52 protein-coding genes and 1 pseudogene (1 of these 53 only partly in view) are annotated in these 57378 nt (G+C 74.8%); 30 read left to right on the forward strand and 23 right to left on the reverse strand.

Annotation, left to right across the window (positions count from 1 at the left end):
• Positions 1-7: 7 nt before the first annotated feature.
• Complete coding sequence (locus QC029_RS18180) at positions 8-2440, reverse strand: SpoIIE family protein phosphatase (RefSeq protein WP_279556746.1); 2433 nt, start codon at positions 2438-2440, stop codon at positions 8-10.
• 385 nt (positions 2441-2825) lie between these two features.
• Here QC029_RS18180 and QC029_RS18185 point away from each other — a divergent pair, with 385 nt between their 5' ends.
• Positions 2826-3743 (forward strand): LLM class flavin-dependent oxidoreductase, encoded by a 918-nt coding sequence (locus QC029_RS18185; RefSeq protein WP_279556747.1) that lies wholly within the window; start codon positions 2826-2828, stop codon positions 3741-3743.
• 50 nt (positions 3744-3793) lie between these two features.
• Here QC029_RS18185 and QC029_RS18190 read toward each other — a convergent pair whose 3' ends face one another.
• The gene (locus tag QC029_RS18190) at positions 3794-4642 is read right to left on the reverse strand and encodes a class I SAM-dependent methyltransferase (RefSeq protein WP_279556748.1); all 849 of its coding nucleotides are present in this window, start codon (positions 4640-4642) and stop codon (positions 3794-3796) included.
• Positions 4643-4869: 227 nt separating this feature from the next.
• On the opposite strand from QC029_RS18190, the gene QC029_RS18195 reads away from it, so the two are divergent.
• From QC029_RS18195 to QC029_RS18220, 6 genes are all read left to right on the forward strand, one after another.
• On the forward strand, positions 4870-5331 hold the full coding sequence (locus tag QC029_RS18195; protein WP_279556749.1) for a tetratricopeptide repeat protein: 462 nt from the start codon (positions 4870-4872) through the stop codon (positions 5329-5331).
• An 838-nt stretch (positions 5332-6169) separates the two neighbouring features.
• Positions 6170-7597, forward strand: coding sequence for a rifampin monooxygenase (gene rox / locus QC029_RS18200; RefSeq protein ID WP_279556750.1), 1428 nt, complete (start codon positions 6170-6172; stop codon positions 7595-7597).
• Positions 7598-7913: 316 nt separating this feature from the next.
• Positions 7914-8333: a YciI family protein gene (locus tag QC029_RS18205; protein WP_279556751.1), complete on the forward strand. Its 420-nt coding sequence runs from the start codon at positions 7914-7916 to the stop codon at positions 8331-8333.
• A 16-nt stretch (positions 8334-8349) separates the two neighbouring features.
• Positions 8350-9648 (forward strand): DUF6596 domain-containing protein, encoded by a 1299-nt coding sequence (locus QC029_RS18210; RefSeq protein ID WP_279556752.1) that lies wholly within the window; start codon positions 8350-8352, stop codon positions 9646-9648.
• Between the two features lie 349 nt (positions 9649-9997).
• On the forward strand, positions 9998-10354 hold the full coding sequence (locus tag QC029_RS18215) for a peptidase inhibitor family I36 protein (RefSeq protein ID WP_279556753.1): 357 nt from the start codon (positions 9998-10000) through the stop codon (positions 10352-10354).
• A 246-nt stretch (positions 10355-10600) separates the two neighbouring features.
• The gene (locus QC029_RS18220; RefSeq protein WP_279556754.1) at positions 10601-11371 is read left to right on the forward strand and encodes an MBL fold metallo-hydrolase; all 771 of its coding nucleotides are present in this window, start codon (positions 10601-10603) and stop codon (positions 11369-11371) included.
• 53 nt (positions 11372-11424) lie between these two features.
• Here the strand turns inward: QC029_RS18220 and QC029_RS18225 are convergent.
• Positions 11425-11523, reverse strand: a pseudogene (locus tag QC029_RS18225) (IS5/IS1182 family transposase); the annotation flags it as partial.
• 135 nt (positions 11524-11658) lie between these two features.
• On the opposite strand from QC029_RS18225, the gene QC029_RS18230 reads away from it, so the two are divergent.
• Together QC029_RS18230 and QC029_RS18235 are read left to right on the forward strand one after the other, a co-directional pair.
• Entirely contained in the window at positions 11659-12225 is a 567-nt protein-coding gene (locus QC029_RS18230) for a restriction endonuclease (RefSeq protein WP_279556755.1), read from the forward strand.
• 141 nt (positions 12226-12366) lie between these two features.
• Positions 12367-13308: a glutaminase gene (locus tag QC029_RS18235; RefSeq protein WP_279556756.1), complete on the forward strand. Its 942-nt coding sequence runs from the start codon at positions 12367-12369 to the stop codon at positions 13306-13308.
• A gap of 64 nt (positions 13309-13372) precedes the next feature.
• Here QC029_RS18235 and heR read toward each other — a convergent pair whose 3' ends face one another.
• Together heR and QC029_RS18245 are read right to left on the reverse strand one after the other, a co-directional pair.
• The gene (gene heR, locus QC029_RS18240) at positions 13373-14155 is read right to left on the reverse strand and encodes a heliorhodopsin HeR (protein WP_279556757.1); all 783 of its coding nucleotides are present in this window, start codon (positions 14153-14155) and stop codon (positions 13373-13375) included.
• Positions 14156-14407: 252 nt separating this feature from the next.
• Positions 14408-17080 carry a glycoside hydrolase family 9 protein gene (locus QC029_RS18245; RefSeq protein WP_279556758.1) on the reverse strand — a complete coding sequence of 891 codons (2673 nt, stop codon included), beginning with the start codon at positions 17078-17080 and terminating at the stop codon, positions 14408-14410.
• Positions 17081-17451: 371 nt separating this feature from the next.
• Between QC029_RS18245 and QC029_RS18250 the strand changes: the two genes are divergently transcribed.
• The 12 genes from QC029_RS18250 (at position 17452) to QC029_RS18305 (ending at position 30860) form a co-directional block, all read left to right on the forward strand.
• Positions 17452-17862 (forward strand): VOC family protein, encoded by a 411-nt coding sequence (locus QC029_RS18250; RefSeq protein ID WP_279556759.1) that lies wholly within the window; start codon positions 17452-17454, stop codon positions 17860-17862.
• A 123-nt stretch (positions 17863-17985) separates the two neighbouring features.
• Positions 17986-18171: a hypothetical protein gene (locus QC029_RS18255; RefSeq protein ID WP_279556760.1), complete on the forward strand. Its 186-nt coding sequence runs from the start codon at positions 17986-17988 to the stop codon at positions 18169-18171.
• Positions 18172-18528: 357 nt separating this feature from the next.
• Complete coding sequence (locus tag QC029_RS18260) at positions 18529-19005, forward strand: iron chaperone (protein WP_279556761.1); 477 nt, start codon at positions 18529-18531, stop codon at positions 19003-19005.
• A gap of 159 nt (positions 19006-19164) precedes the next feature.
• Complete coding sequence (locus tag QC029_RS18265) at positions 19165-19809, forward strand: dihydrofolate reductase family protein (RefSeq protein ID WP_279556762.1); 645 nt, start codon at positions 19165-19167, stop codon at positions 19807-19809.
• Positions 19810-20141: 332 nt separating this feature from the next.
• Positions 20142-23051, forward strand: coding sequence for an XRE family transcriptional regulator (locus QC029_RS18270; protein WP_279556763.1), 2910 nt, complete (start codon positions 20142-20144; stop codon positions 23049-23051).
• A 211-nt stretch (positions 23052-23262) separates the two neighbouring features.
• Positions 23263-23436, forward strand: a complete 174-nt coding sequence (locus QC029_RS18275; protein ID WP_279556764.1) for a hypothetical protein — start codon at positions 23263-23265, stop codon at positions 23434-23436.
• 130 nt (positions 23437-23566) lie between these two features.
• Positions 23567-23962 (forward strand): lasso peptide biosynthesis protein, encoded by a 396-nt coding sequence (locus QC029_RS18280; protein ID WP_279556765.1) that lies wholly within the window; start codon positions 23567-23569, stop codon positions 23960-23962.
• Positions 23959-25458 carry a hypothetical protein gene (locus QC029_RS18285; RefSeq protein ID WP_279556766.1) on the forward strand — a complete coding sequence of 500 codons (1500 nt, stop codon included), beginning with the start codon at positions 23959-23961 and terminating at the stop codon, positions 25456-25458. The genes QC029_RS18280 and QC029_RS18285 overlap by 4 nt, the downstream gene beginning before the upstream one ends.
• Positions 25440-25778 carry an actinodefensin-associated protein B gene (gene adfB / locus QC029_RS18290; protein WP_279556767.1) on the forward strand — a complete coding sequence of 113 codons (339 nt, stop codon included), beginning with the start codon at positions 25440-25442 and terminating at the stop codon, positions 25776-25778. Before QC029_RS18285 ends, adfB begins: the two co-directional genes overlap by 19 nt.
• A gap of 7 nt (positions 25779-25785) precedes the next feature.
• Positions 25786-26574, forward strand: a complete 789-nt coding sequence (locus QC029_RS18295) for a hypothetical protein (protein ID WP_279556768.1) — start codon at positions 25786-25788, stop codon at positions 26572-26574.
• A 67-nt stretch (positions 26575-26641) separates the two neighbouring features.
• Positions 26642-28906 carry a prolyl oligopeptidase family serine peptidase gene (locus QC029_RS18300; protein ID WP_279556769.1) on the forward strand — a complete coding sequence of 755 codons (2265 nt, stop codon included), beginning with the start codon at positions 26642-26644 and terminating at the stop codon, positions 28904-28906.
• Positions 28899-30860, forward strand: coding sequence for an ABC transporter ATP-binding protein (locus QC029_RS18305; RefSeq protein ID WP_279556770.1), 1962 nt, complete (start codon positions 28899-28901; stop codon positions 30858-30860). Before QC029_RS18300 ends, QC029_RS18305 begins: the two co-directional genes overlap by 8 nt.
• 52 nt (positions 30861-30912) lie before the next feature.
• Here QC029_RS18305 and QC029_RS18310 read toward each other — a convergent pair whose 3' ends face one another.
• Positions 30913-31305, reverse strand: coding sequence for a helix-turn-helix transcriptional regulator (locus QC029_RS18310; RefSeq protein WP_279556771.1), 393 nt, complete (start codon positions 31303-31305; stop codon positions 30913-30915).
• A gap of 95 nt (positions 31306-31400) precedes the next feature.
• Here QC029_RS18310 and QC029_RS18315 point away from each other — a divergent pair, with 95 nt between their 5' ends.
• Positions 31401-33371: a heavy metal translocating P-type ATPase gene (locus QC029_RS18315; protein WP_279556772.1), complete on the forward strand. Its 1971-nt coding sequence runs from the start codon at positions 31401-31403 to the stop codon at positions 33369-33371.
• Complete coding sequence (locus QC029_RS18320; RefSeq protein ID WP_279556773.1) at positions 33368-33775, forward strand: (2Fe-2S) ferredoxin domain-containing protein; 408 nt, start codon at positions 33368-33370, stop codon at positions 33773-33775. The genes QC029_RS18315 and QC029_RS18320 overlap by 4 nt, the downstream gene beginning before the upstream one ends.
• A 382-nt stretch (positions 33776-34157) precedes the next feature.
• Here the strand turns inward: QC029_RS18320 and rpsN are convergent, their stop codons facing one another.
• Both rpsN and rpmB read right to left on the reverse strand, forming a co-directional pair.
• Positions 34158-34463 carry a 30S ribosomal protein S14 gene (gene rpsN / locus QC029_RS18325; protein ID WP_279556774.1) on the reverse strand — a complete coding sequence of 102 codons (306 nt, stop codon included), beginning with the start codon at positions 34461-34463 and terminating at the stop codon, positions 34158-34160.
• Complete coding sequence (gene rpmB / locus QC029_RS18330) at positions 34463-34699, reverse strand: 50S ribosomal protein L28 (protein ID WP_279556775.1); 237 nt, start codon at positions 34697-34699, stop codon at positions 34463-34465. Before rpmB ends, rpsN begins: the two co-directional genes overlap by 1 nt.
• A gap of 68 nt (positions 34700-34767) precedes the next feature.
• On the opposite strand from rpmB, the gene rpmG reads away from it, so the two are divergent.
• From rpmG to rpsR, 4 genes are all read left to right on the forward strand, one after another.
• Positions 34768-34932, forward strand: a complete 165-nt coding sequence (gene rpmG / locus QC029_RS18335) for a 50S ribosomal protein L33 (protein ID WP_201843023.1) — start codon at positions 34768-34770, stop codon at positions 34930-34932.
• Between the two features lie 79 nt (positions 34933-35011).
• On the forward strand, positions 35012-35266 hold the full coding sequence (locus tag QC029_RS18340; RefSeq protein ID WP_279556776.1) for a type B 50S ribosomal protein L31: 255 nt from the start codon (positions 35012-35014) through the stop codon (positions 35264-35266).
• Positions 35266-36417: a GTP-binding protein gene (locus QC029_RS18345; protein WP_279556777.1), complete on the forward strand. Its 1152-nt coding sequence runs from the start codon at positions 35266-35268 to the stop codon at positions 36415-36417. The genes QC029_RS18340 and QC029_RS18345 overlap by 1 nt, the downstream gene beginning before the upstream one ends.
• A 44-nt stretch (positions 36418-36461) precedes the next feature.
• On the forward strand, positions 36462-36698 hold the full coding sequence (rpsR, locus tag QC029_RS18350) for a 30S ribosomal protein S18 (RefSeq protein ID WP_279556778.1): 237 nt from the start codon (positions 36462-36464) through the stop codon (positions 36696-36698).
• 400 nt (positions 36699-37098) lie between these two features.
• Here rpsR and QC029_RS18355 read toward each other — a convergent pair whose 3' ends face one another.
• Positions 37099-37479, reverse strand: a complete 381-nt coding sequence (locus QC029_RS18355) for an ANTAR domain-containing protein (RefSeq protein WP_279556779.1) — start codon at positions 37477-37479, stop codon at positions 37099-37101.
• A gap of 322 nt (positions 37480-37801) precedes the next feature.
• Here QC029_RS18355 and QC029_RS18360 point away from each other — a divergent pair, with 322 nt between their 5' ends.
• Positions 37802-39007: an ABC transporter substrate-binding protein gene (locus tag QC029_RS18360; protein WP_279556780.1), complete on the forward strand. Its 1206-nt coding sequence runs from the start codon at positions 37802-37804 to the stop codon at positions 39005-39007.
• Between the two features lie 153 nt (positions 39008-39160).
• Here the strand turns inward: QC029_RS18360 and QC029_RS18365 are convergent, their stop codons facing one another.
• Positions 39161-39775, reverse strand: coding sequence for a GNAT family N-acetyltransferase (locus QC029_RS18365; protein ID WP_279556781.1), 615 nt, complete (start codon positions 39773-39775; stop codon positions 39161-39163).
• A gap of 191 nt (positions 39776-39966) precedes the next feature.
• On the opposite strand from QC029_RS18365, the gene QC029_RS18370 reads away from it, so the two are divergent.
• Positions 39967-40692 carry a siderophore-interacting protein gene (locus QC029_RS18370; RefSeq protein ID WP_279556782.1) on the forward strand — a complete coding sequence of 242 codons (726 nt, stop codon included), beginning with the start codon at positions 39967-39969 and terminating at the stop codon, positions 40690-40692.
• Positions 40693-40788: 96 nt separating this feature from the next.
• On the opposite strand, the gene QC029_RS18375 is transcribed toward QC029_RS18370, so the two are convergent.
• The 4 genes from QC029_RS18375 to thrC form a co-directional block, all read right to left on the reverse strand.
• The gene (locus tag QC029_RS18375) at positions 40789-42153 is read right to left on the reverse strand and encodes a cation:proton antiporter (protein WP_279556783.1); all 1365 of its coding nucleotides are present in this window, start codon (positions 42151-42153) and stop codon (positions 40789-40791) included.
• 82 nt (positions 42154-42235) lie between these two features.
• Positions 42236-43090 (reverse strand): inositol monophosphatase family protein, encoded by an 855-nt coding sequence (locus QC029_RS18380; protein ID WP_279556784.1) that lies wholly within the window; start codon positions 43088-43090, stop codon positions 42236-42238.
• 89 nt (positions 43091-43179) lie between these two features.
• Positions 43180-43461, reverse strand: a complete 282-nt coding sequence (locus QC029_RS18385; RefSeq protein ID WP_279556785.1) for a MoaD/ThiS family protein — start codon at positions 43459-43461, stop codon at positions 43180-43182.
• An 85-nt stretch (positions 43462-43546) separates the two neighbouring features.
• Positions 43547-44809, reverse strand: coding sequence for a threonine synthase (gene thrC, locus QC029_RS18390; protein WP_336621597.1), 1263 nt, complete (start codon positions 44807-44809; stop codon positions 43547-43549).
• An 847-nt stretch (positions 44810-45656) separates the two neighbouring features.
• Here thrC and QC029_RS18395 point away from each other — a divergent pair.
• The gene (locus QC029_RS18395) at positions 45657-46946 is read left to right on the forward strand and encodes a DUF1015 family protein (RefSeq protein WP_279556787.1); all 1290 of its coding nucleotides are present in this window, start codon (positions 45657-45659) and stop codon (positions 46944-46946) included.
• 4 nt (positions 46947-46950) lie between these two features.
• Here QC029_RS18395 and QC029_RS18400 read toward each other — a convergent pair whose 3' ends face one another.
• The 9 genes from QC029_RS18400 to QC029_RS18440 all read right to left on the reverse strand — a co-directional run.
• Positions 46951-47499: a CGNR zinc finger domain-containing protein gene (locus QC029_RS18400; RefSeq protein WP_279556788.1), complete on the reverse strand. Its 549-nt coding sequence runs from the start codon at positions 47497-47499 to the stop codon at positions 46951-46953.
• 122 nt (positions 47500-47621) lie between these two features.
• The gene (locus QC029_RS18405) at positions 47622-49052 is read right to left on the reverse strand and encodes a cystathionine beta-synthase (RefSeq protein WP_279556789.1); all 1431 of its coding nucleotides are present in this window, start codon (positions 49050-49052) and stop codon (positions 47622-47624) included.
• A gap of 81 nt (positions 49053-49133) precedes the next feature.
• Positions 49134-49862, reverse strand: coding sequence for an SDR family NAD(P)-dependent oxidoreductase (locus tag QC029_RS18410; RefSeq protein ID WP_279556790.1), 729 nt, complete (start codon positions 49860-49862; stop codon positions 49134-49136).
• Positions 49863-49878: 16 nt separating this feature from the next.
• Positions 49879-51036 (reverse strand): aminotransferase class I/II-fold pyridoxal phosphate-dependent enzyme, encoded by a 1158-nt coding sequence (locus QC029_RS18415; RefSeq protein WP_279556791.1) that lies wholly within the window; start codon positions 51034-51036, stop codon positions 49879-49881.
• Positions 51036-52379 (reverse strand): APC family permease, encoded by a 1344-nt coding sequence (locus QC029_RS18420; RefSeq protein WP_279556792.1) that lies wholly within the window; start codon positions 52377-52379, stop codon positions 51036-51038. Before QC029_RS18420 ends, QC029_RS18415 begins: the two co-directional genes overlap by 1 nt.
• Positions 52376-53806, reverse strand: a complete 1431-nt coding sequence (locus QC029_RS18425; protein WP_279556793.1) for an FAD-binding oxidoreductase — start codon at positions 53804-53806, stop codon at positions 52376-52378. The genes QC029_RS18420 and QC029_RS18425 overlap by 4 nt, the downstream gene beginning before the upstream one ends.
• A gap of 31 nt (positions 53807-53837) precedes the next feature.
• Positions 53838-55559 carry a thiamine pyrophosphate-dependent enzyme gene (locus tag QC029_RS18430; RefSeq protein ID WP_279556794.1) on the reverse strand — a complete coding sequence of 574 codons (1722 nt, stop codon included), beginning with the start codon at positions 55557-55559 and terminating at the stop codon, positions 53838-53840.
• Positions 55556-56776, reverse strand: a complete 1221-nt coding sequence (locus tag QC029_RS18435) for an ABC transporter substrate-binding protein (protein WP_279556795.1) — start codon at positions 56774-56776, stop codon at positions 55556-55558. The genes QC029_RS18430 and QC029_RS18435 overlap by 4 nt, the downstream gene beginning before the upstream one ends.
• A 56-nt stretch (positions 56777-56832) precedes the next feature.
• Positions 56833-57378: the final stretch of a sulfotransferase gene (locus tag QC029_RS18440; protein ID WP_279556796.1), read on the reverse strand. It continues 597 nt past the right edge of the window; the window shows 546 of its 1143 coding nt (coding positions 598-1143); its start codon lies off the right edge, out of view; it ends in the stop codon at positions 56833-56835.

The following is a 57378-nucleotide window of genomic DNA, read 5'->3' on the forward strand; positions in this document are numbered from 1 at the left end:
CCGCGCCTCACGGCGCGGCGGTTCCCGTCCCGTCCGGCTCGACGAGCTGCTCGGTCCAGACGGTCTTGCCGCCGGGGGTGTAGCGGCTGCCCCAGCGGTGGGTGAGCTGCGCCACCAGGAGCAGGCCGCGCCCGCCCTCGTCGGACAGGCGGGCGCGGCGCAGATGGGGCTGGGACTGGCTGGGGTCGGTGACCTCGCAGACCAGCCGCCGGCCCTTGATCAGCCGCAGGCCGATGGGGCCGCCGGCATGGCGCACGGCGTTGGTGACCAGCTCGCTGACGATCAGCTCGGTGCTGAAGGTCAGCTCCTCCAGACCCCAGTCGGCCAGCTGGGCGGAGGCCAGGGCCCGGGCGTGGGTGACCAGGCCGGGGTCGGCCGGCAACTGCCAGAAGGCCGTGTGCGCGGACGGTGTCCGGCCTACGCGGGCCAGCAGCAGGGCGAGGTCCTCGTCACGGTCCTGCTCCCGCAGGTGGGCCATGAGGTGCTCGGTGACGTCGGTCAGGGGCTGGTCGGTGCCCGCGGCGGCCCGGGCGCTGTCGCACAGGCGCTCCAGGTCCCGTCCGGCCTCCCGGGTCCGTCCGGCCAGCGGGCCGCTGTGGAAGGTGAGGATGTCGCCCGGGTGCAGGAGCAGTTCGGTGGTCTCGAAGGGCTCGGCGCCGCCGCCCAGCGGCGGCCCGGGCTGAAGCTCGATCTCCTCCGCGGTGCAGGTGTGCCTCCTGACCAGGATGGGGGGCGGGTGGCCGGCGCCGGCGACGAGGCACTGGCCGGTGACCGGGTCGTAGGTGGCGTACAGGCAGGTCGCCCCGCGCAGGGAGCCGGCCATCGAACCGTGCTGGGGGTGCTCGTCCTCGCCGATACGGGTCACCAGGTCGTCGAGGTGGCTGAGCAGTTCCTCGGGCGGCGGGTCCAGGTCGGCCAGGGTCTGCACCGCCGACCGCAGGCGTCCCATGGCGCCGGCGGCGTGCACCCCGTGCCCGGCGACCCTGCCCACCACGAAGGCCGTACGGACGCCGGACAGCCGGATCACGTCGTACCAGCTGCCGCCGGTTCCGGCGGCGGTGCTCGCCGGCGCGTACCTCCCCGAGGTCTCCACCGCGTCCATCCGCATCGCCGCGGGCGGCAGCAGGCTGCGCTGCAGGGCCTCGGTGGTGCGCCGCTCCATGGTGTACCGGCGGGCGTTGTCCAGGCTCAGCGCCGCCCGGGAGGCGATCTCCTCGACGACGAAGACGTCGTCCTCGGTGAAGGGTTCCCTGCCCCGGTCGCGCCACAGCCCCAGGACGCCCAGCACATGACTGCGGGCGTACAGCGGGACGAACAGCGCCGAGGCCGCCGAGGGGGGAAACAGCAGGCGCAGCCGCTCGGAGTCGACCGTCAGCTGTTCGCGCCAGGCGGCCATGTCGGTGACACGGACGGTCTTCCCCTCGCGCAGGGCCTCGCTCTCCGCCTCCCGGGCGCTGACGGTCTCACCGCGCTGGTAGACGTCCGCGGGCCAGGTGCCGTCCGCCGAGGCCACCGCGAGCCGCTGCAACCGCGTCCCGGGGACGAACCTGCCGGACTCGTCGCCCTGGAACACCGCCTCGGACAGGTCCACGCTCGCCAGGTCCGCGAAGCCGGGCACCAGGATCCCCGCCAGCTCCTCGGCGTTGCGGGTCACGTCCAGGGACCGGCCCAGCCGCGCCGCGGCGGCGTGCAGCAGGGCCAGCCGCTGCCGGGCCGCGTACTGCTCGGTGACGTCGGTGAAGGCCGCCGCGACCCCGATCACGCGGTCGTGCGTGTCCTGGAGCCGGAACGCCGACACCGACACCGCCCGCTCCTGCCCGGGAGCGATGCGTCGCCGTGCCGAGTGCTCCCAGTCGATCAGCGGCTCGCCGGTCTCCAGCACCCGCCGCAGTTGCTCGTCGATCGCCGCGGCGTCCTGCGGAACGAGGACCTCCTCCAGCCGCACGTCGGACAGGCCGTCCTCTCCGCGCGGCTGGGTGAGGCCGAAGAACTGCGGATCGAGGTTCACCCGCCTGGCCACCAGGTCGGTGTCGCGGATGACCAGCCCCACGCGGTCCTGGGTGAACAGCGCGCGGACCAGCGCCTGGTCCTCCACCTGACGCCGGCTCCGGGCCACGGGGACGGCGAACACCAGGCACCGGGCTTCGCCCCCGGCGGGCAGCGGCAGCACCTCGGCGTCCACCTCGACCGGTGTGCCGTCCCGGTGCCGCAGGGCCGTACGGAGCACCACCGGCTCGAGGTGACCGAGCGGTCCGTCCCAGGGGCCGGGGCCGGTGACGAGGTCCGCCATCGGCCGCCCGCGGACCTCCTCGGGCGAGCGCCCGGCCAGGTCCAGCACGGTGGCCGTGCACTGCAGCACGCTCCCGCGCCCGTCCAGCACGAAGACCACCGCGCCGCCCGAGGGGCGGTCGGCACCGTGGGAGTGCGTGGTCGGATTCACTCGGCTGCCTCGCTCCGGGGAGTGCGACGCTACTTCCGGTCATTCAACCCCGGCCACCGTGCGCACGCACGGCGACGGCACCGCGCCCGGTCACCCGGCCGCCGTGCTCGGCGGAACCCGTGGACGCCCGGGAGCCGCCCCCTCCCGCTCCCCCACCACAGGCCCGGTGTCGCCGCCACCGCCCTGGCCCGCGGCGGCCAGGGCGACCGGGGTGGCGCCGTCGGATGAGGGGAGCGGGGGAAGCGGCCGGCCCGCCCACCCGTGTCGGCCCGCCCACCCGTGTCGGCCCGGCCGGCCGTGCTCCCGCCGGGCCCGGGAGTTCGCTGTCAGCCAACCCGCGCGCCGGAGGGTGGCGGTTCCGCGGCGGCGACGGCAGGGTGTACGCATGGTGACGGTCTCCCTCCAGGCACAGCCGAAGGACATGAGGTCCTGGACCGCTCTGGCACGGCGGTGCGAGGCGTCGGGCTTCGACGCGCTGCTCGCCGCCGACCACCCGGGGGCGGCGGCGTCCCCCTTCGTCGCCCTGGCGGCCGTCGCGCCGGTCACCGAGCGCCTCGGCCTGGGGTCCTACGTCTCCCACGCGGGGGTCCGGGAGCCCCTGCTGCTCGCCAGTGACGTCGCGACCCTCGACGTCGTCTCCGACGGGCGGGCCCGGCTGGCGCTGGGGGCCGGGCACACTCCGGCCGAGTGGGAGATGCTCGGGTCGAGCCGGCCGGACGTCGCCGGGCGCATCCGGCGCTTCGTCGCGGTGGCGGACGCCTGCCGTGCGCTGCTGGCGGGCCGGGAGGTGACGCTCGACAGCGCGGAGGTGCGGGCGCGGTCGGCCCGGCTGGACGGCCCCCGCCCCGTGCAGTCCCGGGTGCCGTTCACCGTCGGGGGCGGCAACTCCGCGCTGCTGCGCTGGGCCGGCGAACACGCCGACGTCGTCGGCCTGAGCGGCCTGGGCCGCACTCTGGCGGACGGGTACAGCCACGAGACACGCTGGCGGAGCGACCAGGTCGACCGGCAGGTGGACCTGATCGAGCAGGGCTCGGCCGGCCGCGGCACCGCACCGGCGCGGGAGGCCCTCGTCCAGGTGGTGGAGATCACCGACGACGCGCAGGCCGCCGCCCACCGCATCGCCGCGTCCCTCGGCAGCACCGAGGAGGGGGTGCTGTCCGTTCCCTATGCCTGGATCGGCACCGAGGACGAGATCCTGGCGGCGATCGCCCGCCACGAGGAGCGCTGGGGCATCACCCGCTACGTGGTGCGCGAACCGGCCCTGGCGGCGGTCGAGAGGCTCCTCCCCCGTCTGCGCGCCTGAGCCCCCCGTACGGACGGGCCCCGGCGCACGGGCGCCGGGGCGGCGCCCGGTCACGACGCGGCGGAGCCCTCTCCCCAGACGAAGACCTCGGTGCTCGGCTGCCGTTCGGAGAACCGGTCCGACGGGGAGGCCTCCCGCAGCAGCCGGCGCAGGTCCGCCTCGAAGTCGTCGCGGCGCGGGCCGAACAGGTGCGGGGCCGAGAACGACATCGAGAACACCCACGCGACGACGTCGTCCCCCGTGCGTTCCAGCGCCTGCCCGCCGGGAACGACATGGCGCCGAGGACCGGAGAACCCCGCCCGGGCGAGCACCGCCGCCTCGCCGCCGGGTGTTCCCTGCGGCAGCACCCCCCGGCCGGCTCGCCGGACCGGCCCCAGATAGTGCCTGATCAGCTCCTCGATGGCCGCGTAGGGCACCGCCGGGTGCGGAAGACCGTCGACGGTTCGGACCTCCGTCTTCAGGTCCGAGACGTGCACCAGCGCCCCGCCGGGCCGGAGCATGGCCCGGACGGTCGCCGCGACCAGGTCGCGATCCATCCAGTGGAAGGACTGCCCGAAAGCCGCGACGGTGAACGTTCCGAGACCCGCGGGCAGCTCCTCGGCCCGGGCCCGCACCCACCGCGCCTTTCCGGTCACCCCGTGCTCGGCGGCTCCGCGAGCGGCTTCGGCGAGCATCCCGCCGTCCGGATCCACCCCGACGATCTCGCTGAACAGGTGCGCCATGCCCAGGCCGAGGGTTCCCGGTCCGCAGCCCACGTCGAGGAGGCGCCCCCGCCCGTCGAGCCCCAGGGCCCGGGCCAGCACGTCCGCCAGTCCGGGGGCGTAGGGGAGCCTCCCGCGCCGGTAGTAGGCGGCCGTGCCCGAGAACAGCGTGTCGTCCCACTCCCAACCGGCGGCCACATCCACCCACCACCCCTCACAGGAATACGCGTCCGTCCGGCGGCCCGATGATTCCACGGCTCGGCCGGGGCCGGGGCGTCCGGCACGGATCGTCACCGGGGGCCGTGCCTCCCGGCACGAGACGGCAGCCGGGCCGGATCCGCCGCGGTGCGCCCGGCGGGCCGCTTCCCCGTCCGTTCCCTCGTGATTCCGGCTCCGCCGGGGCCCGGTGCTGCGACGATGAGCGCATGAGCACACCGGAAGACGACCACCTCGACGAGACCCGGCGCCACCTGCTGCTCCTGGCCGCCCGGTTCCCGGACGACGCGGACGTGGCGTACCGCACGGCCTGCCTCCACGACCGCCTGGGCCTGGAAGCCGAGGCGGTGCCGTTCTACGAGCGCTGTCTGACCGGAACCGGTCTCTCGGACGAGGACCGCCGCGGTGCCCTGCTCGGCCTGGGCAGTACCTACCGGGTGCTCGGCCGGTACGCGCGCGCCGTCGAGACCCTCCGCCGCGGCGTGGCGGAGTACCCGGACGACGGCGGTCTCCGGACCTTCCTCGCCATGGCGCTGTACAACACGGGCGAGCACCACGAGGCCATGCGGATCCTGCTCGGTCTGCTGGCCGCGACGAGCCAGGACCCGTCCGTGCAGCGGTACCGCCGCGCCGTCGGCCTCTACGCCGAGGACCTCGACGCCACGGTCTGACCCCGGGACCGGAGGCCCGAACCGCTCGGCCCCCGCGCTCGCCGCACGTTGGGGGACGGCCCGCCGGCGTGGGCCGGTCCTCCGACGGCCGCCGGCCCGGCACAGGGTCGGCGGCACCGCGGCCGGGAATCGGTCTCCCCGGCAGCGGCGGCCCGGAGAACGACGCCGCGGGGAGCTGAGGCTCGCCGCCGCGGTGCGGTGCGCCGACGTCTCGCACACCGTCGACTCGGCGCACGGCGACGACGTCGCCCACTGCGCGTCGGCCGGGTCCGCGCGAGGCCGGCCGCCGTCGACGCGGATCGCGGTGCGCGGCGCCGCCCACCCGCACAACCCCGGCCCCGCCGGGCGGAAGGCGGCAACTCCGCAGCCGCCGAGGCGGGACGGGCGGGAGCGGGTCACCGGGGGGCGTTTCGCCGCGGCCGTCACCGGCCGGACCGGCCCCTTCGGTGCCCTGCACGCCCCTCGGTCCCGCCATGGTGACGGGGTGGGGGGTTCGGGTGACGGCGGCCTCGCGACCAGGCCCCTCCGTGCTGACCGAGAGCCCGGCCGTGGTTTCCGGCGATGCCGGAAAGGGGGGCTACCCACTCCTTTCCACTCTCAACGTACAGCGCACCGGGGGGCTTGCGGCAAGCCCCCCGTCGTACCGCAGAATCACCGGGCAGGACCGGAACCTGCGGAAATGACAGCTTCACGAAGTACGTGGGCTTCTGCCCGTGCGCAGGTGCCGCGGGACGCCGAACCGACGGCGGGACTCGCGGTGGGGCCACGGGCACCCGGCGCGGAGGCGAGGGTGCGCGCGCCGCCGGCCGAAATCCAATCTCGTCGAATGGGCGTTCTGATGACTGACGTGATCGTGGTCGGCGGCGGACCGACCGGCCTGATGCTGGCCTGCGAGTTGCGGCTGGCCGGGGTGCGGGTGGTCGTGCTGGAGAGGCTGACCGAGCCGACCGGGCAGTCCCGCGGGCGCGGCCTGCACGCGCGCAGCGTCGAGATGATGGACCAGCGCGGCCTGCTGGACCGGTTCCTCGCGGTCAGCGAGAGGTTCCAGGTCGGTGGTTTCTTCGGCGGCATCACCAAGCCGTGGCCGGACCGGCTGGACACGGCCCACCCGTACGGCCTCACCACCCCGCAGCCGGTCACCGAGCGGCTGCTCAACGAGCGCGCCCTCGAACTCGGTGCCGAGATCCGGCGCGGCTGCGAAGTGGTCGGGCTGAGCCAGGACGGGGACGGGGTGACCGTCGAGTCGGCGGACGGCACGCGCCTGCGCTCGCGCTACCTCGTCGGCTGCGACGGCGCCCGCAGCACGGTGCGCAAGCGGCTCGGCGTCGGTTTCCCCGGCGAGCCCTCCAGGGTCGAGACGCTGCTGGGCGACATGGAGGTGACCGAGGATCCGGCGACGGTCGCCGCCGTCGTCGAGGAGGTCCGCAGGACCCAGTTGCGGTTCGGCGTCATCCCCCTCGGGGAGGGGGTGCACCGCATCGTCGTGCCCGCCGAAGGAGTGGCCGAGGACCGTACGACCGCGCCGACCCTCGAGGAGTTCAAGCGGCAGCTGCGGGCCTTCGCGGGCACCGACTTCGGCGCGCACTCGCCGCGCTGGCTCTCCCGGTTCGGCGACGCCACCCGGCAGGCCGAGCGCTACCGGGTCGGCCGGGTGCTGCTGGCCGGCGACGCGGCGCACATCCACCCGCCGACCGGCGGCCAGGGGCTCAACCTCGGCATCCAGGACGCGTTCAACCTCGGCTGGAAACTGGCCGCCGAGGTCAACGGCTGGGCGCCCGAGGGACTGCTGGACAGCTACCACACCGAACGGCACCCGGTGGGCGCCCGCGTGCTGGACAACACCCGCGCGCAGATCGCGCTGCTGGGGACCGATCCGGGCGCGACCGCACTGCGGGAGCTGTTCTCGAAGCTGATGGACTTCGAGGAGGTGAACCGGTACGTGACCGAGATGATCACCGCGGTCGGGGTCCGCTACGACTTCGGGGAGGGCCACGAACTGCTCGGCCGGCGGATGCGGGACGTCGGGCTGAAGCGAGGACGCCTCTACGAGCTGACGCACGGCGGCCGCGGGCTGCTGCTCGACCAGACCGGCCGGCTCTCGGTGGCGGGCTGGGCGGATCGGGTCGACCACGTCGCCGACGTCAGCGAGGAACTGGACGTGCCCGCGGTGCTGCTGCGGCCGGACGGCCACGTGGCGTGGGTCGGCGAGGATCAGCAGGACCTGCTCGGCCTGCTGCCGAAGTGGTTCGGCGCCGCCACCGGCTGAACGCGCGGCCGTCCCTCCCCCCTTCCGGCGGGTCCTCCGCGCGACGGCCCGGTCGTCGGCGGCCGCGGCTCCGGGTGCGTTCCCGCCCGGCTGCGGGAGACGCTGCCGGGAGGTCCTCGCGCGCGACTCCCCCGGCAGGGTGATCCGCGCGCCGGGCCGCTGCGCGCCGCCTGTGCCGAGGTCGCCGGGACCTGCCATACGATCTCGGGATTCCCCGGAAACGATTCGGCGGCCGTGTCGATCCGCGGCATCCCCGTTCGACCTACGGATGAGAGGGCCCGAGCGGGGCCCGCGGACTGCTCAGGGAGACAGAACCATGAAGTACATGCTGATCATGCGCGCCACCGACGAGGCCTTCGCGGGGATGGCGGACATCGACTTCGACGAGGTGCTCACGACCATGGGCAAGTACAACGACGAGTTGATCCGGGCCGGCGTGCTGGTCGCCGCCGAGGGACTGGACGACGCCGCCGAGGGCGTCGTCGTCGACCACTCCTCGGAGCCTCCCGTGGTCACCGACGGCCCGTACGGCGAGACCAAGGAGCTGTTCGGCGGCTTCTACATCCTCAACGTCGCGTCGAAGGAGGAGGCCGTGGAGTGGGCCAAGCGGCTGCCGATGGCCGGCCCGGGGTTCAAGACCGAGATCCGCCGGGTCACCTCGATCGACGAGTTCCCCCAGGACAACGAGTGGATCCAGCGGGAGCGGGCGTGGCGCGAGGCCACCGGCCAGCTCTGACCGGGCCGGGCCGGAGATGGCTGATCCCACCGGCCGTGAGGCCGTCGCCGCCGTCTGGCGGATCGAGTCCGCGCGGATCGTCGGTGCGCTCGCGCGGTACACCGGCGACTTCGCGCTGGCCGAGGACCTCGCCCAGGAGGCGCTGGCCGAGGCGCTGGTGACGTGGCCGCGCGACGGCGTGCCCCGCGACCGGGCGGGGTGGCTGCTCACCGTCGGCCGGCGCCGCGCGATCGACGCGTTCCGTCGGCGCTCCGCCCTGGACGAGAGGTACGCCGCCCTGGCCCACGGCCTGGGCGAGGGCGGCGCCGTCTCGGGAGGCGTCCCGGGGAGCGCGCCGGCCGACCCGGTCCGGGACGCCGAGGACGTGCTGTGGGATCCGGACCGGATCGACGACGACGTGCTCGCGTTGACGTTCGTCTCCTGCCACCCGGTGCTGTCGCGGGAGGCGCGGGTGGCGCTCACCCTGCGGGTGGTCGGCGGTCTGACGAGCGACCAGATCGCCAGGGCCTTCCTCGTCCCGACCGCCACGGTGCAGGCCCGGATCACCCGGGCGAAGAAGACCCTCAGGGCGGCCCGGGTGCCGTTCGCCGTGCCGACGGCCGGGGAGCGGGCCGAGCGGCTCGGCTCGGTGCTCAGCGTGGTCTACCTGATCTTCACCGAAGGGTCCTCGGCCAGCTCGGGGAAGGATCTGATGCGGCTCGACCTCGCGAGTGAGGCCCAGCGCCTCGCGCGGGTGCTGAGCCGGCTGATGCCGGACGAGCCCGAGGTCCACGGTCTGCTGGCGCTGCTCGAGCTGACCGCGGCGCGCTTCCCCGCCCGCACCGGTCCGGACGGCGAGCCGGTGCTGTTGGAGCACCAGGACCGTCGTCGCTGGGACCGGGCCGCGATCCGCCGGGGACGGGCCGCCCTGGTCCGCGCGGAACGGGCCGGCCGGGGTCTGGGCGCCTACGGCCTGCAGGCGGCGATCGCCGAATGCCACGCCGTCGCTCCCTCGGTCGACGCGACGGACTGGGAGCGCGTCGTGCTCCTCTACGAGGCGCTCGGCCGGCTCGCGCCCTCGCCGGTGGTCGACCTCAACCGAGCGGTGGCGGTCTGCATGGCGCGGGGACCGGCGGCGGCCCTGCCGATCGTGGACGGACTGGCCGCCGCCGGGGCACTGGCCGACTCCCACCTGCTGCCCAGCGTCCGCGGGGAGCTGCTCACCCGCCTGGGCCGTACCGACCAGGCGCGCACCGAGCTGGAGCGTGCCGTACGGCTGTGCGGCAACGAGCGCGAGCGGGCGGTGCTGGAGCGCAAGCTCACCGGCCTCGGCTGACCGGCCCGCCCGCTGTCCGGCGAACTCGCGGGCCGGGCCGGGTCGCCGGGGAGCCGCGCCGAACTCCCCCGCCCTCTCCCGCCCCGGTCGTGTACGGCGGTTCGGCCGGCGCCGTCGGCGCGGGAGGCGTCGCGGTCGCCGAGGGCCGGGACCCGAGGAGATCGCGAGGAGACCGCAAGGAGACTGAACCTCCGCCTCGTCCCGGACGTCTCCGGTGAGTGGACGTACATCCGGAGGGCACGGCGCGCGGCTTCCGCGACGGAAGCCCCGCGCGCCTTCCGGGGAAGCGCTCCCGCACACCCGCAGTGCTCCGGCGATCCCGCCGGTGCCGGACCATGGAGGAACATCTGTGATCGGTTCACGGCTTCGCCGCGCCCTGCTGTCCGGAGCGGTGCTGGCCGGCGCCCTGGTGACGCTCAACGCACCGGCGGCGCAGGCCCACTACAGCCAGTGCCCCTCCGGGCACTTCTGCGTCTGGCAGCACAACAGCTACGAGGGCCGCTTCTTCTCGAGCTCCACGAGCACGCCCAACATCGGCGACTACATGAACGACCGCACGACCTCGGTCTGGAATCGGAGCGACCGCACCGTCTGCATGTACCGGCACGAGAACTACGGTTATCCCATGGGTTGTTACAAGGCCGGTGGCTCGACCGCCGCTCTGCCGATCCACAACGACGAGCTCACCAGCTTCCGTTTCGAGTGACTCCCCTCCGCGGGGGGTGACGGGCGGATGCCGTTCCGGAAGGTCCTCGCTCGGCGGCCGGGCCCGCGGACGGTGTACGCGGGCCCGGCCGTGGAGGGTGCGTTGGCACCGGTTCGCCGGGGCCTCCCCCACATGTCCGCGGCGTCAGGGATGGTTTCGGCTCCGTCCGCGTGTCGGACGGGGCGGCGGGCGGCCTCCCCCGCCGGACCGACCGGCCTCGTGGACCACGTGCTCTAGGATCCGGCCATGACCAGCGGTCCCCTCCAGCTCACGGTTCTGGGATCGGCGACGCCGTACCCGAGCACGGACAACCCCTGCTCCGGCTATCTGGTGTCCGGTGGGGGCGCCCGGCTGTGGGTGGACGCGGGTACGGGCACGCTGGCCCGGCTGCAGCGGCACGTCCGGCTGGACGAAGTGGACGCCATCTGGATCTCGCACCTGCACGCCGACCACTGTGCGGACCTGCTCACCGCCTACTACGGCGCGCTCCACGCCGACATCCGCCTCGCCGCTCCGATTCCCCTGTACGGTCCGCCGGGTATCGCCGACCGGCTGGCGCACTTCCTCACCAACACCTCGGTGCGCAGCCCGGTCGAGGCCGCCTTCGACGTGCGGGAGCTGCACGACGGGCACCGGGCCCGCGTCGGGGCGCTCTCCCTGACGAGCCGGGCCGTGGCACACGGCATCCCCGCCTTCGCGCTGCGCGTCGAGGCCGAGGGCGCCTCGCTGGTCTACTCCGGGGACACGGCCCCGTGCGCCGCTCTCACCGCCCTCGCCGAGGGGTGCGACGTACTGCTGTGCGAGGCCGACAGCGCACGGCCGCCGGCCGGGGAGGAACCGGTGCACCACACGCCCGAGGACGCGGGCGAGACGGCCGAAGCGGCCGGGGCGGGCCGGCTGATCGTCACGCACGTCGGCCCCTTCCTCACTCCCCGGCAGGCCGTGGACCGGGCCCTGGCCCGGTTCGGCGGCCCCGTCGCCCACGCCGACCCCGGGGCCGCCTTCACCGTCGGCTAGGGCGTTTCCCTCCGCCGTCTCGCGGGCCGGATCGAGACGCCCGCGACAGGGAGGGCGGCCCGGTCGGCGGGGCGCGGGATCACCGCTCGGACGCCGCGGCGGCGCGGACGGGCGCCGATGGCGCGAGACGGGTACGCCCCGTCCGCCAGAACCACGGCCGGTGCGGTTCCAGGGCCTGCCGGGAGAGCGCCGGCCCCCGGAACCCGCTGCCCGGCCCCGTGGGGTGGCCGTGCCTGCGGGTGCGGGGGAATCGTGGGGTGGCGAAACCGGGGACGGGGGAATCGTGCATGGACGTGGTGCTTCAGGTGGCGGCGGTCCTCGCCTCGACCGTGGCCGTCGTCGCGTACCTGGCACGCGGCGAGGAGGACTCCCACCTCCCTCACCGTGTGCGGGCGAAGATCGAGCGGTTCCAGCGTTCACCGGAAACGGTGTGGGCGATGGACGACCTCGCGTTCGCGGACCACATCGCCGCCTTGTGCCGCCGGGACGGCTGCACCGACGTGCGGCGGGTCACCGGCACCGGCGGTCTGGGCGCCGATGTGACCGGCTGTCTGCCGGACGGCCGGAAGGTCGTCGTGCAGTGCGGGCGGGAGACCGGCCGGGGTCCTGTCGACGGCCGCGATGCGCGGGCTTTCCACGGCACCGCTCGCGCACGGCTCGGCGCCGACGTGGCCATCCTCGTCGGCCTCGGTGTGCTCGCCGGGCGCGCCCGCAGGTCAGCCGCTCGCCACCGTGTGACGCTGATCGACGTCGACCGGCTCGAGTCCTGGGACGGGGGCACCCCGTTGAGCGCGATGCTGGAACCGGGCGGCGGCCGGTCCGGCACGAACCGCGGGCGTGTGCGGGACGGCTGACGGGGCGGGGCGGTCCGCCGCGGCGCACGGCGACCGGAGGCGGTGCGACCGCCGTGCCGTCCCCGCGGAGGTCCGGGCCCGGTGGGAGACCGCGGCCACGGCCGTCCGCCGTCCGAGGAGCGCGCTGTAGGGTCGGGCAGCGTGTCACGCCTCGCACCCCACCGTTCCGCTCCGGACTTCCGCCCCGTCCTCGACCGCATCGCCGCCGAGATCGACGCGACCCCCGAGCGGGGCCGTCCCGCCGACTACATCCCGTTGCTCGCCGAGGCCGATCCGCGGCGCTTCGGGATGGCCGTCGCGGAGCCGGACGGCACGGTGTACGGGGTGGGGGACTGGCGGAGGCCCTTCTCCGCCCAGTCCATCACCAAGGTCTTCACCCTGGCCCTGGTGCTGTCGATGGACGGCGAGCGGCTGTGGCGGCGCGTGGGCCGCGAGCCGTCCGGCAACCCGTTCAACTCCCTGGTGCAGCTGGAGTACGAGAACGGCGTCCCCCGCAATCCCTTCATCAACGCGGGCGCCCTCGTCGTCACCGACCGGCTCCAGGAGCTGACCGGCGACGCGGTCGGGCGCCTGAGGGAGTTCATGCGCGCCGAGAGCGGCAACGCCGGGCTCGACTTCGACCCGAAGGTCGCCGCCTCCGAGACCGCGCACGGCGACCGCAACGCCGCCCTGGCCCATTTCATGGCCTCCTACGGCAACATCACCACCCCGATCCCCCAGCTGCTCGACGCCTACTTCCGCCAGTGCTCCATCGAGGCGTCCTGCGCCGACCTCGCCCTGGCCGCCGGTTTCCTGGCCCGGCACGGCACACGGGCCGACGGCTCGGCACTGCTCTCCCGCAGCCAGGCCAAACAGGTCAACGCCGTGATGCTGACGTGCGGGACGTACGACGCGGCCGGCGACTTCGCCTACCGCGTGGGCCTGCCCGGCAAGAGCGGCGTCGGCGGCGGGATCATCGCCGTCGTGCCCGGCCACTGCACGCTGTGCGTCTGGAGCCCGGGGCTCGACCGGCGCGGCAACTCGGTGGCGGGCGTGACGGCGCTCGACCGGTTCACGACGCTCACGGGGCTGTCCGTCTTCTGAGTCCTCGGGGCCTCGGGTCCCCGGCTCCGCCCGGGGACGGGCTCCGTGCCGTCCCGTTCCGGGCTCAGCCGGCCAGCGAGCCGGCGAAGATCTGCCAGGCCAGGAGCGACTTCGCCACGAGGCTGAGGACCAGATAGGCCTTCTCGCCGTACGCGTAGTCGGACCACCGGCCGACCCCGCGGTACTGGAGCCACTGGTTGAGGCCGAAGCTGAAGAAGAGGACGGCCTGGACGAGGACGATCCCGTACACGAAGCCGGGGACGGTCTCGGCCGCGACGATGTTGTACGCGATCGAGAGCCACGGTGTCACGCCGACCAGCGTCCCGAACCAGAACGGGAGCATCGTGGTCACCGTCCGCCCCGGCGGGTTCATCGCCTCCTCGATCCAGCCGAAGAGGATCATCCCGACGTTGGCCCCGATGACGACGATGACGGCGTTGACGGTGGTCACGCCCGCGTAGAAGCCGATGAGGAGCACCATCAGGGTCGCGCTCAGCGCGTACTCCAGCCATCGGAACCGGTTGATGCCGTGTCCGAGGTCGCGTTCGTAGAGGCCGCGGCACACCGTCGCCGTCAGCAGGTGGTCCAGTGCCGCGAGGGCGAGGAAGACGGCGACGGCCCAGCCGATCGGCACGTCGAACAGCGCTTCGGGGGCGGGCGCGTCCGTTCCCGGCGGCCCCTCGGGCACGGAGGAGGTGACGGTGATCGAGAAGTCTCCGGCGAGGAGGACGACCGCCACGGCCTGCGCCAGGTGCAGCAGCGTGAGCCCCAGGTTCCACGCGCGGAGCCCGGCGAGGCGTTCGGCGGTGACGCCGGTGGCCACCGGTGTGCCGTCCGCTCTTCCCATGGTTCCTCCCGGGGTCCGGTGTCGCGGCATGTCCGCATGGTCGTACCGGCCCGGGTGGGAGCCGCGGCGATCACGGCGCCACCGCGCCGGAAGTCACCGGAGTGGCCCAGGGAACCGCCGCGGCCGGAGCGCCGCGGCGGCTTCCGGGGGCCGGACGGCGGTGTCACCACCGTCCGGCCCCCGGCCCCCGGTTCGCGTACCGCGGTCCCCTCGGCGCGCGGAAACCGGGCGGTCCGGCGGGTCCCGTCGCGATCAGGCGGGTTCCCGGCCGGCGACCAGCTTCCCGTCCACGTGGACGGTGATCCGCGGGTTCTCCCGGTACGACCGCGCGTCCGGCCGGTAGGACCAGTGGCCGCTCTGGTCGAAGGAGCGCCAGTCCGCCCGGTTCATCCGCAACTGGATCTCGCCGGTGGCGCCGTCGGCCGCCAGGGTGCCGCGCGCGAAGCCCAGTTCCAGGTAGCCGTCGGCGCCCGGCCCGGTCGGCGCCTCGCGGACCGCGCGGCCGACGGCGCCGCAGCCCATCGCGGCCCAGTCGCAGTGGGTGGTCCACCGGTCGGGGGCCAGGCCGTCGCGCCCGAACCAGTAGCGGACGGTGACGCGGGACAGGTCCACGGCCTCGTCGCCGTCGTTGACCAGGTTCAGATGGGCCCGGACCGAGGTGGTCACCGGTTCGTCCTGCGTGCGGTGGAGCACGGTGAGCCCGCCGCCGACCGGGTCGGGGTCGCCGCCGTCGGCCCGGGTGGTCACCCGGACCGCGCCGGACGGGGCGGAGACGTTGCCGGCGCCGTCCGCGGCCCGGACGGTGAAGACGTACTCCGTGCCGGGCAGCAGACCGGAGACGGTGGCGCGCGTACCGGTGGTGGACGCCACCGGGTCCCCCGAGCCGTCCGCGGAGGCGTGCACCGTGTAACCGGTCACCCGGCGGTCGTCCGTGGCGGGCGCCCAGGCCAGGGTCACGCCGGTGCCGCCCACCTCCTCGGCCGTCGGCGCACCGGGCGCGGTCGGCGCCTGGGTGTCGGGGGTGGCGTCGGGTTCCCGGCCCCACTTCAGGTCCGTGCCGTTGTACAGGGTGATCCGCTCGGTCCGCACCGGATCGGTGGAGTCCAGTCCCTGGTGGGACCAGTCGTTGTCCGGGTTCCAGCCGGCCCCGCCGGTGATGCGGAACTGCACCTCGGCGCGGTGCTGGGACTGGCCGCCGGGGAAGACGTCCCGGCTGCCGCAGTCGACCTCGACGTAGTACAGGTCCCCCTCGGCCTGGAACGGACCGCGCATCGGCGAGGCGCACTCGGAGTACCCGGACGACAGGGTGATGTCCTCCGGCTCCACGCCCTCGTCGAGGGTGAACCAGTAGCGGAACCGGCCGTCGTCCAGGTTCTCGGCCGGGAAGCCGGAGCGGTTGCGGACGATGGCCTTGACCTCGGTGAAGCCGGCTCCCGAGGAGTTCAGCCGGGCCTCGACGTACATCTGCGGCCCGTCGGGCGTCTCCCGGGGCGGGAAGTCCGCCTGCGGAGTGCCGCCGTACCGCCCGGCCAGATGGGCCAGGGCTCCGGAGAAGCCGGAGTTGTAGTCGGTGGCGACCTCGTTGGCCACGTAGTCCTGGCGGCTGTCGGTGTACGCGTCGTTCGCCGAGCCGGGGCCGCCGACCAGGGCGCCGTAGAGCACGTGTCGGGTCTCGGCGGGCGAGGTGATCTGGTCGGTCCACGATCCGTGCGCGGTGCGGTGGTGCGGGTTGCGCGGCGGGTTCTCGCCGAAGCCGACCACGTAGCTGGAGCCGCGCGGGTTGTCGCCCAGGGCGTAGTCGATCTGCCGCTCGCCGAACTCCCGGTACCGCTGGGCCCGGGCGGCGTCCCGGGACTGGAGCCAGTCGGAGTACACCAGCGCCACGAAGGAGGTGTTGGCGGCGTACCGCAGTGACCCCCAGGTGTCCAGGACCGCCTGTCCGCCCGGCGAGTACGGTACGCGCTGGCCGCCCACCCCCGTCGTCCAGTAGTCCAGCCACCGGTTGGCGTCCTCGACGTACCGGGCGTCGCCGGTCTCCATCGCCAGCAGGACGTACGCGCCGTACTGCTTGTTGTCCCAGGCCAGGGTCCATCGGTACTGGCGGGTCGTGGTCTGCTGCTCGGTGCCCAGCCGGTCGTACTCGCTCACGGCCTTGTCCAGGTACGCCCGGTCGCCGGTGGCCTTGTAGAGCCAGTAGGCGCCCCAGACCAGCTCGTCCTGGTACCCGGACCAGGAGCGGTAGAAGTTCCCGGCCGGCACGCAGTCGGAGTACTTGCCGCGGTGGGTGTCGGCGAAGGTGTACAGCTGCCTGGCGTGCCGTACCAGGGTGGCCGCGTAGGCCGGGTCGTCCTCGGTGAAGAGCATCGAGGAGGCCGCCATCGCGGCGGCCGTCTCCGCCGCCACGTCCGAGCCGGGGCAGCCCGGGTGCACCCGGTAGGCCGGCCGCTCCATCGGCATCACCTCGGCCGGGCCCCACCACTTGTGGTCGGCGTCGCCGTCGCCGACCTGGGCGTAGAGGACGTCGGGCTCGGGGTGGGCGCGGATGAAGTAGTCGTTGACCCAGCGGAGGTTGTCCTTCAGGTACCGCGTCTGCCCCGACCGTTCGTAGCCGTCGGCGGCCGCCAGGCCGCCCCAGGCGAGCAGGGTGGCGGTGGCCGCCATCGGCAGGCCGAACTTCACGTGGTCGCCGGCGTCGTACCAGCCGCCGGTCAGGTCCAGGCCCACGTCGGAGCCGTCGTTCAGCGCCGAGTCCCCGCGCCAGGCGACGCGGTTGCCGGCCGGCAGGTCGCCGGAGCGCTGCGCCTCGTAGAAGTACATCGACTTCTGCAGCGCCTCGGCGTAGTTGAACGCCGCGGCGGCCGGCGCCGGTTCTGCGGCGCGGGCGACGTCGCCGGTCACGGGCAGCAGCAGCCCGGCGGCCGTCACGACGGCCGCCGCGGCGGTGGCGATCCGGCGCCAGGCGCCGGTGCGGGAGCGTGGGCGTGGGCGTGGACGGGCGGGGGGTAAGGACATCGTTCCGGATGCGGGCATGGCACCGTCCTTCTCGGACTGTGGGGCAGGATGGGGACCGCCGGAATGGGAGCGCTCCCATAGGGGTGGTCCGTACATGGTCGGCACGTCGCCGGGGGCCGTCAATCGGTGGAGCGCATCTCTTTGCCGAACGATCGGTGGAACCGGACCGGACCGGACCGGGTCGGGTCGGACCGGGTCGGGTCGGGTCGGACCGGGGCAGCGTGGCCGGACGGTCAGGAACCGGGAGAGGTACCGGTCCTCGGACCGTGGCTACCGTGACGGTCATGGACATCACCGTTCACACGGCCTCCCTGCCCCATGACGACCCGGACGCAGCCCTGGCCTTCTACCGCGACACCCTCGGCTTCGAGGTCCGCGGCGACGTCGGGCACGGCAGGACGCGCTGGATCACGGTCGGCCCCGCCGGCCGGCCCGGCACCTCCATCCTCCTGGCGCCGCCGGCCGCCGACCCCGGAATCACCGAGGACGAGCGCCGCACCATCGCCGAGATGATGGCCAAGGGCACCTACGGCTGGATCCTGCTGGCCACCCGGGACCTGGACGGCACCTTCGAGAAGGTGCGGGCCGGGGGCGCCGAAGTCGTCCAGGAGCCGACCGAGCAGCCGTACGGCGTCCGCGACTGCGCCTTCCGCGATCCCGCGGGCAACCTGATCCGCATCCAGGAGCTCCGCTGAGCCGCTCGGCGACGGACCGGCTCTCGGCCGCCGGCGCTTCCGGGCCTCCTCGCGGCACCGGCCGCCGGGCCGGGGCGCTCCTCGCCCCCGACCTCCACACGGGGCGGCCCCGGCGTCGCCGAGGTGCGCCGCGCAGTCGACTGCCCGTCGCCGGACGTCTTCGACGCCCGCTTCACCGAACGGGTCGGCATGCCGCCCGGCGACCACCGGCGCCGCGCGGCGGGCGTCGCGGGACGCCGCCGTACGTGGCGGAACGGCCGGCCGGACCGGTCAGGATTCGAGAAGCGCCGGCGGCCGGACCGCGACTAGCGTGGCGGACATGGCTTCCACCGAGTCCGTCACCCCGGGGCCGCCGACCCCGCGGCCCCCGAACGGGTGCGCACGTTACGCCCCGTCGGGCCCACGGGACGGCGGCCGGTGGGCGCCACGGCCCCCGGCCCGGCCGACCACCGCACGGGGACGCGGACCCCGTACCCCCGGGCCCGGGTCCTTCCGCGGGACGCGGCGCTGCCGTGTGCTGCCGCGGGGACGCCGGGTGACCGGCCCCCGGGCAGCGCCGCCGCTCCCGTCCGGACAGCAGCCGGTCGTTTCCGGAGGAGCCACCGCCGCGGTGGGCCCCCGGCGCGGAACGACCGCGATCAAGCCCTGCACGAGAGGAAATCCGCCATGAACGACACCCGGACGTCCGCCGAGAGCACCGGCGCGGCCGATCAGAAGCACGACGGGTTCACGGACGAGGAACGGAGCGCGATGAAGGAGCGCGCCCAGGAGCTGAGGAAGACCGCGCGCCGCAGCCCGCGCGCGGCCAAGGCGGACGCGGAGAGCGAGGTGCTGGCGAAGATCGCCGCGATGCCGGAGGCGGACCGCGTCCTCGCCCAGCGGATCCATGACATCGTCAAGGCCAGCGCGCCGGACCTCTCGCCGAAGCTCTGGTACGGGATGCCCGCGTACGCCAGGAACGGCAAGGTCGTCTGCTTCTTCCAGGGCGCGCAGAAGTTCAAGACGAGGTACGCCACGCTCGGCTTCAGCGACCAGGCGGATCTCGACGAGGGCACCATGTGGCCGACCGCCTACGCCCTGACGGAGCTGACCCCCGCCGACGAGGCACGCATCGGCGCGCTCATCGGGAAAGCGGCGGGCTGAGGCCGGCGCTCCTCGTGAGCGCGGCGCCCGCCGGCCGGGAGGAACGCCCCGGCGACCCGTGGCCCGCACCGCCCCCGGCGGTGCGGGCCACGGCCGCGGCGATGAGTTCGCCCGGCACGGGGAGTCTCACCACCGTTGTCGCCGACACAGGAGGAACACGTGGCTCAACTGCTGAGGGTGCAGAACTTCAACGTCTCGAGTGACGGCATCGGTGCCGGTGAGGACCAGAGCCTCGGGAATCCCTTCGGGCTCGCCGACGCCGGGCGGCTGTTCGCCTGGGCTGGCGCCACGGCGAGCTGGCCCAACCGCACCGAGCCCGGCGGCAGCCGGGGCCTCGACGACTACTTCACGCGGGACTTCGCGCACAACATCGGCGCCGAGATCATGGGCCGCAACAAGTTCGGGCCCCAGCGCGGGCCCTGGCACGACCACGAGTGGCGCGGCTGGTGGGGGGACGAGCCCCCGTTCCGCACCCCGGTGTTCGTCATGACGCACCACAGGCGTCCTTCGTTCACACTCTCCGACACCACGTTCCACTTCGTCGGCGGCGACCCGGGCGCAGTCCTCGAGCAGGCGCGGGAGGCGGCGCAGGGCAGGGACGTGCGACTGGGCGGCGGGGTCACCACCATCCGGCAGTTCCTGGAGGCCGACCTCGTCGACACCCTGCACGTGGCGGTCTCGCCGGTGGAACTCGGATCCGGGCTACGGCTCTGGGAGTCGCCCGACGAACTGCTCGACCGGTTCCACCTCGAGGTCGTGCCCAGCCCGAGCGGCGTGACGCACCACCTGTTCTGGCGGAGGTGACACGAGGCCCGCTCGGGGGTGCCGCACGGCCGGGCACGGGCGTCCCGGAGGGTGACCGCGAAGGCGCGGGCGAGCTGCCGATGCAGGACGGGGCGGCCGCCCGCGGCCCACCGGGCGCCCCGGCGGGCCGCGGGCCCGCCCGGCCGCCGCGCGGTTCGAGGACGGGTGGGTGCCCACCGCGCCGGCCGGGCGTCCACCGCGCCGGCCGGGGCGGCGAGGAAGCCGTCGACCGACTGTCCTGCGCCATCTTCGGACCGCTTTGTTCCATATCACCGTGATGGCGGTGAACGATGGGGTGTCGCACACGTTCGGACGATATCCAGGGGGATTCGATGCCGCGGAAGGAGCTGCCTCTTGCCGCAGGCGACGGGCCGCTGCTGAGGTTCGCCGCAGATCTCCGCCGACTGCGCCAGCGCGTCGGCGGGCCGTCGTACCGGGAGCTGTCGGCGCGGGCGCACTACTCCATAGCCACCCTCTCGAGTGCGGCGGCGGGACGCCGGCTGCCGACGCTCGAGGTGACCCTCGCCTACGTACGGGCCTGCGGGGCGGACACCGAGGAGTGGAGACGGCGCTGGCACGGCGTCGCGGCCGAGCTCGCCTGCCCGGAGGGGGCCCGTGAGGAACCGCCGGACGGGGACGCCGCCGCGTCCGGGGAGCACGACCGGGCTCCGTACGCGGGACTGGCGGCCTACCGTTCCGGCGACTCGCAGTGGTTCTTCGGCCGCGAGCGGGTGGTCGACGACCTGGTGGGGCGGCTGGCCGACCGGCGGTTCATCGCCGTCTTCGGCGCGTCGGGGGCGGGGAAGACGTCCCTGCTGCGCGCCGGCCTCGTTCCCCGGCTGGAGTCCGGGCGCCGCCGGGTCATCGTGTTCACGCCGGGGCCGCGCCCGGTGGAGGAGATCGCGGTCCGGCTGGCCCGGCCGGCCGGCACCACCCCCGGCCGGCTGCACGGGGACCTCGAAGCCGCGCCGGAGAACCTGCACCGCACACTGTGCGCCATCGCCGCCGGACACCCCGGTGGGGAGGCCGAAACCGTCCTCGTGGTGGACCAGTTCGAGGAGCTGTTCACGCTGTGCCGCAGCGAGGAGGAACGGACCGGGTTCCTCTCCTCGCTGATCTTCGCCGCCACGGCCGGGAACAGCCGCTGCCGTGTCGTCCTGGGCGTGCGCGCCGACTTCTACTCCCACTGCGCGGGGCGGGTCGAGCTGGTGGAGGTCCTGCGCGACGCCCAGGTCGCGCTCGGCCCGATGAGCACCGACGAACTGCACCGCGCCGTCGTGCGGCCGGCCGCCCGCGCGGGGTGCCGGGTGGAGGGCCGGCTGCTCGTCCACCTGATCGCGCAGGCGCAGGGGCACGTGGCGATCCTGCCGCTGCTGTCCCACGCGCTGCTGGAGACCTGGCGCCGACGGCGCGGCACCATGCTGACGCTCGCCGGCTTCCAGGCCGTCGGCGGCATCGAGGGGGCGCTGGCCCGGACGGCCGAGGCGTTCCACGGGAGCCTCGACCCGGACGGGCAGGCCGCCGCCCGCCGCCTGTTCCTGCGCCTGACCGCGCTCGGCGAGGGCACCGAGGACACCAAGCGCCGCATCACGCGTGCCGAACTGGACGGCGAGCGCGGCATCGAGGCCGTGGTGGAGCAGGCCGCGGCGGCACGGCTGGTCACCCTGGACGGGGACCGGCTGGAGATGACGCACGAGGCGTTGATCCAGAGCTGGCCGCGGCTGCGCCGCTGGCTCACCGAGGACCGGGAGCGGCTCCTGCTGCACCGGCGGCTGACCGAGGCCGCCGACGCCTGGGACCTGCTGCACCGCGACCCGGGCGCCCTGTACCGGGGGATACGGCTCGCCGCGGCCCGTTCGCTGGCCGACTCCCCCGACATGGGGCTGACCGCCAAGGAACGCGCCTTCCTCGACGCCAGTGTCGCGGCGGAGGCCGACGAGACGCGGCTCGCCGCGCGCCGGTCCCGCCGGCTGCGGCTGCTGGCGTTCGCCATGGCGGGCCTCGCCCTGCTCACGACGGTGACCAGCGTCCTCGCCGTGCGCGCCCACCACGAGGTGGAGCGGCAGCGCAACCGCGCGGTCGCGGTCAACGTGGCCGCCGAGGCCGCCGAGCTGTACCGCGACAGGCCTGCCCTGGCCGTGCAGCTCAGCCTCGCGGCGCACCGGCTTTCGCCCACCGGCGAGACGCGCGACCGCCTGCTGAGCACCCTCATGACCTCCTGGGCGGGGCACGGCACGGAGCTGCTGGCGCTGGCCCTCGGCCCGGACGGCAGGACCCTGGCGACGGCGGCCGGGGACCGGGTCCGGCTCTGGGACATCGGCGACGCCAGGAAACCGGTGCGGCTCGCCACGCTCGGCGTGCCCGGGGGCCTCGTCCAGTCCCTCGCGATCCACCCCGGCGGACGCGTCCTGGCCACCGGCGGCGCCGACCGGAGGATCCGTCTGTGGGACATCGGCGACCGCGGGCGGCCGGTGCTCCTGTCGGTCTTCGGCGACCACGGCGGCGCCGTCCGCGCCCTGGCCTTCGGCCCGGACGGACTCACCCTGGCCAGCGGGAGCGACGACCGGACGACCCGGCTGTGGGACACGGCGGACCCGGACCGGCCGGGGAGGCGGGCCGTCCTGCGCGGACCCGCGGACACGGTGCGCTCCGTGGCGTTCGGCGCGGACGGGCGCACGCTGGCGACGGCGAGCAACGACGAGACCGTGCACCTGTGGGACCTGGGCTCACCGGGGCGCCCGGCGGAGCTCGCGCGCTGGAGGGCGCACGGCACCGTGGCACTCGCGGTCGCCTTCAGCCCGCGCTCCGACGTCCTGGCCACCTCCGGCGGGGGCAGGTCCTCGGTGAGGCTGTGGGACGTGTCGGAACGGGAACGCCCGCGGGAGCTGTCCTCCCTCACCGGACACAGCGATGTGGTGGGGCACGTCGCGTTCAGTCCCGACGGCCGCCTGCTCGCCAGCGCCGGCGACGACCGGGCGGTCCGGGTCTGGGACGTCTCCGATCCCGCCCGGCCCGCCGTCCGCGCCCATCTGACCGCCTACACCACGGCCGTCATGGGGGCGGAGTTCACGCCGGACGGCCGCACCCTGGTGTCCGCCGTCTTCGACGGCACGATCCGCCTCCTGCCGACCGACTTCCCGCGCGTCACGGCGGACGCGTGCGACTTCGCCCGGCCCACGATCACCCGGGCCGAGTGGCACCGCCACCTGCCGGGCATCTCCTACGACCCTCCCTGCCGTTAGGCCGTGCCGGGGCCCCACCGGTCCCGCGGGCCCCGTCACTGTTGTTCGGCGTTCGTTTGTTCAGCGCGGAGCCGCGAAAGCGAACAACGATTCCGGGCTAGAGCTTGAGCCACGGGACCCCGGTCCGCCGCGCCGACCGGCGTCGGGGGCCGCCGTCCCGCCCGGGAGGCCGGTCGACCGATCCGCCTCCGGACCGACCGAAGGAGAACCGATGCCGGTGACATCCCTTGCCGAACGGCTCGCCGGAAACGGGCTGCAGCAGCACCTGCACTCCGAGACGACCGCCGTCGAGGAGGCGTGCATCCCCCGCTACGAGGAGTGCTGGTGGGACTCGGAGTGCTGCCACGGCCTCGTCTGCGAGTGGTTCCACTGCTACCTCCCGTGAGGGCCGTTCGAACCACCCGTTGAGTGAGTGAGGCGGGATCCCGCCGGGGACGCGCCGCGTCGGCGCGGTCCCCGGCGGGGTCCCGCGCCGGCGGTCGCGGTCCACCTGGCACCTGGGAGCTGGTGAGGAAATGCTCTTTCTCTGGAAATCCGCCCGGACGGCGCGGGCGTTCGTGGTGTCCTCCCGACGCGGGAACGGCACGTACGCGCTGGACTGGCCCGCGGTCCGGGCCCGTCCGGGGAGGACGCCGCGCGGGGCGGCGAAGGCCGTGGCCCGGCTGCGCGTGGCCCAGCGGATGACGATGGGGTTCCTCGACCCCGTCGAGGACGCGTTGTTCACGGCCGCCGCACTGCGGGACCTGGGGTTCCCCGTCACCTTCCACCTGGGACGCGAGAAGGCGCCCCTCGTGGCGCCCGGCGGGTTCTACGCGTGGGTGCAGCACGGCGACGAGGTGCTCACCACCTCGCTGCCGGTGCGGGAGGAGTACACCGAGGTGCTGCGCGTCGGAGGGGTGACCGCCTCGTGATCGGCACCGCGCAGACGACTCCCCGGGGCGTCGTGTGGACCGCCCCCGACGGGGGCGACCGGTGCGAGGACGTCCACGCGCGGAGCACGGCCGACGGCTTCCTGCTGTCGCGGGAACGCCCGTCGACGGCGCCCGTGTACTACCGGGTCGGTTACGGGCGCCTGGAGTGGGGCGCCGACCCGGCGGCGTTCCGCCCGGACACGGGCCGGACCGTGCCCGAGCCGGGAACGCTGCTGGCGCTGATCCACGGCATGGCACCGCCCCCGGACACCACGCCGCTGCCCGGGGTGCGCCGGCTCGCGCTCGGCACGCGGGTGGAGGTGGACGGCCGGGGCGTCACGGTCTCCCGGCGGCAGCCGGCGCTGCCCGGCCCGGGGCGCGGGCTGCTCGCCTCGCTCGGCGACGCCCTGTCCGCCGTGCCCGGCGACTACGCCCTCGCCTACAGCGGCGGCCTGGCGTCCGCGTCCCTCGCGGCGGCGGCGCTCTCCGCCGGCCACCGGCCCCGACTGCTGTACGCCGATCTGGGTCTGCCGGAAGCACCGCCGCCCCTGCCGGACGTTCCCGGAACGGACGTCCGGACGGTCCACCTGGACGTCTTCGACCTGCTGGACCACCACCGCGTGGCGGGGGACGGCCTCACCCCGCCGCTGCCCGACCTGGAGTTCCCGCGCGGTCTCGCCCGGCGGCTGTCCGCCGCCTCCGGGCTTCCCGTGGCCGCGGGGCTCCTGCTGGAGGACGTCGTCTCGGCCTCGTTGTCGCAGGCCGACCGCGGGTGGCGGAACTGGCGCCTGCTGACCTGCGAACCGTTCCACCTCAGCGGCACCCTCGGCTCGCTGCGCGAGGCGGCCTCCCTGCTCGCCGAGGGCGTCGTACGCGACGACGGCCCCGTGCAGGACCTGTCTCACGCACCGGAGCGTGAGGCGCAGCCGGTGGACGCGCCGACACCGCCCCCGACCCCCCTGGGACGGAGGGACCTCCCGGGACTCACCCGGAAGGGACGGCTGGCGTTCCAGTCCACTCAGCAGGCCACCCTGTCGGTCTGGAAGAACCACCTCGACTTCCTCGGCCCCGTCCTGGGGCGGCTGGAGGCGGGACTGGCGGCACGGGTCCCGGCCGGGGGCCCGTTCGTGCTCCCCGTCGTGGACCCCGCGGTGCTGGGAGCCGTCGAGGCGATCCCGCCGGGCCGCCTGGGCCGGATCGGCGGCGGGCTGTACCGCAATCACGAACCGCTCCGCGAGATCCTCGCCGAGCACGGCGTCCGCGGACCGCGGCGCTCCAGCTCCTCCTTCCGTCTGCGGCTCGCGGCGGCCGCGTACCTCCACCGCGAGAGCGGCAAGATCGCCGCGGAGGTGGAACGGGAGTGCGCCCTGGGCGACCTGGGCCTGGTCGACCCGCGCGTCATCGCCGGCCTGGTGCGCGAGGGGCCGCACCGATCCGACCACGCGCTGCCGCTGCTGCGTCTGCTGTGGATCGACCAATGGCTGAGGAAAGGCTGACGATGCCTCCGTCCCCCGAGAACTCCGCGGGCTCCGACGCCGGGAGCGCCGCGTCCCCGCGCGAGGACGCCCCCTTCCCTCCCGGGAACACCCCGCCGGCACCGGCCGACGGCGTCCGGCTGACCCGGCTGCCCTTCGGCGGCGCCGTCCTGGTCGACGCCCGTTCCCTGCGGCTGGTCGAGTGCGCCGAGCACGAGGCCGACGCCCTCGACCGTCTGCTGGCCACGGGCAGGCCGGACGAGTCGGACGTCCACGTCCAGCGGCTGGCGCGGCAGCTGCTCCGCGCCGGGCTGCTCGTCGCCGTCACCGAACCGAAGTGAGGTCCCGATGCCCTCCCTGCTCCTCCACGCGGCCCTGGCCGCGCTGGCCGGCCCCCTGGCGGCCGCCGGCGTGGCCAAGCTGTGCACGTCACCGGACCGGCTGGCCTGGCCGTTCCACTCCGGAGTCCTGCGGTCCCCGTACGGACCCCGGCTGGTCGGCGCCGCGGAGTCGGCCGCCGCGATCTGCCTGGTGCTGCTTCCCGGGCGGCCCGCCGCGGCCCTCGCCCTGGTCGCGTACGCGGTGCTCACCGCCGCCGCCCACGCGATGCGCGGCCGGCGCTGCGCCTGCTTCGGCGCCGCCCGGCTGGCCGCGGTGGGCCGCCTGCACGTGGGCGGCAACGCCGCGGGCGCGGCGCTGGCGGCCGTGCTGCTCCTGTCCGACGCGCCGTCACGGCCGGAGCTGCGCGGCCCCCTCGCCGTGCTGGCCGCCGGCCTCGTCGCCGTGGCCGTCCTGATCGCCGATCGCCGGCGCGCGGCGCGCGAGGCGACCGCCGCGCCCTGCACCGCGCAGGTCGACGGCGTACACCTGTACGTGTCGGAGAACTGCCCCGCCTGCCGGGCCCTCAGGCAGCTGCTGGCCGCGATGGAACCGGCCCGGCAGGCGGCGGTCCGGGTGACCGTGGTGAAGCGGAGCGACGAACTGCCGCCCGTGCTCGCCGACATGTCGGTGCCGTGCGCCACGGCGGTGGACGCGGAGGGGACGCCGGTCTGCGAGCCCACCTCCGGCATCGGGGCCGTGAAGGCGCTCATCGACACCATCACGGTCGGCAGCGCGGGCGCCGCACGTGCCGGGTGAGCCCGCGGGCGGGGCCGCCTCCCCCCGGTCCGGGAGCGACCCCGGACGCGAGCCCGGACACGTCACGGTGGCGTTCGCCCCCACGCTGTCCGCCTGGGCCGTGATGACCGCGCCCCGCACGCCCTCCGTCGCCGACCACCATCCCGCGACCGCGTACTGGCGCGACCTGCCCGTGGACCCCGGCCTCACCGGCGTCGCGCCCGAACGCCCGCCGCTGACGCGCATCGGCGTCGGAAGCCTTCCGCGGGGCGGTCTCTGGCCGCTGGACCTGCGGTCGGCCCTTCCCGTCGAACCCGCCTGGCACCCCCGGCTCCCGCTCGTCGCGGGACTCGTCCGGCACCACCGGCACGCCGTGGTGTGGATCGCCGACTACGCGCGGCGCGAACTCACCGTGCACCGGCGGGTCCGCGCGGCGCTGTCCCTCACGGCACGCGGTGGTACGCCCTCGGCACTCGCCTGGTGCGGCGACGGGGAGCTGGCGCTGCTGACACCGCCGTCCCCGGCGCCGGAACCGTCCGCCGGCGGCTGGAGCCCCGTGGTGTACGAGGCCACGGGACCGGGCAACGTCGTGTTCCTTCCGGGCCTCGGCGAGCTCGCCGACCGGGCGGCGGCGGTCGTGAGCGTCCTGCACCCCGCCACCGGGGAGGTCCGCGCGCTCACCGGTCCCCTCCTCGTCGGCGGTCTGACGCCCTCCCCCGGCGGACGGAGCCTGCTCGTGACCTACGCCCACAGCGCCGACGCCGCGCCTCCGGCGGGTTCTCCGGAACAGGCCCGGGACGCGCTGCGCTGGGCCTGCGCCACCGTGCGCGCCGACAGCCGGGACGGCGCCCGTTCCACCGCCGCAAGCGCACCGGAACGACTGCCGGCCGGCGCCCGGTGGTGCCGTACGGCGGAGGACCTCGCCGCCTCCGCCCGCCGCGCCCCCTCCGGCACGGTCGTCCGGCTCCACGCGGAGGGGACGGGGGCCGCCGGCCGCACCGCCGCGCCGGAACAGGTCGTCCGGCACCCGCAGGACGACCCCGTCGCGCACTGGTGGCTCGTCGGCACGGCCACCGACCCCGTCGCGGTCACCCTCCACCGGCGCTCGGTGCGCGTGACCAGCGGGGGCGCCACCACCGCGCTCCCCCTCCCCGGGGTGCGCCCCCTGCCGGGCGGGGCCGGATCCGGGGCAGCCGTCCACGGGCACCTCCTGGTGGTCGCCTGCGAGCGGGACGGCCGGGCCGGGGTCCTCCTCGTGGACTGGCTCCGCCCGGCCGCGCACGCGGTGCTCGACCAGGACGGCGGGGACGGCGGGGACGCGTCGCCGCGGGCGCCCCTCGACGGCGCCTGGGTGGCGTGCGACGGGGACGTGCCGCACCTCGTCACGCTGCGCGCGGGAGCGTTCCGGCGCCATGTCCTGCGCGGGGACCGCCTGGAGCCCGCCGCGCCGGGAGTCCCGGACCCCGTGCCGGCCACCGGGCGGGCGGGCGGTCCGCCCCACGCCCCGCGGTGGCGGGGCGGCGGGCGGCGGGGCGACGGGCCGCGGGCCGGGAACGAGGAGCCGCGCTCCGTCGTCCTCCCCGGTGATCTGCCGGATCCGCCCCGCCTGCTGCTCCCGGCGGGCCCTCCGGAGCGCTCCGCGCCGGAGGACGGTCCTCCCGGCGCCGCGCGGCTGCTGTGGGTCGGTGTCCGCCGGGCCGGAACGCGGCCCCCGGACCCGCACCTCCCCTCGTCCGTGTGGCCGGCCCCCGCCGGCGCGGACGTGACGGCGCCGGCTCTCGACCTCCCGCTGGACTGGCCTGCCGACGCGACGGTCCCGTATCTGCGCCGCCAGATCACGTCGGCGGTCGGGGAGGCCCTCCTCGCCCTGCGCGAGGAGTCGCCCGCCCCGGGGCCGGTCGTCCTGGGCGGGCACAGCTTCGCGGCCACCGTCGTGCTCCACGCCCTCGCCCACCTGCCCGGCCCCGCCGGCGCGATCGTGCACAGCGGCTGCTACAACCGGACGCTGACCCCGTACGGCTTCCAGTACGAGCGGCGCGCCTACTGGGCCGTCCCGGACCTCTACCACGCCTTCAGCGCCCTGCACTTCGCCGAGCGGCTCGACCGGCCGGTACTGATCGTGCACGGCGGCGCGGACGCCAACGGCGCGACCCCGGCGGACCAGGCGGTCGGCCTCTACCGCGCCGTCGTCGCCACCGGGGGGCGGGCCAGACTCCTCCTGCTGCCGTACGAGGGCCACACCTTCCGCCACCTGGAGGCCCTCCGGGCCGTCGCGGCGGAGCACCGCGCCTGGCTCCGGGTCTGCGCCGCGCACCGCACCGACAGCCCAGCGAAGGGAAGGACCCATGCGTGACGGGAAGCGTGACGGTAGGCGTGAGGGGAAGCGCGGCGGGAGAGGGGCCGCGCGGGAGCGGGCGGCGGCGGAGGACGGGACCGGCGCGGTGCGCGGAGCCGGACGGGCGGGCGAGGAGGCGGAGCGCTTCCGCACCGCCGACATGGCCGGGGCGTGCGCCTACGTGGTCCGGATGGCCTGGCGGGCGGACCGTGCCCGGTTGACGGGCGTCCTCCTCGTCCAGTTCGCCACCGCCACCGGCCTCGCGGCCGTGGTGCTCCTGCTGCGCGGGGCGCTCGGCGACGTCCTGCCCTCCGGGTCCTCCGCGTCCGGGTCCCCGCCGGCGGGCGGGGAGCGCGAGAGCGCGCGGCCGGTACTCGCGGTGGTGGCGCTGATCGCGCTCGCCTCCGCGGGCGGCGTGCTGCGCACCCTGAGCGGCGGCTGGCAGCGGGTCCTCACGCTCGCGGTCGACCGCGGGATCATGGCCTCGGTGCTGCACGGCGCCGCGCGGGCCGAGCTGAGGTCGTTCGAGGACGCCCGCTTCCACGACCGTCTGCAGCGGGCCGTCTTCGCCTCCCGCTCCCAGCCCGTCATGCTGGTGACGGCGCTGACCGGTGCGCTCCAGGCCGTGCTCAGCATCGTCGCCGTCGCCGTGGCGTTCGCCGTCATGTCCTGGTGGCTGCTGCCCTTCACGGCGCTGTGCGCCCTTCCGGTGCTCAGGACGGCGCGCGACGAACGCGACGCCGACTACCGCCTGCACGGAGAGCTCGCCGAGGGCAGGCGGGCCCGCCAGTACCTGGAACAGCTGCTGGCCGGCCGCGACGAGGCGAAGGAGGTGCGCGCCCTGGACCTGGGCCGGGCGCTGCACCGCCGCTGGAGCGCCCGCTACGGCGAGGAGATCCGCAGCACCGCGGCGATGGTGCGCCTGCACACCCGCCGCAAGGCGGTCGCGCGGCTGCTGGGCGACTGCGGTCTCGTCGCCGTCGTCGCCCTCCTGTGGTGGATGGTGCGCCTCGGCGAGATGGACCTGCCCACGGCGCTGGCCGCGCTGGGAGCGCTTCTGCTGCTCGCCGTGCGCGTGCAGATGCTGGGGTTCGTCTTCACCACCATCGGCGCCGCCGCGCTGTACGTGAAGGACATCCGCACCTTCACGGAAACCCCGGCGGCGGGCCCCGCCGCCTCCCCTCCCGGCACACCGGCTCCCTTCGGCTCGCTGAGCGCGCGGGCGATCGACTTCCGCTACCCCGGGTCCGTCGCGCCCGCCCTCAGCGGGGTGTCCGTCGAACTGCGCGCGGGCGAGGTCGTCGCACTCGTCGGGCGCAACGGCTCGGGCAAGACGACACTGGCCAAGATCCTCGCCGGCCTCTACCGGCCCGACCACGGGACACTGCTCCGGGACGGCCGGCGGGTGACGGACACGGCCGAACTCAGGGCCTCGTCGGCCGTCCTCTTCCAGGACTTCGTCCGCTACAAGCTCCCGGCCGTGGACAACATCGCGTTCGGGCGGGCGGACACCGCGGCCGACATGGACGCCGTGGAGCGGGCCGCGGAGTGCGCGGGGACGGCCTCGCTGCTCCGGTCGCTGCCCCACGGATACGGGACCGTGCTGAGCAAGGAGTACACCGACGGCACCGATCTGTCCCTGGGCCAGTGGCAGCGCCTCGCCCTGGCCCGCACGTTCTACCGGGACTCGCCCTTCGTCATCCTGGACGAGCCGACCGCCTCGCTCGACCCGCAGGCCGAGGCCGATCTCTTCGACCGCATCCGCACGCTGTTCGCGGGACGCACGGTGCTGGTCATCTCCCACCGGTTCTCCAACGTCCGCAGCGCCGACCGCATCTACGTGCTGGAGGAGGGCCGCGTCATCGAACAGGGCGACCACGGGGCCCTGATGTCGGCCGGGGGCACCTACGCGCGCCTGTTCCGGCTCCAGGCCACCGCCTACCAGGGGACCGCCTCCGGGGAGCGCCTCTGAGGAACTCCCCCGGCGGGCCGCGGTGGCCGCCTCCCCGCTGGGCGGCGGCCGTTCACGGGGCGGTGGTGGACGCGGCCGTCGCGGCTCGGGCGTCGGTGACGCCCAGGCGCAGGTGCTCGACATGGTAGAGCGCCTGGTCGAGGAGTTCGGCGACGTGGTCGTCGTGCAGGGCGTAGACGACGGAGCGGCCCTGGCGGGTACCGGTGACCAGGCCGAGGGTGCGCAGGACCCGGAGCTGGTGGGAGCAGGCGGACTGTTCCATGCCGACGGCGGTGGCCAGTTCGGTGGCCGCGCAGGGGCCTTCGCGCAGCCGGGCGAGGATCAGCAGCCGGGAGGGGGTGGCCAGGGCCTGGAGGGTCTCGGCGACCTTCGGTGCGTTCTGCGCGGTCAGCCGGGTGCGCGGCACCGCGCCGCCGCCCTGAGGGGGTGTTGCTCCGTGGCCCATGGGCCCATCCTACGGAAACGGATACATGAAAGGCTGTTCAACCATTCCTGTATGGTGAGCGGGTCGGACTCCACGTCTCCCGAAGGCCCTTGCCGATGACCTCCACACTCACCACCCCGGCGCCGCCGGGGGAACGCGCCCCTGCCGCTCCGCGCCGGCGCACCCGGCTCCTGGCACTGCCCGAGGTCCGCTGGGCGCTCGCCGCCCTGGTCCTCTTCCTGATCGCCCTCCCCCCGTACCTGCTGGGAGCCCCCGCCTGGCTGTGGGGCCCGCTGTTCGCCGCCGTCTACGCCGCCGGCGGCTGGGAGCCGGGCTGGGAGGGCCTGAAGGCGCTGAAGGGCAGGACCCTGGACGTGGACCTGCTGATGGTGGTCGCCGCGCTCGGCGCCGCCGCCATCGGCCAGGTGCTCGACGGGGCGCTGCTGATCCTCATCTTCGCCACCTCCGGCGCCCTGGAGGCGGTCGCCACCGCCCGTACCGCCGACTCCGTGCGCGGCCTGCTCGACCTCGCCCCGGCCACCGCGACCCGGCTGCTGCCCGACGGGAGCGAGGAGTCCGTTCCGGCGGAGCGGCTGTCGCCCGGGGACGCGGTCCTGGTCCGGCCGGGCGAGCGGATCGGCGCCGACGGCGTGGTCCTCAGCGGCGAGAGCGAGGTGGACCAGGCCACCATCACCGGCGAGCCGCTGCCGGTGGCCAAGCGGCGGGGGGACGAGGTGTTCGCCGGCACGGTGAACGGCACCGGCGCCCTCACCGTGCGGGTGGAGCGGGACCCGTCGGAGACGGTGATCGCCCGGATCGTGCGCATGGTCGAGGACGCCTCCGAGACCAAGGCCCCCACCCAGCTGTTCATCGAGAAGATCGAGCGGCGGTACTCCCTCGGCATGGTCGCCGCGACCCTGGCGGTCTTCGGCGTCCCGCTCGCCTTCGGCGACGAGCTGCGGCCGGCGCTGCTGCGCGCGATGACGTTCATGATCGTGGCCTCGCCGTGCGCGGTGGTGCTCTCCACGATGCCGCCGCTGCTGTCGGCCATCGCGAACGCGGGCCGCCACGGGGTGCTCGCCAAGTCCGCGGTCGTCATGGAACGCCTCGGGCGGATCGACACGGTCGCCCTCGACAAGACCGGCACCCTGACCGAGGGCGTCCCCCGCGTCACCGACCTGCGCCCGCTGCCGGACAGCGGGCTGACCGGCGACGGGCTGCTGGCCCTGGCCGCCGCGGCCGAGCGCCCCAGCGAGCACCCCCTGGCCCGCGCCGTCGTCGGCGCCGCCCGCGAGCGCGGCCTCCCCCTCGCCGACGCGGCCGACTTCACCTCCGCCCCGGGCCGGGGGGTGAGCGCCGTCGTGGGCGGCCGCACGGTCCGGGTCGGCTCCCCGGCCCGGTTCCTGCCCGCATCCGGCGGCCGGGCCCACGCCGCCGTGCGGGAGGTGGAGGAGGCCGGGCGGACCGCGGTCGTGGTGCTCCGCGACGGGGTTCCGGTCGGCGTGCTGGGGATCGCCGACCGGCTGCGGCCGGACGCCGCCGCCACCGTCGCCGCCCTGACCGAACTGACCGGACGCCCACCGGTGCTGCTGACCGGCGACAACGAGCGCGCCGCGAAGTACCTGGCTTCACAGGTCGGCATCACCGACGTGCGCGCCGGGCTCCTTCCGCAGGACAAGGCCGACGCCGTCCGCGCCTGGGAGCGGCAGGGCAGGAAGGTGATGGTCGTCGGTGACGGCGTCAACGACGCCCCCGCGCTGGCGGTCGCGCACTGCGGCGTCGCGATGGGCAGGGCCGGTTCCGACCTCGCCCTGGAGACCGCCGACGCCGTCGTGGTCCGCGACGAACTCGCCACCGTCCCCGCCGTCGTGCGGCTGTCCCGGACCGCCCGTCGGCTGGTGGTCCAGAACCTGGTCATCGCCGGGGTGTTCATCGCCGTTCTCGTGGCCTGGGACCTGATCGGTACCCTGCCCCTGCCGCTCGGCGTCGCCGGGCACGAGGGGTCCACCGTCATCGTCGGCCTCAACGGCCTGCGCCTGCTGCGCGAGGCCGCCTGGAAGAACACCGCGACGGGAGAACAGCGATGAGCAGGTCCACCCCACCCGCCGCCCCTCGCCGGCCGGCGGGGGCGGCACGGTGCACCGTCACCGTCTGCCGCGGCTGCTGCTGCGGCGACATCGTCCCCGGGCTCGACCACGCCGCCCAACTGCGCGACCTGCGCCGGGCCCTGAACGGCACCGCCGACGTGCGCGTCACCGACTGCCTGGACGCCTGCGAGCACGCCAACGTCATCGTCGTCCAGCCCTCCCCCGCCGGGCGCGCGGCGGGCGGCCGACCGGTCTGGCTCGGCCTGGTCAACGACCTCGACGCCACCGCCGACATCGTCGCCTGGGCCGAGCGGGGCGGCCCCGGCCTCGCCGACCCGCCCGACATCCTCGGCCTCTACGTCTTCACGCCCTCCCGCCGGGTACGCGCGCGGGCGGAGGACTGAAGCCCGGCGGCCATGTGCCGCTCCGCCGTCGGCGCGGGTCGGCGGCCCCGTCCGCCCGCCGGCCGGGGGACCGGGCCGGGCCCGCCCGGCCGGGTCGCCCCGCGGCCCACGGGCGGACGGGCCTCGCGGACGTCCTCGGCGCGAGGCTGTCCGGCCCGGGCTCCCTCCGCGCCCCTTCGCCGCCGGACCCCTCCGCCGGCCGGACCCGCCTCCCACCGCCGTAACGCCTCCCGCGTCCTCCGGGCCCCGCGCGCTCTCGGGTTCGGGGCGTACCGCGGGGCGGTGAGGGCGGCGGTGCGCCGCGCGGCAGGCGCCGGGGATCCCGCGCCGGTCGCTCCCTTCGCGGCGGAGCGGCCGGCCGCTCCGCCGCGAAGGGTGGTCGTCACCAGGAGGACTTGGTGACCCCGGGGAGGAAACCGGCGTGCGCCTGCTCGCGCATCCGCACGCGTGACAGGCCGAACTTGCGCAGGTGGCCGCGCGGGCGGCCGTCCACGCTGTCGCGGTTGCGCACCCGGGTCGCGCTGGCGTCGCGCGGCTGGCGCCGCAGTTCCGCCAGGGCGGCGGCGCGCTCCTCGTCGGTGGAGGACGGGCGGCGGAGGATCTCCTTCAGCTCCGCGCGCCGGACCGCGTACCGCGCGACGACCTCCCTGCGCCTGTCGTTCTTCGCGATCTTGCTCTTCTTCGCCATCAGACCTTTCCTCCCCGGGCGCGGATGCGGGCCACGGCGGCCTCGATCCCGATGGTGTCGACGGTCTTGATCCCCTTCGCGCTCAGCGTGAGCCGGACGTGGCGGCCCTCGCTCGGCAGCCAGTACCGCTTGCGCTGGATGTTGGGGTCGAACCGGCGCGGGGTGCGCCGGTGGGAGTGGGAGATCTTCTTGCCGAAGCCCGGCTTGGCGCCGGTCAGCTGGCAGTGGGCGGACAAAGCGGTCCCTTCCTCTCGTCGGGCGGATCCTTCTTGGCAATGGAAACCATTGTCATATACTAGCGGCCATGGCACGCAACGAACTCCGCCCGGTCATCAAGCTCCGCTCCACCGCGGGGACCGGCTACACCTACGTGACCCGCAAGAACCGCCGCAACGACCCCGACCGCATGGTGCTGCGCAAGTACGACCCCGTCGCCGGCCGGCACGTCGACTTCCGCGAGGAACGCTGACCCCCGGCTCTGACCCCAGCCCTGACCCCGGCCCCGGCCTCAGCCCCGGCCCCGACCGCACGACCAGAGGGACACCACCGTGAAACCCGGAATCCACCCCGCCTACCGCCCCGTCGTCTTCCGCGACAAGAGCGCCGACTTCGCCTTCCTCACCCGCTCCACCATGACCAGCGACAAGACCGTCGAGTGGGAGGACGGCAACACCTACCCCGTGGTCGACGTCGAGATCTCCTCGGCCAGCCACCCCTTCTACACCGGCACCCAGCGGGTCCTGGACACCGCCGGACGCGTCGAACGCTTCGAGCGCCGCTACGGAACGCGCGGGGCCCGCTGATGGAGGTCTCCCGCCGACTGCCCGTCGTGATCGTCGCCGGGCTCCACGCCGACGCCCGGCGCGAGGTCGTGGAGCGGCTGCTGCGCGCCGTGCCGGGCGGCGTGGCCCTCCACCACGACCTCGCCACGGCGGCCGACGGCACGGTGCGGCGCACCGTGCGGGACGCCTCGGGCGAACTGGACGCGGGCGAGGCGCCGCTGGTCAACGACTGCGCGTGCTGCGCGCTGCGCGAGGACCTGCTTCCGGAGCTGGAGCGCCTGGCCGCGGACGGCCTGACCCGGCTGGCGGTCGTCGAGCTGTGGGACTCCGTCGAGCCGAAGGGCATGGCCGAGGTGATCGCCGCGCACGGCCGCGACGCGCTGGAGCTCACCGGTGTGGTGACCGCCGTCGACCCCGCGCTCGTCCTGCCCTGCCTGGCCGACGGGGACGACCTGGCGGAGGCCGGTCTCGCCGCTGCCGCCACCGACCAGCGCACGGTCGCGGACACCTGGGCGCGGCAACTGGAGTACGCGCCGGTGCTCGCCCTCGTCGACAGCCCGGAGGCCGACGAGGAGGACCACGCTCTCCTCACCCAGCTCAGCCCGGCCGCGCGCCGGGTACGGGCCGCCTCCGGTGAACTGGCGGAAGCAGCCCTCGCCGGTTTCGACGTGGAGATGGCCGCCGCCGCGCAGCACCCGGCCTGCACCCGGCTGCCGCAGGAGGCGGACGAGGCCGGGGTGGGCACCCTGGTCTGGCGCCGCCACCGCCCCTTCCACCCCGAGCGGCTCTACGAGGCCCTGGAGGACCTCGCCTGCGCCGCCGCCCGCAGCCGCGGCCGCTTCTGGCTCGCCGACCGCCCCGACACCCTGCTGTCCTGGGACGCCGCCGGCGGCGCGCTCTGCGTCGAGGACTCCGGGCCCTGGCTGGCCTCCCTGCCGGACGCCGCCTGGGAGATGGTGGACCCCGTCCGCCGGACGGCCGCCGCGCTGGACTGGCACCCCGAGCACGGCGACCGCTGCCAGCACCTCGTCTTCACCTCCCCCGGCCTGGACCGCGAGGGCCTCACCGGCCTGCTCGACTCCTGCCTGCTCACCGACACCGAGTACGCCGCCGGCCGGGAGGCGTGGAAACGCCTCCCGGCCGCCTTCGCCCCCCTGCTGGACCTCGCCTGAGCCGGTCCGGCGCCCGATCCGAGAGAACCGAGGAACCCCTTCCCATGCCCCGCCGCACCGACCCCCGCAAGCAGCCCAAGCCCCGCCCCAACCCCCTGGACGCCGCCGGGATCACCTACATCGACTACAAGGACACCGACCTGCTGCGGAAGTTCATCTCCGACCGCGGCAAGATCCGCAGCCGCCGCGTCACCCGCGTCACCGCCCAGCAGCAGCGCCAACTCGCCCGCGCGATCAAGAACGCCCGCGAGATGGCCCTGCTGCCCTACACGAGCCGGTAGCCGGCGACCGGCCGAGTACGCGGGTCACCACGCTCCGGGCGGTTTCCGGCGGCTGCTGTCCGGCAGCCGCCGGAGCGCCGGGGGCCTCGGGGCGGGCGGTCCCCGTTCGGCCGATGACCGCGGTGGCCTCGATCCCGCCCGGATGGCCGGGTACGTCCGGCGCCGCGACGCCCAGAAGCGCGCCGGGCGATCTGCCCGGCGACGGGGACCGGCTTCGACCCCACGCCGGCCGCGACGACCGCAGCGCGGTGGCCGGCCGCCTCGCGGACGGCGGCTCCGCCGACCGGTCCGCCGACCGGTTCGCCCTCGGGAGGGCCGGCGCCACCGCCCGCCTCGGCGGATCCCGCAACCGCCGAGGCGGGCCGGGGCGGGAGGCCTGCGTCACCGGGGGCGGCGCCCGTCAGACCGGGCCGCGCCGGGGCAGGGCGTGGTCCAGCACCTCCTCGAGCGCCTCGGGCAGCGGCTCGCCGCAGGTGGTGGCCACCAGGCAGGCGGCCACCACCCGCAGCCTGGTGTTGGTGTGCTGGGAGACGCGCACCAGTATTCGCCACGCCTCGTCCGCCGAACACGCTCCCCACGCCATGATCATGCCGCGAGCCTGGTCGATGACCGGCCTGCTCCGCATCGCCTGCCTCAACTGGGCCACCTCGGTGCGCAACCGCTCGAGCTCGGCTCCCCCGTCCCTCGCGGTGTCCGGAGCCGCGGACGGGGCGGGACCGGTCGCGCCGGGGATCGCGGGGGACGGTGGGGCAGCGCCGGTGGCACGCTGGAGCGGGGACATCAACCAGCCTTCGTCTGCGTGGGGTTCGCCTTCCACCGGCCTCCTTCCCGCCCGATGGCGGCGGAAAGCGGTGATCTGCCTCCCATCCCGCGCCCACCGCGTCCGGGGAGGCGGTTCACCCGTCCGCCGCGCCGCGGTGGCCCGTCCGGCACCGGAGCGGTGGGCCGATGAGGATCCCCCCGCGGCCCGCCCCGGCCGCCCGGCGCCCCCGAAGGACGCGATCTCCGGCGCATGACCCCCTGGAAGGGTGAAGGCGCATGTCCTTCCCGGTCACGGGCCCGTTGTCCGGGGGTAGGCGGAGTTCCACTCGGAGGAGACGGACGTGCGGGAGTCGAGTGACGGTGGGCGGACCCTGACCGTGGGAGTCGTGGCCGCGCGATCGGGGCGGCTGGCGAGCCTGGGGGACCCGCTGGCGTTCGCCGTGTCCCTGCTGGAGCCGAAGCTGACCCGGATCGGCAACGGCCCGAGGGAGTACGCGGTGCGCCTGGTGAGCCGCGACAGCCGGTCCACCGCCGACGGTGCGCGGCAGGCGGTGCGCGAGCTGGTGCGGGACGAGGGCGCGCGGATCATCGTCACGCTGGCCGGCACGCAGGTGCTGCCGGCGGCCGCCGACGCCTGTGAGGAGGCGGGCGTCCCGTGCGTGTCGAGCACCTTCCCCTGGCAGGTCTACTACTACGGGCGCGGCGCGCGGGACACCGCGCCGTTCCGCTGGACGTACCACTTCTGCTGGGGCCTGGACGCCATCGCCGAGGTCTTCGCGGACCTGTGGGAGCAGGCGGGCGGTTCCCGGCGGACCGTGGGGTGCCTGTGGAACGACGGCCCGCAGGGCGCCTGGTCGCGGCACGCGGAGGCGGGCTTCGCGCCGGCCGCCCGCGCACGCGGCCACCACCTGGTGGATCCGGCCGGCTACACCGAACCGGCCACCGACCTCTCCGGCCACGTCGAGGCGTTCGCCGCGGCGGGCGCCGACATCGTCACCAGCGCGGCCACCGCCCGCGATCTGTCCCTGTTCCGCGCCCTGGCCGCCGAACGCGGCAGCACCCCCCGGCTGATCACCTGCTCGCGCTGGCTCGCCTATCCGCCCTCGACGACCAGCGGCGGCGAACGGCCCGCGCAGGCGAACGTGGCGACCCTGGTCTACTGGACGCCGGCCCATCCGTACCGCTCGTCACTGGACGGCATGACCGCCGCCGAACTGGCCGAGGCCTACGAGCGGGCCACGGGAAGGCAGTGGCTCCAGCCCCTCGGCCTGGCCTACGCGCTGTTCGAGGTGGCCGCGCACGCGCTGCGGACCGCCGCCGACCCCACCGACCCGGCGGCGGTCGCCGAGGCGATCGGCCGGACCCGTCTGGAGACCGTGGCGGGCCCGCTGGACTGGACGGCCGGGCCCGTGCCGAACGTCGCCACCGTGCGGCTGGCGGGCGGGCAGTGGCAGCCGGGCACCCGCCACGACTACGAACTGGCGGTGGTGGCCAACCGGCACGTCGAGGGGCTGCCCGTGACCGCCGGCCTGCTGCCCCTGCGCTGAGCGGGACGGCGGGCGGCGCCGGCGTTCCCCGCGCCGCCCGCCGTCCCCTGCGGGTGCCCGCCCCGTCCCCGGGCCCGCCGGGTTCGGGCCCCGCCCCCGCGGACCGGGGCCGGACGCCGGGGGGCCGCCGCGCGGGGCCCGGCAGCGGCGCCCTCAGGCCGGGACGGCCTCGCGCCGCAGGAACGCCAGCCGGGCCCGCTTGGCGGGCAGGCGGACGTCGGGCAGGTCGATCGCGGGGAGGAGCACCTCGGGTCCGGGTTCGAAGCCGGTGCGCAGCAGACGGGCGATCGCCTTCTCGTTGCGGGCGTCGGGTTCGGCGACGATCCGCCGCAGGTCCGGGTCGGCCAGCAGGTGGATCAGGAGCACGGTCGTCAGCCGCTCGGTGAAGTCCGGTTCGGAGGAGCCGGAGGCGGGGGCGAGCAGCAGGTGGACCCCCACGTCGCCGGGCCGGACCTCGTAGCACAGGGCCACCCGGTCCTCGGCCGGGTCGTAGGTCTGGAAGAGCGCCACGGGCTCGCCCTCCCGGTGGACGAGGTGGGCGTGGTGGGTGGCGAGGGCGTCCATGTGGGCGTAGACGTCGCGGACGTCCTCGACGCTCGCCCGGGTCATCCCCCAGAACGCGGCGCGGTCCTGGGTGACCCAGCGGTGGATCACGGGGGCGTCGCGGTCGGGGTCCACGGGGGTGATCCGCACGGTTCCGAAGCCGGGGACGGTCTGTTCGTGGACGGGGCGGCGGGCGGCTGGCGGGGTGGTGCCGGCGCTGGGCATGGTTCTCCTCCCTCGGTGTGCGGGCGGGCCGGAACGCGTTCGGCAGTGGGGGGAGAGCCTGGGCGGTCGTGCCGTGGCCGTTGTTCTCGGGCAGCGGTTGCCCGCACACTGTGCAACGTTTAGGTTAGGCTCACCTAAGCTAAGTTGATGTTGGCCGAAAAGCAATCCACGCCGAGGGGGAGAACAGAGCCATGGGACACGGCTGGGAGGGCGCGGTCCTCAAACTGCTGCGGGGCAGGGACTTCACGTTCACGGTCACCGCGGCCGAACCGGTCACCGACCACTACCACCGCGTCCGCCTGACGGACGGGGGCATGCTCGCCGCCACCGGCACGCACCCCACGATGTGGGTGCGCCTCTGGTTCGACAGGGAGGGCAAGCCCCACCAGCGCGCCTACACCCTGGTCGATCCCGACCCGGACACCGGAACCTTCGGCCTGGAGTTCGCCCTCCACCAGGGCGTCGCGAGCGACTGGGCCCGCGCCGCGCGGCCGGGCGACACGATCGAGGCCACCGTCCAGGGCACAGGGTTCGCCGCCCCCGATCCGGCCCCCTCCCGCCTGCTGGCCGTCGGCGACCCGGCCTCCCTGCCGGCCCTCAACTCCCTGCTGGATGCCTTTCCGGCCACCCCGGCGACCGTCTGGTTCGAGACCACCCATGACGACGACGCCGAACTGCCGGTGCGGCTCGACCCGGCCCGGCACGAACTCCGGCGGGTGAGACGCGAGGACGCCGGCGCCCGCCTGGTGGCCGAGGTGACCGCCGCGCTGCCCGGCCTGCTGGCCGCCGAGGCGGCCCCCTACGTCTGGATCGCCTGCGACACGGCCACCACCCGCGCCCTCACCGCGCACGCGCGCAGACGGCTGGGCGTGCCCAAGGACCGGCTGCACGCCCTGGGGTACTGGCGCGCGGCCTGACCGGGCGGGCGCCTGCCGTGGCACGGCCGTCCGGCTCCCGCCCGGTGGGGGCGGCGGCGAGGCGCCGGGTCCGGCCGGCGAGCGGCCGTGCCGGGGTCACACCTGTTCGGTGTCCACCGTCCGGGGCGCGTCCGCCTTCCCCCGGCGCTCCGCGTCCGCCTTCCCCCGGCGTTCCGCGTGGTGCTCCGCGTCCGTCCCCCCGCCGGGGGCGGGCGCGTACCGCCGGTGGACGACGTCCAGGAGCGGCCCGGTCATCACCGTCGTGACCACCGCCATGATCACCATCGCGGTGAAGAGCCGGTGGTCGATGACCTCCAGCTCGAGGCCCACGTTGAGGATGACCAGTTCCGTCAGACCTCGGGCGTTGAGCAGCGTGCCGAGGACCAGTGACTGGCCGGTGTCGAACCCGGCCAGCCGGGCCGAGACGACGGCTCCGACGAACTTGCCGAGACAGGCCACGGCGATGACCGCCAGCAGCAGCAGGACGCCCTTGCCCCCGAGGCCGCCGAGGTCCACCGACAGGCCGGTGAGCGTGAAGAAGACGGGCATCAGCAGCATGCCCGTCTGGTCCATGCGCTCGGGCACCTGCGCGGCCACGGCCTCCACCTGCCGGCGCGGCACGATCACCCCGAACAGGAAGGCGCCGAAGATGGCGTGCAGTCCGATGGTGGAGGTGCACCAGGCGCTCAGCAGGAGCCCGCCCGTCAGGATGGGGTAGCAGGCCGCCGAGCGTCCCGGCCACGGCCGCTCCGACTCGAGCAGCCGGATGAGCGCCGGGCGGACCAGATAGCGCAGGACGACGACGAAGAGCACGGACTGGACCACGAGGGCGATCAGCGGCTCCGTCCCGTCGGCCGTCACCACCGCGACCACCACGGCGAGGAGGCACCACGCGAGGGCGTCCTGGACGGAAGCGCACAACAGGGCGATCCCGCCCATCCGTTCACGGTCCATGCCGCGGTCGGCGATGATGCGGGCCAGCACCGGAAAGGCCGTGATGGACATCGCGGTCCCGAGGAACAGCGCCGGCCCCAGCGGGCTCGCCGAGCTCAGGGCGTCATGGTCGTACCAGGGGTGGATCGCGTACCCGAGGAGGAAGCCGAGGGCGAAGGGGACCGCGACCGAGCCCAACGAGACGGCGGTGATCTGCCCTCCGCTGCCGCGCAGGTGCGAGGCCTCCAGCCGGTAGCCGATCCCGAACATGAACAGCACCAGCCCGAGCTGTGCCAGGACGGTGAGGAAGGGCCTGGCGTGGGCGGGGAAGAGGACGTCCGTGATGTCTCCCGGGAGGAGCCCCAGCAGACTGGGGCTGAGCATCAGCCCCGCGACGATCTCCCCCATCACCGGCGGCTGCCTCAGACGGCGGGCGATCCGGGCGAAGACATGGGCCACGGTGATGATCACGGCGATGTCGGCGAAGACCAGAGCGGTGGTGCTTTCGATGCTGGAATCGGAGATCACGCTCCGGAGCCCTTCCTCTCGTGGAGTGCCGGGAACGGCGTCCGCTCGCGCCGGTCGGGCCGGGCGGCGGACCGCGCGGGCGTCATTCGGTCCGGGCGAGCCTGCCGCGGGAGGAGGCCAGTGCCCTGTGCAGGGCGTCGGCCAGGTGGGCCCGGCACAGCAGGACGTCGCCCTCGGCGGCTCCCGGGACCGTGCCGAGGTCGGCCAGGCGGATGGCGCGCAGACCGGATGCTTCGGCCACGGCGCCGACCGCGGTCCCCTCCCCCGCCTCGGCCCCGGTGTGCAGGCAGACGTCCGCCGTGCCGTCGACGACCGCGACGGTCCGGGCTCCGGCCGATGCCACCGGCCTCGGCCGGAGCGGGGCCTTCCCGGCGAGGGCGGTGGCCACCGCCCTCCCCCGCTCCCCGTCGTGCAGCAGGACGAGGGCCGTCCCGGGCGGCCTGCCGGGGTGGTGCCACAGGGAACGCGGCCCGGTGGACGTCACCACGCTGCACAGCGCGGGCACGGCGACGGCCGCCGCGGTCACGCCCAGCCCCGGTTCCCTCAGCGCCAGGTGCACCGCCCAGTACGGGGACCCGGGCCGGCCGTACGCCCTCTCGTCGTCCAGCGGGACGACCAGCCACGTACGGCGGTCGTCCCGGCAGCCCCGGCCGCCCCGGCCGTCCGCCGGCGTCCCGCAGACGACGGCGTCGCCGGGGAACGACGTCATCAGCCGGTTGCGGATGAGCAGTTCGGCCCAGCGCCGGCCCAGGTCTCCCAGTGCCGTACCGCTCGGCGCCGATCCCTCCTCGTGCGCCCCCTCCTCGTGCGACCTCACATCGAGCAGGAGCCGGCCCGCCTGCTGGACGACCGCCGCGGCGAACTCCGTGTGCTCCGACGGTGACGTGGCCGCCCCGGGCAACCCCTCGGCGACCGCGCCCACTTCTGCGACAACCATGTGGAAATCCTCGCGCTCGTGTTCCTCCGTCGTGCCCGGGACGTCCTGCCGCGCACGGTCCGCCGCCGGCCGCCGTGCGCGTCCCGGGGTCAGCCCCCCGCCACCGCGGGGATGATGGAGATCAGCGCGCCGTCGGGGACCTTGGTCCCCATTCCCTCCGCCATGCGGACGTCGTCCTCGCCGACGTACAGGTTGACGAACCGCCGGAGCGCGCCCCGCTCGTCGCAGACCCTCGCCAGGACGCCGGGGTGGTCGGCCTCCAGGGCGCGCAGCGCGTCGGCCACGGTCGGCCCGGCCGGTGCGACCCGCACCTCGCCGGCGCCGCCGGTGTACTGACGCAGGATGGTCGGGATGCGGACGGTCGTGGTCATCGCACGTTCCTCGTTTCCGTGGTCGGGCGGGTGGTTGCGGTTTCCTGACGGGCGCCGGACGGGCGTCGGCGCACCGGACGGCGGCTCAGGAGGGGACGGCACCGCGGAAGCCCTCCAGCGTGGCGGGGATCACGGCGGTCGGCCCGACGACGGAGGAGACCGCGTCCAGGGTCTTCAGGCCCTCTCCGGAGTTGATCACCACGGTGCGGGCGTCCGGGTCGAGTGCTCCGCCGTCCAGCAGTTTGCGCAGCGTCGCGACGGTCACTCCGCCCGCCGTCTCGGCGAAGATCCCCTCGGTCCGGCCCAGGAGCGTGATCGCGTCCCGGATCTCGTCGTCGGAGACGTCCTCGACCGCGCCGCCGGTGCGGCGGCACACGTCGAGCGCGTAGGGGCCGTCGGCCGGGTTCCCGATGGCGAGGGACTTGGCGATCGTCTCCGGCCGCACCGGCCGGACGGCGTCGTGACCGGCCTTGAAGGCGGTGGACACCGGTGCGCAGCCGGTGGCCTGTGCGCCGAAGACGCGGTACGGCGCCGCGTCCACGAGCCCCAGCTCGGTCAGTTCGCCGAACGCCTTGTCCACCTTGGTGAGCTGCGACCCGGAGGCCACGGGGACGACGATCTGTTCGGGGAGCCTCCAGCCGAGCTGCTCGGCGATCTCGTACCCCAGCGTCTTGGAGCCCTCGGCGTAGTAGGGGCGGACGTTGACGTTGACGAAGGCCCAGTCCTCGTCGTCGGCGATCTCGGACGCGAGCCGGTTGATGTCGTCGTACGTGCCCCGCACCGCGAACAGGTCCCCGCCGTACACGGCGGTGCACACGATCTTCGGCTGCTCCAGGTCGGCCGGGATGAGCACCACGGACCGGATGCCCGCCCGGGCCGCCGCGGCGGCCACGGCGTTGGCCAGGTTCCCCGTGGAGGGGCAGGCCAGCACCGTGAACCCCATCTCGCGCGCGGCGGCGAGGGCCACGGCCACCACCCTGTCCTTGAAGGAGTGGGTCGGGTTGCCGGAGTCGTCCTTGATCCACAGCTCGCGCATCCCGAGTTCCCGGGCGAGGTTCTCCGCGCGTACGAGGCGTGTCCAGCCCGGCTCCATGTTGCGGGTGGCGGTGACGCCGTCCGGGACGGGCAGCAGCCGCCGGTACCGCCAGATGTTGGGCGGTCCCGCCTCGATGGAGCTCCTCGTCACCCCCGTGAAGGAGTAGGCGACCTCCAGCGGCCCGAAACACGTCGAGCACGCGTACCGCGGCCCGAGGTCGCAGCTGTCACCGCACTCCCGGCACCGTAACGCCGTCGCCGGGCCCAGGTCCGGGGAGACGATCCTGCCGGCAGGGGTTTCGCGTGCGTCCATCAGGCTCATGAAGGCAACTCCTTGGTCGGTGTCCGTGCGTGTCCGCGTGCGTCGCCGCCGGGGATCGCGTTCGGTCCTGGTCCTCCGTGCCGTGGCGCTCCGTTCAGCGGGCGCCGGGCCTCCGGCGGACCGGATCCGCCCGCCGCGACGATGGGCGGATGCGGCCCGCTCCTGTTCCGAGCGCATTGCCGAGTCGTTTCGGCAAGGCCGTGGATGACTTCGCGCAGAATTCCATACGATCCCACCGGCTCTTCGCCGCGTCAACAATGCTTCCCGAAAAGAACATCGGTCATTGGAGCAGATACCGCCGGTCAGGTCGCCGCGGAGAGACCCGTAATCCGGTCGGCGCTCATGGAGGCTAACACCATCGCCGCGCGGAGGTAAGGGCTTTGATGTGTTGTTAACCCAGCCTTCGACGGCCGAACGGCCGACGATCGATACTTCCCTCACCAGCCCTTTCAAAACATTCCTACAGCGCAGCAAAACGCCCCTTTTCAGCAGAAGGGCAGACGCGAGAACTCCCCGGAAAGCGGATCAGAGAACTCCACTTCATTCCCCCCGCAGCCGCACGGTGAAAATCCCCGCGGTTTCCGCTTACCCTTCGGAGGGCGGCCCGGAGCAATAGCGGGTCGTGGAGTGCGGCGGCCCCCGGCCGCGGGAGACCGACCCCGCCCCGGCCGTCCCCGCCCACACCGGCCCGCCGGCCGGCCTCCCGCTCACGGCGCACACGGCCGCTTCCGCACCATCCCTCCGTCGCACGCGACAGCTTTGCTCGAGCACACGCAGGTCCCGGCGCCCGGGCGAAGGCCCGGACGATCACACCAGCCACCTGGAGGAGGTCCCATCCGTGCCCGGTACGCACACCCCCGCCCCGGCGACCGACCGCCCGTCCCCCCTTCCCGCCCGGTCACTGCCACACCCGTCCCGCACCCGTCCGGGCAACCTGGAGTTCTCCCCGTTCCGCGGGGTGCGTTACGCCCCCGGCCACATCGGCTCCCTGGAGAGCGCCGTCGCCTCATCGCCCTCACCCCTCGCCTCCGGCCGGACGGCCGGGCCCCGGGACCTCCCGGCCCACAGCCCGAGGCGGCTCCTCCTGCCCGACCGGCCCTCCGGCGAACCATCCCCCGCCCACCACGGCGCGTCGGAGCGGTTGCGCGACTGGCTGCGGACCGATGTGCTCCGCCTCGATCCCACACCTGTCATGTACGCGTATGAACAGCACGGCCCCGACGGACCGCAGCGCGGTCTGATCGCCGCGCTGCGCCTGCCCACCCGTCCGGGACGCGTCCTGCCGCACCGGTCGGCCGACCCCTCCGTGGCCGCCGACCGGATGAAGCGGATGCGGATGCTCGGAGCCCAGCCGGAACCCGTCCTGCTCACCCACCGGGGAGGCGACCTGGTGGCGCGGCTCCTCGACACCGTGACGGCGGGCGAACCGCTGTGCCGGGCGCGCACCGCGGACGGCGCCCGCCACAGCCTGTGGGCCGTCGCCGACCCCGGGGACTGGGACCGGGTCAACGCGGACCTCTCGGACCGCCGTCTGCTGATCGCCGACGGGCACCACCGCTACCTCGCCTACCACTACCTGCGGGACCGCCAGATCGCCGGCGCGACGCACGGTCCGGTGCTCCTGGTCGACGAGACCCGTTACCCGCTGGAGCCCCGCCCCCTGCACCGGGTCCTGCCCGGCATCCGTCTCGACGAGTTCCTCGCCTCCCTGCCGGACCCGTGCGCCCTGCGGCCGGTGGCGGGACCGCCCGGGAGCGGGGCCGCGGCGCTGGCCACCGCGCTGGACGCGCTGGCGGCGGTCGGCGCCGACCGTCCCGCCTGTCTCGTCGGCGACGGGCTGCGCTACCTGCTGGCGACGGACTTCGAACCCCCCGGTCCCTGCCCGGCGGTGGAGGCTGCCGCCGCACGGCCCGGTGCGCCGGGAACGGAACCGCGTCTGCATCACGACCCGGCCGGCGCGGCGGCCGACGCGGAGCGATCGCGCGGAACGGTGCTGATACCGCGTGCGCCGTCGTACCGAAAGGTGCGCGCATCGGCCGAGAACACACTCCTCCTGCCCAACGGGTCGTTGTCCTTCGCCCCGAAGCCGCCGCTCGGTCTGGTCCTGCGCCTGCTGCACGGCGTGTGACCGGTCAGCCCGTCCGCCGCCGCTCGCGGTAGGCGGCGGACGCGACGCGGTCGTTGCACTGTTCGCAGCAGTACCTCCGGTTCCCCGGGCGGGTCCGGTCGACGAAGACCCGCCCGCACGGTGTCGCGGCGCACGCGCCCAGGCGCCGCACACCGTGCTCGGTGACGAACTCGGCCAGGGCTCCGGGCAGCCGGGCGGCCAGCGCCGGATAACCGCGGCGGCCCGCTCCCCACTCCAGGCGCGCCTCACCGGTGCCGACCGCCCTGAGCTGCGGAACCGCGCCGGCCCTCGTGAGCAGCTCGTTGAGCAGGGGAACGGCGGCGGCGGCGGTCTCGGCGACGAAGACCCCGTGCAGGTGGTCCCGCAGGGTGCGGAGGGGCCGCAGGTCACCGGGGGCCATGGCCTTCGCCAGACGGTGCTCGCCGAACTCCGCGAGAACGTCCTGGAAGTGCGCCACGTCCGTCAGCCGGTCGGCCGGGCCCGCCGGCGTGTGGGCGGTGTTGACCAGCTCGACCGCCAGGTCCAGGTCATCCACCGACCCCGCGCCGTTCATCCGCGTTCCCGCCCGCTTCCTCCGGCCCGCGGAGCCCGCCGCCGGAACCGGGCGCGGAGCGGTGCCGCGGATCCGCGGCCGGGCCCTCACCGGCAGCGCGGCCGCACCCGCCGGCGAACGGTTCATAAGACGGCCGCCCCACTCGCCCCGTCCCCCCTCTCGCCGCCCGGGACGGCCGCGGCCCCGTCGCCGCACACGTGCCCCAGGATGTCCTGACGCGTGACGACGCCGACCGCCTTGCCGTCCTCGAAGACCAGCAGGCCGTCGGAGGTCCCGAAGGCGGCCATCGCGTCGCCGACCGCCACGCCGGCGCCGATCGCCGGCAGCGGCGGCGACATGTGCGCGCTCACCGTGTCCCCCGGCTGCGCCGCCCCCGTGACCAGCGCCTCCAGGAGGTCGCGCTCGTTGACCGACCCGACCACCTCGCCGGCCGTCACCGGCGGCTCGGCGTTGACCACCGGCATCTGGGAGACCCCGTGCTCGCGCAGGACCGCGGCGGCCTGCGCCACGGTCTGGTGCGGGTGCACGTGCACGATCCGGGGGGAGGGGCCCGCCTTGGTGCGCAGCAGGTCCCGCACCCCGAACAACTCCTCGCCCGGCGCCAGGAAGCCGTGGGCGGCCATCCACGCGTCGTTGAAGACCTTGGTCAGGTAGCCGCGCCCGCCGTCCGGGAGCAGGACCACCATGACGTCGTCGGGCCCGCAGGTGCGCGCCACCTCCAGCGCCGCGGCCACGGCGAGCCCGCAGGAGCCGCCGACCAGGAGGCCCTCCTCGCGGGCCAGGCGGCGGGTGATGTCGAAGGAGTCCGCGTCGGTGACCCTGACCACCTCGTCGCACACGTCCTTGTCGAAGGTCTGGGGCCACATGTCCTCGCCGACGCCCTCGACCAGGTAGGGCCGCCCGGTCCCGCCCGAGTAGACCGACCCCTCGGGGTCGGCGCCGATGATCCGGACCCGGCCGCCGGAGACTTCCTTCAGGTAGCGGCCGACACCGCTGATCGTCCCGCCGGTGCCGATGCCGGCGACGAAGTGGGTGACGCGCCCCTCCGTCTGCCGCCAGATCTCGGGTCCGGTGGTCCGGTAGTGGCTGGCCGGATTCTCCGGGTTGCTGTACTGGTCGGGTTTCCACGCCCCCGGGATCTCCCGGGCCAGCCGGTCGGAGACGCTGTAGTAGGACTCGGGGTGGTCCGGCGGGACGGAGGTGGGGCACACGACCACCTCGGCGCCGTAGGCCTTGAGGGTGTCCCGCTTGCTCTCGCTGACCTTGTCCGGGCAGACGAACACGCACCGGTACCCGCGGCGCCGTGCCACCAGGGCGAGTCCCACACCGGTGTTGCCGGACGTGGGCTCCACGATGGTCCCGCCCGGCCGCAGCAGTCCGGACCTCTCCGCGGCGTCGATCATGCTCTGGGCGATCCGGTCCTTCGAGCTCCCGCCGGGGTTGAGGTACTCGACCTTCGTCAGGACCAGCGGTGCCAGCCCCTCCGCCAGCCGGCCGATCCTGACCAGGGGCGTCTCGCCTATCAGTTCACAGATGTCGTCCACGTAGTCCACGGTGCTGAACTCCTCCAGGAGTGCCTTGTCGTACGGAGCCGGGCGAAGGGGCGGGCGGGCGTTCCCGCCGGGTGCCGTTCCTCAGGACAGCCCCAGCCCGCCCGCCACTGTCAGGACCTGACCGGTCAGGGAGGCGCCTCCGGCGGTGATGAGCTGGTGGGCCACGTCGGCCACCTCCTCGGGGTCGACCAGCCGCCCGAGCGGGACCCGGGAGAGGTAGGCCGCCAGCGCCTGCTCCGGGTCGTCGTTCACCGTCGAGAGCACGTCGTCGCGCACCCCGCCGTCCACCAGCGCGGGAGCGATCGCGTTGCACCGCACGGGCAGGCCGGAACGGGCGCAGTACAGCGCCACGGACTTGGTCAGGTGCACCACGGCCGCCTTGGCCGCGCCGTAGGGCACCATCGCGGGCGTGGCCAGCAGCCCCGCCGTGGAGGAGACGTTGACGATCGAGACGGGGTGGTCCGGCCGGCGGCGGATGAGCTCGGCGCACCCCAGCCAGGTGCCGACGACATGGGTGTCCATCAGGTCGTGCCACTGCCGGACCGAGGCGGAGAGCACGTCCTGCGGCACTCCCCCGAGCTGTCCCGCCGCGTTGACCAGCGCGTCGACCCGGCCGTGCCGTTCGATCACCTCGTCGAGGACCGCCGTCCAGGAACCGGCCTCCCGCACGTCGTGCGCCAGGCCCCGGTGACCGGGCTTCCGCCCGGTACGGACCACCGTCGCGCCGTCACGCTCGGCCCGGCGCGCTATCGCGTCGCCGAGCGAGCCGAAGCCCCCGGTGACGACCACCACGGATGTGGCCACGTCCACGTACATGATTCCCCTCTCAGGCCGGGAAGGACCGGAGCCGGCGGATCGCCTCGGCGAGCGTCTCGGGACGCTTGCAGGCCGCGAAGCGGACCACGGAGACCATCTCGGCCACGGGTTCGGAGTAGAAGACGGACATGGGCAGCGCGGCGACACCGGCGTCGACGATCATCCGGTCGCACCACCGCTCCGCGTCCTCGCCCACGTCGGCGAGGACGAAGAAGCCGCAGTCCGGCGCGGTGGCCGACAGGCCCACGTCGCACAGTTCCGCGGCGAAGCCGCCCACCCGCTCGCCGAGTTCACGGGCCCGGCGCTCCAGCATCGCGGGGGTGTCCGGCGCGTCGAGCACCGTGGCCGTCGCCAACTGCATCGGGGTGGACGGGCAGAAGGTGAGGAACTGGTGCACCGCGCGGATCCGCCGGGTCAGTTCCGGACCGGCCACCGCCCACCCGATCCGCCAGCCGGTGGCGGCGAAGGTCTTGGACACGGAGGACACCTTCACCCGCAGTTCCGGGTCGTGCACCGCCTCCAGGACACCGTGGTGCGGCGCGCCGTCCAGGTTCAGGTGCTCGTACGTCTCGTCGGAGACGACGACGACGCCGTGGCGCGCGGCCAGGTCGGCCACCGCCCGCCACTCGTCGGGGTCCAGGCCGCGGCCCAGGGGGTTCCAGGGGCTGTTGACCACGATCGCCCGGGTGGCGGGCGTCACCAGGGCCTCGAGCGCCTCGGCGGTGACGCGCTCGCCGGCCGAGGACAGCCGCAGGGCGCGCGTGGTGCCTCCGGCGGAGCGGACGGCCGGGGCGTACTGCTCGTAGGCCGGTTCGACGAGGATCACCTCGTCGCCGGACCGCACCAGCGCGGTGATGGCGCAGTGCAGGGCCTCGGTGGCTCCGACCGTGACGGTGACCTCGCCGTCCGGATCCACCGTGACGCCGTCGTGGCGGTGGATGTGGCGCGCCAGCGCGGCGCGTAACGCGGGGTGGCCGGGGCTCGGCGCGTACTGGTGCTCCGGCCCCCCTCCGACCCCGGCGAGCGCTGACAGCAGCGCCTCCTCCGGTCCGTGGTCGAACACCCCCTGTGCCAGGTTGACGGCCCCGTGGCGGGCCGCCAGGGCGGGGATGCGGACGAAGACGGACTCCGTGACGGCCGCACCGGCGGCCGAGGCAGCGGTTCCCACTACCGGTCACCTCCTTCGACGGTTTCGTGTGTCGGGTGGCCGGCGGCCGGCGCGTCCGGTTCCGCGGGGTTCCCGGTCTTCCCCCCGCGGCGCCGGAACGCTTGGGCGCCGAGGGCCACGAGCAGGACCACCACCCCGTACAGGGCGTGCTGCAGGGACTCGACGAGGCTGATCGCGATCACGACGAACAGCACCAGGTTGAGCCCCGAGCGGACCGTCAGACCGCGCACCCGCAGGTACGAGACGATGCTGAGGACGTACAGGAGCATGAAGATCGCGCTCGCGGTGGCCGTGGTGTCGACGACCAGGGACGGCCTGAAGCCCAGCAGCACGGTGGTCGCCGAGAACAGCACGGCCAGGAGCGCCAGCGAACGCCCCCGGGACTTCTCGCCGTTGGACGTGACGAGCGCGGCGGGCAGCATGCCGTTGTCGGCCGCGTCGTACGTGAGCTGGGAGACCCCCCAGACCCAGGCGATCGCGTTGAGCAGCATGGCGCAGCACGCGATGAAGGTGACCGCCCACATCATGACCTCGCCGTAGCCGACCGCCTCGACGAGCTGGAGCAGTCCGACCACCTGGTCGACGTCGTCGCGGGAGACGGTCACGGCGATGGCCACGGTGAGCAGGATGGTGAACACGCCGTAGACGGTGAGGGCGATGGAGCTGACCGGCAGGAAGTCGCGTTCGGGGTTGCGGAACTCCCGGGCGAGGAACGTCAGGTTCTCGAAGCCCGCGAAGGCCCAGAAGGCGAGGAGCACGCCGGGCAGCACGACGTCCAGGCCCTCGGTGGTCGGCGCCACCGTGTGCAGGCCGTCCCGCGCGGAGGGGACGGCGGACAGCAGGAGCACGGTGGCGACCAGCACCAGGCCCCAGGTGGCCGCCGTCTGGACCCGGGTGCTCGCGCGTACTCCGGCGAGGTTGATCAGGAGCGCCGCGACCAGGACCGCCACGGCGATGGTGACGGTGGTGACGCGCTCCATGCCGAAGGTCTGGGCGACGTAGCGCCCGGCGACGAACGCGCCGGACGGCAGGCCGACGATGACCAGGGCGATGAACATCACGGGCACGCAGCGGGCGAACACGTCGCCCAGGCCCAGCCGGATGAAGGCCTCGATGCCGCGGCCGTCGGGGTTGGTGCGCACCATGTCGTCGAACATCAGGAGCATCGGCAGGCACAGCAGGATCGACAGGGCCCACACCAGCAGGCTGTTGTGGCCCGCGCGCGCGTAGACCGCCGACGGCAGGAACAGGATGCCGGAGCCGGCGATCGACCCGATGGCCAGGGGGATCGCCTGCCAGCGCGTCAGTCCGCGGGGAGCGGTGTCGTGGACCGCGTCGGTCACCGGGTCTCTCCCTCGCCCTGGTCCGCCGTCCACGGCAGGACCCGCCCGCGGTTGAGGATCCCGCCGGGGTCGAGCGCGGTCTTCAGCGTCCGCATCAGTTCGACCTCGCCCGGGGAGCGGGTGTAGCCCAGGTACTCGCGCTTCTCGAAGCCGATGCCGTGCTCCGCCGAGATGGAGCCCCCGTACGAGGAGACCGCCTGGTAGACGATGTGCTCGACGTCGGGCTTGCGCTCACGGGTCTTCTCGCCCGTGGCGACCGCGATGTGCACGTTGTCGTCGCCGAGGTGGCCGAAGACCAGGAGCCGGACCTCCGGCCACTGGGCCCGCAGCTGGGTCCGCATCCCCTCCAGGCACGCGGTCAGCGAGCCCGCGGGGACGCTCACGTCGAAGCCGAACAGCGGCTGCATGCGCAGCACTTCGCTCGGGATGCGCTCGCGTGCCCGCCAGAACGCGCTGAGGTCGGCCGGCGAGGTGGAGACGGCGGTGTCGACCAGCGTGTCGGACAGCTCCTCCAGGCACGAGACGAACACCTCGTCGTCGTCCGGCCGGCTGGTCTCGCATTCGGCGAGGATGTACAGGGGGTGCCCCTGGGGCAGCGGCAGCCGTACGCCGGTCCCGTCGAGGACGGCGTAGGCGTCGGCCCAGATGACCTCGAACGAGGTCAGGGACCCGGGCATCCGGTCGCGCAGGGTGTTCAGCAGCCGCAGGGCGCCCTGGACGTCGGCCACCGCGCAGAACGCCCCCGTGCGGCTCCTCGGCGCCGGACGCAGGGCGATGGTGGCGGCGGTGACCACTCCCAGGGTGCCCTCGCTGCCGATGAAGAGCTGCTTGAGGTCGTACCCCGCGTTGTCCTTGACCAGGTCGGTGGAGAGGTCGAGCAGCGTGCCGTCGGAGAGCACGACCTGCAGCGAGCGCACGTGCTGCCGCGTCATGCCGTAGCCGACGACGTTGACCCCGCCGGCGTTGGTCGCCACGCAGCCCCCGATCGTGGCCGACTCCTTGGAGGCGAGGTCGATGGGGACCATCAGACCGTGCGCGGAGACGTGTGCCTGGAGGTCCGCGAGGGTCACCCCGGCCCCGGCGGTGACCGTGCCCGCCACGGTGTCCACCTTCCCGAGGGCGGTGAGGCGCTCGGTGGACAGCACGACCTCGTCGGCCGCGGGCACCCCGCCGGACACCAGCCCCGTCATGCCGCCCTGCACCACCACCGGCTGCCCGTGGGCGTGGCAGTAGCGCAGCACCATCGCGGTCTCCTCGGCGCTGCCCGGCCGCACGACGATGCCGGCCACACCGGTCCGGTCGCTGCCCCACAGGTCCTGGGTGTAGCGCCCGGGGAGGTCGGGTCCCACGAGGACATGGCGTTCCCCGACGAGGAGGCGCAGGGCGTCGGCGTGTCCGGCGGCTCCCTCCCCGGTGGCTTCCCTCACGAGAGGTGGGCGTGTGGTCAAGACGTGTCTCCTAGTGAGCGGACGGCAGGTCGAAGTTGGCGTGCACGGCCTGGGCGCTGGCACGCACGTGCAGGAGGTAGCCGCCGGGACTGTCCAGGGCCCGGCGCACCGCCGGGGCGGCATGATACGGCTCGGTCACCCGTTCGGCGGGCAGTCCGAAGGACCGGGCCCATTGCACCAGGTCCGGGTTGTCCAGGCCCGTGCCGCAGTCGGTTCCGGCGCCCCGGCGGGCGGCGTGCGCCCGGATGGTGCCGTAACCGCCGTTGTCCGCCACGATGATCACCGGGTACCGGCCGGCGGCACGGGCCACGGCCAGTTCGTTCCCGGTCATCAGCAGGCCGCCGTCGCCCACGATCGCGACGGCCACCCGGTCGGGGAACCGCAGGGCCGCGGCCACCGCGGCCGGCACCCCGAAGCCCATCGAGCCGCCGGCCAGGGCCAGGAGCCGCTGCCGTCCGCGGATCCGGACGTGGCGGTGGATCCAGCTGCTGAAGTTCCCGGCGTCGAGGGTGAGGATCGCGTCGTCGGGCAGCCTGCCGTCCAGGGCCGCGGCGATCTCGGCGAAGTCCACGCCGTCCGGCCGCGGCCGGGGCCCGGCCTCGCTGAGCCGGGTCTCCAGGGAGCGCCAGCCGGTGAGCCAGTCGCGGGCCTCCCCGTCCCCGGCGCTCTCCCCCGTGCCGTCCGGCGGGGGGCTCGCGGCCAGGTCCGCCAGGACGGCGAGCGGGTCGGCGGCCAGCCGCTCGCCGGGCCCCCGCGGATCGGGATGCACCGTGACCAGGTGCGCGCCGCCGTCGTACCAGCCGGAGAGGTGGACCTCGTCGGGCAGGTCGCCGAGGAGGACCACGGCGTCGGCCTCGGCCAGCCGCGCGCGGGTGGCCGAGGGCGTCCCGAGGTGCAGGTGGCCGCCGAAGTGGGGGTGGCCGTTGTCGAGCAGGTCCTGCTGCTTGTTGCCCAGGAGCACGGGCACGCCGGCGCCGCGGGCGAACCGGTCGAGGAGCGCTCCGGGGGACGTGCCGCCGTCCGTGCGCAGCAGGCGTCCGGCCAGGACCACCGGACGCCGCGCGGCGGACAGGACCGCGCGGACCCGCGCGGCGGCCCCGGCGGTCCGCTCCTCCTCCCCGGGCGGCGGCCCGCCGCCGTCGGGGGAGGGTCCCGCGGACTCCGGGGGGGCGGGGACGGGCAGGTCCCACAGGTCCTCGGGGATCACCAGGACGGCGGGGCCGGGGACCGCCGAGCCGAGCGCCCCGCGGACGCGTTCCAGGGCCGCGGGCAGGTCGTCGGGGCTCTCCGGCGCGACCACCGGCGCCAGGCCGCCCAGCAGAGCGCCTATGTCGGTCCCCTGGAAGCCCAGGAAGGGGTCCGTGCCCCTGTCCGCGCCGCCCACGACGAGGAGCAGGGGCGTGGGGTCGGCCCTGGCCGCGTCGAGGGCGATGCTCGCGTTGGTCGCGCCCGGTGAGCGGTTGACCGCCACCACGGCCGGCCGGCCGGTGAGCCGTGCGTCGGCGAGCGCGGCGAAGGCGGCGCCTCCCTCGTGCCGGGCGGTGACGACGGGGAGGCCGTCGTCACCGGCCGCGTCGAGGAGCGGCAGGAACGCCTCCCCCGGAACGGTGAACAGCCGGTCGCACCCCAGCACGTCCCGCAGGAAGCGCAGCACGGAGTGGGCGACGCTGCCGTGGGAGCCGTGGACCTGCCGCTCGGGGACGGCGGCGGTGGCGGCGGTGGTGGCGGTCACTCGGGCCGCCGCGGGGTGGGCATGCGGTAGGCGCCCGTCGCCGACTCCCGCGGCCAGACCACCACGGCGTCCTGCGCGCTGTCGCCGACCTCGCGGTAGTGCATCAGGACGATCTCCGGGGTGTCGTGGTGACCGGTGGAGTCGGACCAGTCGAAGGAGACGGGGCCCCGCCAGGTGTCGAACGTCCCGGCCTCCAGGGCACGCTGCAGGCCCTCGCGTCCGGTGCCGCCCTCGGCGGCCGCCTGCGCGAGGATGACCACGTCGGTGAAGGCGTTGAGGGAGTTGTCCGGCGGGGCGCCGCCGAACTCCTTCTCGTACTCGTCCACGAACCACCGGCCGACGGGGCTCAGCTCCGGCCAGTCGGGGCTGAAGCGCGTGGCCGGCCAGACCACCCCCGCGCCCGCCTCGCCGGACAGCCTCCAGTAGTCCTGCGAGCGCATGGGGAACGGGAAGCACACCATCATCGGCACGCCGGGCAGTACGCCCGCGGCCACGGCCGAGGCGATGACCATGTAGTTCGTCCGCACCACCCCCGCGTTGAGCAGCAGGTCGGGGCCGAACTCCGCGACGGTCTTGAGCTGCGGGTCCAGGTCGGCCACCCCGTCCTGCTCGAAGTCGATGCGGAGCACCTCGACGCCGGAGACCGCCTCGCGCAGCGCCTCCTCCAGGGTGTCGGCGAGCATCTGCCCGAAGACGGTGTCGGCCGCGACCAGGGCGATGCGCTTCCAGCCGTGTTCCCGCACGAACGACGCCATCAGCGGCGCGCGGTCGGCGATGGAGAAGTAGGTGCGGAAGATGTGCCGCCGCCCGATGTTGACGGTGTTGTGGCCGTTCTCGATGAACGTGGGTATCCCGAGGTCGTTCGCCACGTCGGCGACGACGGGCGCGGTTCGCAGGTGCCACTGCCCCACGACCGCGCTGACCCGGTCGAGGAAGGCCAGCTTGGCGAGGCCGCCCACCGCGGTGCGGGACATGTGCTCCATGTCGGCGCCCACCTGGTCGTTGGCCAGGAACAGGCGCACGCCCGGCCCCAGTCCCCTCTCCTGGGCGTAGCGGGCGCCCAGCACGGCGCCGCGCACGCACAGTTCACCGGCCACCGGGTCTCCCGGAGGGCTGAGGGGCGTCAGGACGCCGACGGGCAGGGCCTCCTGCCGGGCCGTGCGGTTGTGCCGTTCGACCAGCTCCGCGGCGCGCACGGCCTCTTGCGACTGGGACACACTCGACTCCTCACTGTGGTGGCTCGGCGGCCGGCCCGTACGGGCCGGCCCCTCGATCAGACTCCGAAACGCTTCTGGTAGGACTCGGTGGCACGCGAGACCGCCTCGGCGGACACCCCGAAGTCCCTGAGGTCGTAGGTGTGCTTGCCGTGGGCGTTGGCCGGCGCCGCCGCGAGGTGGTCGGAGACCGCGGCCTGGAACGCGGTGGAGAACGGGATCTCCAGGAACGCGCAGATCCGCCGCATCGCCTCCTGGGGGTCGGCCACCAGTTGCCGGTAGGGCAGGTCCAGGACGGGCCGCCCGCCTATCAGGTCGTCGCGGTCGTCGGCGAGCCGGCGCGACAGGCCGGTGATCCTGGTGAACCACTGGGCGCCGATCTCGGTCAGGTCCCGGTGGTCGCTGCGCGCCCCGCGCAGCGTCCGGCACAGGCTGGCCGTGGACCCCACCACCTCGACCGGGTCGCGGTGCAGGTGGATGAAGCGCGCCTCCGGATACGCCTGGACCAGGCTGTCCAGGAACCAGGTGTGGAAGGGGCACTTCAGCACGGGGACCCGCTGCAGGCCGTCCGCGTCGCGGTGCAGGCTCATGAGCACCTGGAGCTG

Origin of the sequence: Streptomyces sp. DH37 (genome assembly GCF_029813835.1) — a bacterium.
Lineage (GTDB): Bacteria > Actinomycetota > Actinomycetes > Streptomycetales > Streptomycetaceae > Streptomyces.

Bases quoted from the DNA above. Each gene is read 5' to 3' on its own strand.
- rpsR (WP_279556778.1), top strand. From the start codon at position 36,462: ATGCCCCGCCGCACCGACCCCCGCAAGCAGCCCAAGCCCCGCCCCAAC.
- QC029_RS18380 (WP_279556784.1), bottom strand. From the start codon at position 43,090: ATGGTTGTCGCAGAAGTGGGCGCGGTCGCCGAGGGGTTGCCCGGGGCG.
- QC029_RS18260 (WP_279556761.1), top strand. From the start codon at position 18,529: ATGAACGACACCCGGACGTCCGCCGAGAGCACCGGCGCGGCCGATCAG.
- QC029_RS18210 (WP_279556752.1), top strand. From the start codon at position 8,350: ATGGCTGATCCCACCGGCCGTGAGGCCGTCGCCGCCGTCTGGCGGATC.
- rpmG (WP_201843023.1), top strand. From the start codon at position 34,768: ATGGCACGCAACGAACTCCGCCCGGTCATCAAGCTCCGCTCCACCGCG.
- QC029_RS18310 (WP_279556771.1), bottom strand. From the start codon at position 31,305: ATGGGCCACGGAGCAACACCCCCTCAGGGCGGCGGCGCGGTGCCGCGC.
- QC029_RS18315 (WP_279556772.1), top strand. From the start codon at position 31,401: ATGACCTCCACACTCACCACCCCGGCGCCGCCGGGGGAACGCGCCCCT.
- QC029_RS18205 (WP_279556751.1), top strand. From the start codon at position 7,914: ATGAAGTACATGCTGATCATGCGCGCCACCGACGAGGCCTTCGCGGGG.
- rpsN (WP_279556774.1), bottom strand. From the start codon at position 34,463: ATGGCGAAGAAGAGCAAGATCGCGAAGAACGACAGGCGCAGGGAGGTC.
- QC029_RS18185 (WP_279556747.1), top strand. From the start codon at position 2,826: ATGGTGACGGTCTCCCTCCAGGCACAGCCGAAGGACATGAGGTCCTGG.
- QC029_RS18275 (WP_279556764.1), top strand. From the start codon at position 23,263: ATGCCGGTGACATCCCTTGCCGAACGGCTCGCCGGAAACGGGCTGCAG.
- QC029_RS18270 (WP_279556763.1), top strand. From the start codon at position 20,142: ATGCCGCGGAAGGAGCTGCCTCTTGCCGCAGGCGACGGGCCGCTGCTG.
- QC029_RS18220 (WP_279556754.1), top strand. From the start codon at position 10,601: ATGACCAGCGGTCCCCTCCAGCTCACGGTTCTGGGATCGGCGACGCCG.
- QC029_RS18195 (WP_279556749.1), top strand. From the start codon at position 4,870: ATGAGCACACCGGAAGACGACCACCTCGACGAGACCCGGCGCCACCTG.
- QC029_RS18345 (WP_279556777.1), top strand. From the start codon at position 35,266: ATGGAGGTCTCCCGCCGACTGCCCGTCGTGATCGTCGCCGGGCTCCAC.
- rox (WP_279556750.1), top strand. From the start codon at position 6,170: ATGACTGACGTGATCGTGGTCGGCGGCGGACCGACCGGCCTGATGCTG.
- QC029_RS18230 (WP_279556755.1), top strand. From the start codon at position 11,659: ATGGACGTGGTGCTTCAGGTGGCGGCGGTCCTCGCCTCGACCGTGGCC.
- QC029_RS18305 (WP_279556770.1), top strand. From the start codon at position 28,899: ATGCGTGACGGGAAGCGTGACGGTAGGCGTGAGGGGAAGCGCGGCGGG.
- QC029_RS18250 (WP_279556759.1), top strand. From the start codon at position 17,452: ATGGACATCACCGTTCACACGGCCTCCCTGCCCCATGACGACCCGGAC.
- QC029_RS18365 (WP_279556781.1), bottom strand. From the start codon at position 39,775: ATGCCCAGCGCCGGCACCACCCCGCCAGCCGCCCGCCGCCCCGTCCAC.
- adfB (WP_279556767.1), top strand. From the start codon at position 25,440: ATGGCTGAGGAAAGGCTGACGATGCCTCCGTCCCCCGAGAACTCCGCG.
- heR (WP_279556757.1), bottom strand. From the start codon at position 14,155: ATGGGAAGAGCGGACGGCACACCGGTGGCCACCGGCGTCACCGCCGAA.
- QC029_RS18400 (WP_279556788.1), bottom strand. From the start codon at position 47,499: ATGAACGGCGCGGGGTCGGTGGATGACCTGGACCTGGCGGTCGAGCTG.
- QC029_RS18370 (WP_279556782.1), top strand. From the start codon at position 39,967: ATGGGACACGGCTGGGAGGGCGCGGTCCTCAAACTGCTGCGGGGCAGG.
- QC029_RS18320 (WP_279556773.1), top strand. From the start codon at position 33,368: ATGAGCAGGTCCACCCCACCCGCCGCCCCTCGCCGGCCGGCGGGGGCG.
- QC029_RS18295 (WP_279556768.1), top strand. From the start codon at position 25,786: ATGCCCTCCCTGCTCCTCCACGCGGCCCTGGCCGCGCTGGCCGGCCCC.
- QC029_RS18355 (WP_279556779.1), bottom strand. From the start codon at position 37,479: ATGTCCCCGCTCCAGCGTGCCACCGGCGCTGCCCCACCGTCCCCCGCG.
- QC029_RS18280 (WP_279556765.1), top strand. From the start codon at position 23,567: ATGCTCTTTCTCTGGAAATCCGCCCGGACGGCGCGGGCGTTCGTGGTG.
- QC029_RS18385 (WP_279556785.1), bottom strand. From the start codon at position 43,461: ATGACCACGACCGTCCGCATCCCGACCATCCTGCGTCAGTACACCGGC.
- thrC (WP_336621597.1), bottom strand. From the start codon at position 44,809: ATGGACGCACGCGAAACCCCTGCCGGCAGGATCGTCTCCCCGGACCTG.